The 55,230-nt window shown below is 67.5% G+C and carries 48 protein-coding genes, 1 tRNA gene and 1 pseudogene; 17 read left to right on the top strand and 33 right to left on the bottom strand.

Annotated features, from left to right (window positions below):
• Positions 1 to 63: 63 nt before the first annotated feature.
• From LRM18_RS19170 to LRM18_RS19135, 8 genes are all read right to left on the bottom strand, one after another.
• The gene (locus LRM18_RS19170) at positions 64 to 450 is read right to left on the bottom strand and encodes a hypothetical protein (RefSeq protein ID WP_154331099.1); all 387 of its coding nucleotides are present in this window, start codon (positions 448 to 450) and stop codon (positions 64 to 66) included.
• 531 nt (positions 451 to 981) lie between these two features.
• The gene (locus tag LRM18_RS19165; RefSeq protein ID WP_049466038.1) at positions 982 to 2,352 is read right to left on the bottom strand and encodes a HAMP domain-containing sensor histidine kinase; all 1,371 of its coding nucleotides are present in this window, start codon (positions 2,350 to 2,352) and stop codon (positions 982 to 984) included.
• Positions 2,315 to 2,992 (bottom strand): response regulator transcription factor, encoded by a 678-nt coding sequence (locus LRM18_RS19160; protein WP_005410804.1) that lies wholly within the window; start codon positions 2,990 to 2,992, stop codon positions 2,315 to 2,317. Before LRM18_RS19160 ends, LRM18_RS19165 begins: the two co-directional genes overlap by 38 nt.
• Positions 2,993 to 3,154: 162 nt before the next feature.
• Positions 3,155 to 3,616 (bottom strand): hypothetical protein, encoded by a 462-nt coding sequence (locus LRM18_RS19155; protein WP_049466036.1) that lies wholly within the window; start codon positions 3,614 to 3,616, stop codon positions 3,155 to 3,157.
• 115 nt (positions 3,617 to 3,731) lie between these two features.
• A complete protein-coding gene (locus LRM18_RS19150) occupies positions 3,732 to 4,202 on the bottom strand; it encodes a hypothetical protein (protein ID WP_049466034.1) in 471 nt (156 codons plus the stop codon).
• A 97-nt stretch (positions 4,203 to 4,299) separates the two neighbouring features.
• Positions 4,300 to 4,779: a hypothetical protein gene (locus tag LRM18_RS19145; RefSeq protein ID WP_049466032.1), complete on the bottom strand. Its 480-nt coding sequence runs from the start codon at positions 4,777 to 4,779 to the stop codon at positions 4,300 to 4,302.
• 258 nt (positions 4,780 to 5,037) lie between these two features.
• Complete coding sequence (gene rimK, locus LRM18_RS19140) at positions 5,038 to 5,916, bottom strand: 30S ribosomal protein S6--L-glutamate ligase (protein WP_005418651.1); 879 nt, start codon at positions 5,914 to 5,916, stop codon at positions 5,038 to 5,040.
• 97 nt (positions 5,917 to 6,013) lie between these two features.
• Positions 6,014 to 6,256: a hypothetical protein gene (locus LRM18_RS19135; protein WP_049466030.1), complete on the bottom strand. Its 243-nt coding sequence runs from the start codon at positions 6,254 to 6,256 to the stop codon at positions 6,014 to 6,016.
• Between the two features lie 146 nt (positions 6,257 to 6,402).
• Between LRM18_RS19135 and LRM18_RS19130 the strand changes: the two genes are divergently transcribed.
• Positions 6,403 to 6,906 (top strand): hypothetical protein, encoded by a 504-nt coding sequence (locus LRM18_RS19130; protein WP_270955290.1) that lies wholly within the window; start codon positions 6,403 to 6,405, stop codon positions 6,904 to 6,906.
• Positions 6,907 to 6,955: 49 nt separating this feature from the next.
• Here LRM18_RS19130 and LRM18_RS19125 read toward each other — a convergent pair.
• Positions 6,956 to 7,029: transfer RNA gene (locus tag LRM18_RS19125), tRNA-Gly, on the bottom strand.
• Positions 7,030 to 7,189: 160 nt separating this feature from the next.
• A complete protein-coding gene (locus LRM18_RS19120; RefSeq protein WP_074725060.1) occupies positions 7,190 to 9,025 on the bottom strand; it encodes an autotransporter domain-containing esterase in 1,836 nt (611 codons plus the stop codon).
• A gap of 207 nt (positions 9,026 to 9,232) precedes the next feature.
• On the opposite strand from LRM18_RS19120, the gene thiS reads away from it, so the two are divergent.
• The 4 genes from thiS (at position 9,233) to LRM18_RS19100 (ending at position 12,954) form a co-directional block, all read left to right on the top strand.
• Complete coding sequence (thiS, locus tag LRM18_RS19115; RefSeq protein WP_005418796.1) at positions 9,233 to 9,433, top strand: sulfur carrier protein ThiS; 201 nt, start codon at positions 9,233 to 9,235, stop codon at positions 9,431 to 9,433.
• A 117-nt stretch (positions 9,434 to 9,550) separates the two neighbouring features.
• Complete coding sequence (locus LRM18_RS19110) at positions 9,551 to 10,345, top strand: thiazole synthase (protein WP_049466024.1); 795 nt, start codon at positions 9,551 to 9,553, stop codon at positions 10,343 to 10,345.
• Entirely contained in the window at positions 10,345 to 11,079 is a 735-nt protein-coding gene (gene trmB / locus LRM18_RS19105) for a tRNA (guanosine(46)-N7)-methyltransferase TrmB (RefSeq protein ID WP_005410814.1), read from the top strand. The genes LRM18_RS19110 and trmB overlap by 1 nt, the downstream gene beginning before the upstream one ends.
• Positions 11,080 to 11,106: 27 nt before the next feature.
• A complete protein-coding gene (locus tag LRM18_RS19100) occupies positions 11,107 to 12,954 on the top strand; it encodes an SLC13 family permease (RefSeq protein WP_049466020.1) in 1,848 nt (615 codons plus the stop codon).
• Positions 12,955 to 13,148: 194 nt separating this feature from the next.
• On the opposite strand, the gene LRM18_RS19095 is transcribed toward LRM18_RS19100, so the two are convergent.
• A complete protein-coding gene (locus LRM18_RS19095) occupies positions 13,149 to 13,484 on the bottom strand; it encodes a Rieske (2Fe-2S) protein (RefSeq protein WP_049466019.1) in 336 nt (111 codons plus the stop codon).
• Positions 13,485 to 13,662: 178 nt separating this feature from the next.
• On the opposite strand from LRM18_RS19095, the gene LRM18_RS19090 reads away from it, so the two are divergent.
• The 4 genes from LRM18_RS19090 to LRM18_RS19075 all read left to right on the top strand — a co-directional run bounded on the left by LRM18_RS19090 (position 13,663) and on the right by LRM18_RS19075 (position 16,842).
• A complete protein-coding gene (locus LRM18_RS19090; RefSeq protein WP_049466016.1) occupies positions 13,663 to 13,944 on the top strand; it encodes a hypothetical protein in 282 nt (93 codons plus the stop codon).
• A 75-nt stretch (positions 13,945 to 14,019) separates the two neighbouring features.
• Positions 14,020 to 14,736, top strand: a complete 717-nt coding sequence (locus tag LRM18_RS19085; RefSeq protein WP_053506581.1) for a fumarylacetoacetate hydrolase family protein — start codon at positions 14,020 to 14,022, stop codon at positions 14,734 to 14,736.
• Between the two features lie 54 nt (positions 14,737 to 14,790).
• Positions 14,791 to 15,195: a large-conductance mechanosensitive channel protein MscL gene (gene mscL / locus LRM18_RS19080; protein ID WP_053461247.1), complete on the top strand. Its 405-nt coding sequence runs from the start codon at positions 14,791 to 14,793 to the stop codon at positions 15,193 to 15,195.
• 225 nt (positions 15,196 to 15,420) lie between these two features.
• Entirely contained in the window at positions 15,421 to 16,842 is a 1,422-nt protein-coding gene (locus LRM18_RS19075; protein WP_032957185.1) for a M28 family peptidase, read from the top strand.
• A gap of 126 nt (positions 16,843 to 16,968) precedes the next feature.
• On the opposite strand, the gene LRM18_RS19070 is transcribed toward LRM18_RS19075, so the two are convergent.
• The 10 genes and pseudogenes from LRM18_RS19070 to LRM18_RS19025 form a co-directional block, all read right to left on the bottom strand.
• The gene (locus LRM18_RS19070) at positions 16,969 to 18,420 is read right to left on the bottom strand and encodes an alanine/glycine:cation symporter family protein (protein WP_180867418.1); all 1,452 of its coding nucleotides are present in this window, start codon (positions 18,418 to 18,420) and stop codon (positions 16,969 to 16,971) included.
• A gap of 10 nt (positions 18,421 to 18,430) precedes the next feature.
• Entirely contained in the window at positions 18,431 to 19,417 is a 987-nt protein-coding gene (locus LRM18_RS19065; RefSeq protein WP_270955289.1) for a hypothetical protein, read from the bottom strand.
• 166 nt (positions 19,418 to 19,583) lie between these two features.
• Positions 19,584 to 20,417, bottom strand: coding sequence for a TrmH family RNA methyltransferase (locus tag LRM18_RS19060; protein ID WP_049404371.1), 834 nt, complete (start codon positions 20,415 to 20,417; stop codon positions 19,584 to 19,586).
• A complete protein-coding gene (locus LRM18_RS19055; RefSeq protein WP_057494690.1) occupies positions 20,418 to 21,929 on the bottom strand; it encodes an alanine/glycine:cation symporter family protein in 1,512 nt (503 codons plus the stop codon).
• 211 nt (positions 21,930 to 22,140) lie between these two features.
• A complete protein-coding gene (locus LRM18_RS19050; protein ID WP_164081926.1) occupies positions 22,141 to 22,737 on the bottom strand; it encodes a GNAT family protein in 597 nt (198 codons plus the stop codon).
• On the bottom strand, positions 22,730 to 25,855 hold the full coding sequence (locus tag LRM18_RS19045) for an efflux RND transporter permease subunit (protein ID WP_270955288.1): 3,126 nt from the start codon (positions 25,853 to 25,855) through the stop codon (positions 22,730 to 22,732). Before LRM18_RS19045 ends, LRM18_RS19050 begins: the two co-directional genes overlap by 8 nt.
• A complete protein-coding gene (locus tag LRM18_RS19040) occupies positions 25,852 to 26,958 on the bottom strand; it encodes an efflux RND transporter periplasmic adaptor subunit (RefSeq protein ID WP_064239089.1) in 1,107 nt (368 codons plus the stop codon). The genes LRM18_RS19045 and LRM18_RS19040 overlap by 4 nt, the downstream gene beginning before the upstream one ends.
• A gap of 301 nt (positions 26,959 to 27,259) precedes the next feature.
• Positions 27,260 to 29,323 (bottom strand): TonB-dependent copper receptor, encoded by a 2,064-nt coding sequence (locus tag LRM18_RS19035; protein WP_270955287.1) that lies wholly within the window; start codon positions 29,321 to 29,323, stop codon positions 27,260 to 27,262.
• A 71-nt stretch (positions 29,324 to 29,394) separates the two neighbouring features.
• Positions 29,395 to 29,815 (bottom strand): annotated as a pseudogene (locus LRM18_RS19030) (DUF2946 domain-containing protein).
• 443 nt (positions 29,816 to 30,258) lie between these two features.
• On the bottom strand, positions 30,259 to 31,242 hold the full coding sequence (locus tag LRM18_RS19025; RefSeq protein WP_049465578.1) for a LysR family transcriptional regulator: 984 nt from the start codon (positions 31,240 to 31,242) through the stop codon (positions 30,259 to 30,261).
• A gap of 207 nt (positions 31,243 to 31,449) precedes the next feature.
• Between LRM18_RS19025 and cysK the strand changes: the two genes are divergently transcribed.
• Positions 31,450 to 32,409, top strand: coding sequence for a cysteine synthase A (gene cysK / locus LRM18_RS19020; protein WP_206631952.1), 960 nt, complete (start codon positions 31,450 to 31,452; stop codon positions 32,407 to 32,409).
• Positions 32,410 to 32,675: 266 nt separating this feature from the next.
• Positions 32,676 to 33,275 (top strand): O-acetyl-ADP-ribose deacetylase, encoded by a 600-nt coding sequence (locus LRM18_RS19015; RefSeq protein ID WP_270955286.1) that lies wholly within the window; start codon positions 32,676 to 32,678, stop codon positions 33,273 to 33,275.
• A gap of 93 nt (positions 33,276 to 33,368) precedes the next feature.
• On the opposite strand, the gene LRM18_RS19010 is transcribed toward LRM18_RS19015, so the two are convergent.
• The 8 genes from LRM18_RS19010 to gap form a co-directional block, all read right to left on the bottom strand.
• Positions 33,369 to 34,508 (bottom strand): ABC transporter substrate-binding protein, encoded by a 1,140-nt coding sequence (locus LRM18_RS19010; protein WP_270955285.1) that lies wholly within the window; start codon positions 34,506 to 34,508, stop codon positions 33,369 to 33,371.
• Between the two features lie 129 nt (positions 34,509 to 34,637).
• On the bottom strand, positions 34,638 to 35,642 hold the full coding sequence (locus LRM18_RS19005) for a class I fructose-bisphosphate aldolase (protein ID WP_049465590.1): 1,005 nt from the start codon (positions 35,640 to 35,642) through the stop codon (positions 34,638 to 34,640).
• 223 nt (positions 35,643 to 35,865) lie between these two features.
• Positions 35,866 to 37,332: a pyruvate kinase gene (gene pyk / locus LRM18_RS19000; RefSeq protein ID WP_049465592.1), complete on the bottom strand. Its 1,467-nt coding sequence runs from the start codon at positions 37,330 to 37,332 to the stop codon at positions 35,866 to 35,868.
• A 210-nt stretch (positions 37,333 to 37,542) separates the two neighbouring features.
• A complete protein-coding gene (locus LRM18_RS18995) occupies positions 37,543 to 38,196 on the bottom strand; it encodes an HAD-IA family hydrolase (protein ID WP_049465596.1) in 654 nt (217 codons plus the stop codon).
• Positions 38,193 to 39,368, bottom strand: coding sequence for a phosphoglycerate kinase (locus tag LRM18_RS18990; RefSeq protein ID WP_064239092.1), 1,176 nt, complete (start codon positions 39,366 to 39,368; stop codon positions 38,193 to 38,195). Before LRM18_RS18990 ends, LRM18_RS18995 begins: the two co-directional genes overlap by 4 nt.
• A gap of 262 nt (positions 39,369 to 39,630) precedes the next feature.
• Positions 39,631 to 41,007, bottom strand: coding sequence for a DUF3999 domain-containing protein (locus tag LRM18_RS18985; RefSeq protein WP_270955284.1), 1,377 nt, complete (start codon positions 41,005 to 41,007; stop codon positions 39,631 to 39,633).
• Positions 41,004 to 43,646, bottom strand: a complete 2,643-nt coding sequence (locus tag LRM18_RS18980) for a DUF2339 domain-containing protein (RefSeq protein WP_270955283.1) — start codon at positions 43,644 to 43,646, stop codon at positions 41,004 to 41,006. Before LRM18_RS18980 ends, LRM18_RS18985 begins: the two co-directional genes overlap by 4 nt.
• Before the next feature lie 125 nt (positions 43,647 to 43,771).
• Positions 43,772 to 44,776: a type I glyceraldehyde-3-phosphate dehydrogenase gene (gene gap / locus LRM18_RS18975; protein WP_049465610.1), complete on the bottom strand. Its 1,005-nt coding sequence runs from the start codon at positions 44,774 to 44,776 to the stop codon at positions 43,772 to 43,774.
• Between the two features lie 192 nt (positions 44,777 to 44,968).
• On the opposite strand from gap, the gene LRM18_RS18970 reads away from it, so the two are divergent.
• From LRM18_RS18970 to LRM18_RS18960, 3 genes are all read left to right on the top strand, one after another.
• Positions 44,969 to 45,598 (top strand): OmpW family outer membrane protein, encoded by a 630-nt coding sequence (locus tag LRM18_RS18970; protein ID WP_049465611.1) that lies wholly within the window; start codon positions 44,969 to 44,971, stop codon positions 45,596 to 45,598.
• Between the two features lie 217 nt (positions 45,599 to 45,815).
• Complete coding sequence (locus tag LRM18_RS18965) at positions 45,816 to 46,634, top strand: S1/P1 nuclease (RefSeq protein WP_074726479.1); 819 nt, start codon at positions 45,816 to 45,818, stop codon at positions 46,632 to 46,634.
• 11 nt (positions 46,635 to 46,645) lie between these two features.
• Positions 46,646 to 47,446, top strand: coding sequence for an MBL fold metallo-hydrolase (locus LRM18_RS18960; protein WP_064239096.1), 801 nt, complete (start codon positions 46,646 to 46,648; stop codon positions 47,444 to 47,446).
• A gap of 57 nt (positions 47,447 to 47,503) precedes the next feature.
• Here LRM18_RS18960 and LRM18_RS18955 read toward each other — a convergent pair whose 3' ends face one another.
• The 3 genes from LRM18_RS18955 to LRM18_RS18945 are packed head-to-tail and all read right to left on the bottom strand — an operon-like array spanning position 47,504 to position 49,663.
• Positions 47,504 to 48,067, bottom strand: a complete 564-nt coding sequence (locus LRM18_RS18955; protein WP_270955282.1) for a hypothetical protein — start codon at positions 48,065 to 48,067, stop codon at positions 47,504 to 47,506.
• Complete coding sequence (locus tag LRM18_RS18950; RefSeq protein ID WP_270955281.1) at positions 48,064 to 49,305, bottom strand: TonB family protein; 1,242 nt, start codon at positions 49,303 to 49,305, stop codon at positions 48,064 to 48,066. Before LRM18_RS18950 ends, LRM18_RS18955 begins: the two co-directional genes overlap by 4 nt.
• Positions 49,298 to 49,663 carry a BlaI/MecI/CopY family transcriptional regulator gene (locus tag LRM18_RS18945; protein WP_012481135.1) on the bottom strand — a complete coding sequence of 122 codons (366 nt, stop codon included), beginning with the start codon at positions 49,661 to 49,663 and terminating at the stop codon, positions 49,298 to 49,300. The genes LRM18_RS18950 and LRM18_RS18945 overlap by 8 nt, the downstream gene beginning before the upstream one ends.
• A gap of 118 nt (positions 49,664 to 49,781) precedes the next feature.
• Here LRM18_RS18945 and LRM18_RS18940 point away from each other — a divergent pair, with 118 nt between their 5' ends.
• From LRM18_RS18940 to LRM18_RS18930, 3 genes are all read left to right on the top strand, one after another.
• Positions 49,782 to 50,339, top strand: a complete 558-nt coding sequence (locus tag LRM18_RS18940) for a flavin reductase family protein (protein ID WP_270955280.1) — start codon at positions 49,782 to 49,784, stop codon at positions 50,337 to 50,339.
• Between the two features lie 34 nt (positions 50,340 to 50,373).
• Complete coding sequence (locus LRM18_RS18935) at positions 50,374 to 52,326, top strand: acetyl-CoA hydrolase/transferase C-terminal domain-containing protein (RefSeq protein WP_270955279.1); 1,953 nt, start codon at positions 50,374 to 50,376, stop codon at positions 52,324 to 52,326.
• 98 nt (positions 52,327 to 52,424) lie between these two features.
• Positions 52,425 to 52,973, top strand: coding sequence for an NADAR family protein (locus LRM18_RS18930; protein ID WP_270955278.1), 549 nt, complete (start codon positions 52,425 to 52,427; stop codon positions 52,971 to 52,973).
• Between the two features lie 115 nt (positions 52,974 to 53,088).
• On the opposite strand, the gene tkt is transcribed toward LRM18_RS18930, so the two are convergent.
• Positions 53,089 to 55,086: a transketolase gene (gene tkt / locus LRM18_RS18925; protein WP_057493356.1), complete on the bottom strand. Its 1,998-nt coding sequence runs from the start codon at positions 55,084 to 55,086 to the stop codon at positions 53,089 to 53,091.
• Between the last annotated feature and the right edge of the window lie 144 nt (positions 55,087 to 55,230).

The following is a 55,230-nucleotide window of genomic DNA, read 5'->3' as shown; positions in this document are numbered from 1 at the left end:
TGGACGACTCGGTTGCCGGCCAGCGGCCGGCACTACCGAAGCGCATCCACGCATTGCGTGGACCTACTCCAGCTGCAGGCGGGCATAACGGGCCAGTTCCCGGGCGCCGAGCAGCAATCCATCTACCACATCCGGGCTCAGCTGCTGGTGGGCACCGCCCTGCTCGCGGGCGGCTTCGGCGGCGTGCAGCACCTGCATGAGTGCGTTCAAGCCGGCCAGGGTGCGGCTGAGGCCGGCCATGGTGGCCGCCTGGGCAGAGCTGAGGCCCTGTGCTTCCAATCGCCGCCCGTCGGCTGCGTCGCGGCCATCCATGCGGGCCAGCAGCGCGGGCAGCAGGTCCTTCGGATCGTCGAGCAGGGTTTCGATGCGCTCGGCGACGTCGGCCGGCAGCAGGTCAGCGGCTTCGCCGATCAGGGCATGCAGTTGGGGGAACAAGGGGCGTGCGGACATGGTGAATCTCCTCGCAGACGACGAGCCACCTGCGGATGCGAGGTGGCGGACGGTGCGGGTTGGCGTACCGGAGGTCCGACATTCAGCAAAAAGACTCCAGCGGATTCTGATGAATCCCCACGCACCGCCCGCCGAAGCAAGGCACGCGGTGCATTTTCAACGACTGACCGAGGGGCCGTCGAAGATTGCTGAATGTTGGTTTTTTTCAGGACGCCAATCCCGGCCAGGGCACCTGCCCCGGCCGACCCATCCGGCCATCACGTAGCGCTGTGATCTGTAAGGAAATTCTCAAGCCGCAGTTGGGTGTACGAATGCGTGCATGCGAACACGCACGCTACGTGGCAACGGTCACGGTGATGTCGTATTGGGCTTCTGGCCCATCACGTCTACGAAGTTAATTCGATGGCACAAGCGACACAGGGCGCGACACGAACCCGCTGCAGAGCCGAGCCTATGCTCGGCTCCGGAAAGCCACGGCAGCCGAGCGCAGGCTCGGCTCTACAAGTGGAACACCCACCAAAGCAGGTGGCCTTACAACGGCTTCGGCGAGAACGTCAGCGTGGCGATCACGCCGCGCTCGCCACCGGGGCGCACGCTGACCTGCCAGCCGTACAGATCGCACAGGCGGCTGACGATCGACAGGCCGATGCCACCGCCCTGCGAATGACCGGCGTGCGTACCGCGATAGCCGCGCTGGAACAGCTTGGCGGCGTCCTCTTCGCTCAGGCCCGGGCCGCTGTCGGTCACCGACACCGAATTGCTGCCGACAAAGACGCGCACCTCGCCATCCTGCGAGTATTTCACCGCGTTGCCGATCAGGTTGCCGAGCGCCACCGACAACGCCGCCTCCGGCGCATCGATCACCAGGTTGCGCTCGCCTTCCAGTACCAGCTCCAGCGGCTTGCCGCCCAGCTGTGCGCGGTGCGCATCCAGCAGCTGTTCGGCCACGCGGGCGACGTTGCTGGTGCCCTGCCCGCGTTCGTTGCGCGACAGCAGCAGCAGCGCGCCGATCAGGTCGCTGCACTGCTGTTCGGCACGCTGGATGCGCTGCAGACGCTGCAGCACCTTCTCATCCAGGCCGGGCCGGGTCAGCAGCAGCTCGGTGGCGCCACGGATCACCGCCAGCGGCGTGCGCAGCTCGTGGCTGACGTCGGCGTTGAACTCACGGTCGCGCTGCACCACTTCGGTCAGCCGCGACGAATAGTCATCCAGCGCCTGCGCCAGCTGCCCGACTTCGTCATCGGGGAAACGCGGCGCCAGCGGCTCGGGCTCGCTGGTGCCGCCGCGATAGGCGCGCAACCGCGCGGCCAGGTCCGAGACCGGCTTCATCACCTTCGATGCCGACCACCAGCCCAGCACCAGCGACAGCAGGCTGAACACCAGCACCGACAGCACCAGCGCGCGGTTGAGCTGCTGCCCACCGCGCACGCTGTCGGTCATGTCGTAGGCCAGGAACGCCCAGGCGTCGGGTGTTTTGCGCACGGCCAGCTTGTAGGCATAAGGTTGTCCGCGCTCGTCCACGCCAGAGATGTTGTGATTGCCATCGGGCAGCGCGGCCCAATCCGGCTCTTCTTCCCGCAACGCCTCGAACTTGTCGGGCTTGACCAGGCGCGCACGCATCTGCTGCACGGGCAGGTCGGGGTTGCGGTCGGGGCTCTCGTAGAACCGCCGGACGTACTCGTTGATGTTGCGGTTCATCACGTCTTCGACCAGCTGGTTTTCCACGCGCATGCGGGCCCAGTTGGTGGCGAACGCGAACAGTGTCGTCAGGCAGAAGCCCAACAACACGAACGAGACGATGATGCGGCTGCGCAGGCGCCGCCGATACGGCGAACGCCGGCGCTCCCCCTTGGTTGCCACGGAATCAGGCTTCCGGGGTGGCGATGCGGTATCCGATGCCATGGCGGGTCTGGATCAGCGGCACTTCAAACGGCTTGTCGACCACTGCACGCAGGCCGTGGATGTGGACGCGCAGCGAATCCGAGTCGGGCAGCTCTTCGCCCCAGACGCGGGTCTCCAGCTCCTGGCGGGTGACCACGGCCGGCGCGGCTTCCATCAGGGCCTGCAGGATCTTCAGCGCGGTCGGGTTGAGCTGCAGCAGCTTGCCCTGGCGACGCACCTCCAGCGTGTCCAGGTTGTATTCCAGGTCGCCGGTTTCCAGCACGCGGGTCTGCACGCCCTTGCCGCGGCGCGACAGCGCGTTCAAGCGCACTTCCACTTCCTGCAGCGCGAACGGCTTGATCAGGTAGTCATCGGCACCGGAATCGAAACCGGCCAGCTTGTTGTCCAGCGAGTCGCGGGCGGTCAACATCAGTACCGGGGTCTGCTTGCGCGCTTCGTTGCGCAGCTTGCGGCACACTTCGATGCCATCCATGCCCGGCAGGTTCAGGTCCAGCACGATGGCGTCGAACTCGTGGACCACGGCCAGGTGCAGGCCGGTCACGCCGTCGGCGGCGAAGTCCACGGTATGACCACGATCCTCAAGGTAGTCGCCAAGGTTGGCGGCGATGTCGCTGTTGTCTTCGATTACGAGAATGCGCACTGGGACCTCTGGTTCTTGAAGGGTCGTCGGGGGGCCAGGCCCACCCGCTCAGGATGCCCCTGTGCGGGTGGACGCGACGTCTACCTGCTGAACGATACAGGTTCCATTCTTAACATTTCGTACCGACGGGGCGACACCGGGCAAGGCCCCTGCGGCGGCGGGTCAGCGGCTGATGCGCTGCTGGTCGGTCAACGCCTGGCGGCTGTCTTCCTGGGCCTTGCGACGCTGGGCCACGGTCAGGCAGACACTGGTCGGCATGTTGCTGCCGGTGAGGCGCTCGCGACGGCAGATCATGCGGCTGTCGGCCTGGGCACGGGTCATGATGGTATTGACGATCTCCTGCTCGTTGAACAGGTCGTTGCGCTCCTGCGCCGCCAGCTCATCCACCTTCTCGCGGCCATTCATCTTGATCCGGATCCGGTTCAGCGCCTGCTGCACGCGACTCTTGTCCTCCAACCCGATTTCACTGTAGTCCTCGCTGCCCATGGCCGTTTCGACGCGGCGGATCTGCTCGGACACCGGGGTGAAGGAATCCATCTGCACGGTGTCCTTCTGCGCCTTGGCCTGCACGGTGGCCACCAGGCCGAGCGACAGCATCAGGGCGAGCGTAGTGTTGCGGTACATGACGAGCTCCATGTTCGTCCATGAATAGGGTCTCGACTTTACGGTTCCGCCGATGCGTCCACAAGGGACGCACGGCAGGGTGACCGATGGCCGCGCGCGGCCCGCGCGACAGTGCTCAGGGCTTGTAGTTGTTGAAGCGCTGGCCGTCGTTGAGCGCCTTGCGGCTGTCTTCCTCCGCCTTGCGGCGCTGGGCCACGGTCAGGCAGACGCTCTGCGGCATGTTACTGCCGGTGGTGCGCTCGCGACGGCAGACCATGCGGCTGTCGGCGTGGGCGCGGGTCATGATCGTGTTGATCACTTCCTGGTCGTTGAAGATCTGGGTGCGGTCCTGCGGGCTGACCTGTTCGATGCGTTCGTGGTCGCCCATCTTGATCTTGATGCGGCCCAGCGCCTGCTGCACGCGGCTCTTGTCTTCCAGCCCGATCTCGCTGTAGTCCTCGCTGTTGATGGCCGCTTCAACGCTGCGGATCTGTTCGGCCACCGGTGCATTGGCGTCGAACTTCACCTGTGCCTTCTCGGGCTTGGCGTGGGCGGTGGTGGCCAGTGCCAGGCCCAGCATCAGGGCGACGGGAATCATGCGCTGCATCGTTACCTCCAGGTTCTTCCATGAGTGGAAATCGATCCTGCGCTATCGCCGACGCGCCGTCACGGCACGGTCGGCGAGACCACAGGCCCGTGCGCGCTCAACGCCCGGCGGGCGGTGGGCTGAGCATGTTGTAGCTGCGCTGGTCGTTGATCAGCGCCTTGCCCTTCTCCTCGATCCGGCGCCGTTCGGCCACGGTCAGGCAGCGGCTCCTGGGCATGTTGCTGCCGGTGGTGCGTTCGTACTTGCAGATCTGCCGGCTGTCTTCGTGGCCGCGCGCCAACAGGGTGTTGATGCGTTCCTGCTCGTTGAAGACCTCGGCCTGCAGCTGCGGCGGCAGTTCCTGCACGGTCTGGCGCTCGCCCAGGTGCTGGCGGATGCGCGACAGCGACTGCTGCACCTGGCCGCGATCCTCGGCAGACAGTTCGGCATAGTCGGGGGCAGCCAGGGCGGTTTCCACCTGCCGCATCTGTTCGGCGACCGAGCCCTGCCGGTCCATCTGTACAGCGGCTTTCTCCGGCTTGGCGGCAACAGCGCCAGACAGGCCCAGCAGCAACGCGATCGTCATGATGCGGTACATCGCCAACCTCCCGATCCATCCCGGAACGAAGGGCCAACTCTACGACCGTCACCCGGCCTCCACAAGAGACCTTGGGCACGGGGCCGACCGGCATAAAAAAGGCCCAGGCGGTGCACCCGCCTGGGCCTGAAGTCGTATCCCGATACCGATCCTGCTGAGAGGCAGAGCTGCGGTTCGCTGAAGCCTACGCCGGGGTCGATTAAAGCCTCGTTAAAGCCGCGGATCATTTACCCATGAGATTCACAACCCAATGAATAATCAGGGCTTTTTGATCTTCTCTACGTGCTCGATGATCCGCGTGGCCACGTCGACCCCGCAGGCCGCTTCGATGCCCTCCAGCCCGGGCGTGGAGTTGACCTCCAGCACCAGCGGGCCGCGCGCGGAGCGGATCAGGTCCACGCCGCAGACGGACAGGCCCAGTGCCTTGGCCGAGCGCACCGCCACCTGCTGCTCGGCACGGCTGGCCTTGGCCGCCACGGCGGTGCCGCCGGCGTGCAGATTGGAGCGGAAGTCGCCCTCCGGTGCCTGCCGCTGCATCGACGCCACCACCTGGTCGCCGACCACGAAGCAGCGCAGGTCGGCCCCCTTGGCCTCGCCGATGAATTCCTGCATCAGGAAGTTGGCATACAGACCGCGCAGGGCCTCGACGATGCCGCGCGAGGCACTGGCCTTTTCGGTCAGGATCACGCCGCGCCCCTGGGTGCCTTCATTGAGCTTCACCACATGGGGTGGCGGACCGAGCATGGACAGCAGGTCGACGGTGTCATCAGGGTTGTCGCCGAACACGGTGACCGGCATGTCGATGCCCTTGGCCGCCAGCAGCTGGTGCGCGCGCAGCTTGTCGCGCGAACGCAGGATGGCGTCGGACGGGTTGGGCGTGCGCGCGCCCATCAGTTCGAACTGGCGCAGCACGGCGGTGCCGTAGCGGGTGATGGAGGCACCGATGCGCGGGATGACCATGTCCACGCCGGTCATCGGCCGGCCCTTGTAGTGCATGGAAAAGCCATCGGCGGCGATACGCATGTAGCAGCGCAACGGGTCCAGGATGCGCACGGTGTGGCCACGCGCACGTGCCGCCTCGACCAGCCGACGGGTGGAATACAGAGAGCTGTTGCGGGACAGGATGGCGAGCTTCATCGCAGTGGGATCGGTCGGCAGGCGCGCAGCATAGCGCGGGCGTGTGGCGGGCGGATGATGCCCGTCGCCGACGATCACCAACGTTGTGGATGAAGCGTCAGCTGTCCCGTCCAGCGCTGGCCTGGAAGCCGTGGGCCGCTTCGCCCAATGCCGCCACGCAGGCCATCTGCAGGGCGGAATTACTGAACGCCTGCTGGTAGATCTGCTCGATCAGTTGCGCGGCCTTGGGGCCGCCTGCACGCCCGAGCGCGCGCACCGCCTCAAGCTGCTTGTTCGAGCCGACGCCGGCGGAAAGAAAGATTCTGTGGATGCGCTCGACGACGTCGTCCCGGCAGTTCATGGAAGGCAGCTCCTGATCAATATCCGCGCACGCTAGTCGGTCAGTGCCGGCCTGCCCATGGGAAAAGTTTGAAGCGTTACGCGCCACCGCCGCAGCACTTCTAGGAGTTCTACGAAAATGTCGCTTTCGGCTGGAAGCGAGCAAGCGTGCCGATCACCATGGAAGCCCGCCCCAGAACGGAAATTACGATGTCGAAAATGGAGCAACTAGCACAGAAGCTGCAGCAGTCCGCACACGCGGAACAGGCCCGGGCCATCGCGGTCGAAAAACAGTACCAGGACTGGATCCAGTCGCTGCATGTGCTGTTCGACACCATCGAACTGTGGCTGCAACCGTTGGTGCAGGCACAGGTGGCCGCGCTGCGCCGGGACACGGTCACCATCACCGAGAATCCGTCATCCGGGGAACTGAAAACCTACGCGGCCCCCGCACTGACCCTGAACGTCAACGGCAAGGCCGCCGCGATCAAGCCTCTGGCCCGCTTCTGCTTTGGCTGCCAGGGACGGGTGGATATTCTGGCCCGGGACAACCAGTGGCACCTGACACGGCACTTGGAGCCGGACGACGTCTGGTACCTGCACACGCATGATCGCGCCCAGGGACGCGTGCTGGACGCGGACGCGTTGGCCGCGGTGTTCGCGGCGTACTGAGGCAGTCTGGAGGAACCCGCGCGGCGGAATGCGGCGCGGTCATGAAGGATGGAGCGGGCGATGGGAATCGAACCCACGTCAGTAGCTTGGGAAGCTACAGCTCTACCATTGAGCTACGCCCGCAGTGCGCGGTGAAAGTCTATGCGGTTGGGCCAGTGTTGCGCAATGGCACCATGCCGCAAAGGGGGCAGAGCCGTTTCCTGGCGGAAACGGATCCGCCCCCTGGCGCAACAGGTCAGAGCCCTTTCCCTGCGGAAAGGGCTCCGACCCCGGCGGTTGCTGCTTAGAACGTGCCGCTGAAGTTGGCGAACAGGGTGGCGTCCTGCGCGCGCTTCTGGCCGGTCGACGCGCTCAGGCCGAAGTTGCTCTGCAGGCCGAACAGTTCGGTGCGGGCACCCAGCACGACGGTGGCGTAGTTCTTGTCGAACTTCAGGCCCGGCACGCGGTAGCTGCCCAGTTCCGGCAGGGTCTGCAGCCAGGCGCTGGCCTGCTTGGTGTCCTCGAACTCGTGATCGTAGGTCACCTGGGCGTACGGCTTGAGGGTGCCGCCATCGAAGCGGGCCTGCCAGCCGATGCGACCCACGGTCGAATCGACGTTCTGGCGGTCGTAGCCCAGTGCGGTGGCCAGGGTGCCGGCCGCAGCGCTTTCGGTGTAACCGTCGATCTTCACCTTCTGCCAGATCACCGAGGCGATCGGGCCGTGGCGGAAGCCACCTTCGGTGCCGAACTCGTAACCGGCGTTCAGCGCGGCGGTCAGGTTGCTGCCGTCCGGCGAACCACCATGCTCACGGGTGGCCGGGCCCAGCTGGACCTTGCGGTTCACGTCATAGGACAGCCAGGTGTAGCTGACCTGGCCATTCACCCAGATGCGGTCGCCATACCAGCCTGCGAACAGACCGGCGGTGGTGTCCTTCTGGGTGAAGTCGCCACGGCTGTTGCCGAAGTCGGCGTTGAGGCGACCGAAGCCGGCGAAGCCGCCGAACACCATGCCGTCGCGGGCCCAGTCGATACCGAACAGGCCGGCCGGGGCCAGGCCGTCGTACAGGTCGGCGTGGTCGTAGCGCTGCAGGTCGCCACGCACGCCGCCCCACCAGGACAGGCCGTCGGCCGGACGACCGCCGAGGTGCATGCTGACCTGATCGGCACGCGAACGACCGATGGTCTGCGCCGAGTGGCTCAGCACCTGCTGCAGGCGCGGGGCTTCCAGCACCGACACCGCATACTGGCCCAGCAGCTGGTGGCCGGCGGTGGTCGGGTGCACGCCGTCGGCGAACAGGTAGGTGTTGGCCGCATCCGGACTGACGTAGCTGGTCGGGTTGCAGGTCAGGATGCTCTGCGTCGAGTTGGCCGGGTCGATCCTGCAACCGGTGCTGGTGACGTTGGTGAAGCCGTACATGCCCGGGTTGGCGGCGACTTCGCCCAGCACGGTGAAGGTATCGAGCGGGATGAACGCGATGCCGGCCTGCTTCAGGCCGCCGTACAGCGCCTTGTTGTAGCCGGCCGACAGCGCGGTGGCGGCGGCGGCATTCGGACCGCGGAAGGCCGGGGTCAGGCCGACGTTGGGCAGGTTCGGCACCAGCACGTACTCGGCACCGGCCTGCTTCAGCGCGCCGACCAGGGCGATCTGATCGGTGACGGCGGCGCCGATGATGGCCTGTGCCTGCGCCGGCGCAGCGGCGGCCGCGAACAGGTCATTGGCACCGCCCCACACCGTGTACAGGACATTGGCGTCAGCCTTGCCGCCATTGGCAGCCAGATAACGCGCCGCCTGCGACTTCAGCGACGGAATGGTTCCCATCGGGCTCGCCACGTCCACGCCGACGCGGGCACCGCCGACCGCGTAGTTGTCGCCGCTCTGGCCGTTGCCGTTGGCGGCACCGTTGAGGCCGTAGTAGTTGGCGACCTGCTGCGCCCACACCCAACCGGGGTTGGTGGTGAACTGGCCGGTCACCGGACGCACATCGGCCGGCAGCAGCGGGCGGAAATAGCCGGCATCGGTCAGGCTGTCGCCGAAGAACACGGCCTTGGAATACGGGGATTCGCCTGCCATGGCCGGAAGCGCGGCCAGCGCGATCGCGGCCGCCATCAGGGAGCGGATCGGGCGTTTGCTGAGCAGCATGTAAAAAACTCCTGTGGGGATATCGTTGAGGACCCGGCGGACGTACGCCGGCGCACGGTGAATGGTTTCACTGCGCCGCGTTTTGCTCACGCTGCGCCGCCGCATGGATTGTCGCCCGAGGGCGCTGGACCCCGCTGTGCCGGGGCTGGCGATCAGCGACATTTGCAAGGGTTCCGATCCGCGCAGGCCATCGGCGACAATGCGGTGATGAACATCCAGCTCAACGGCGAACCCCGTACCCTGCCCGCCTCGGCGACCCTCCACGATCTGCTGCAGGCCGAGCAGCTGCTGCAGCGCCGGGTCGCGGTCGAGGTCAACGGCGAGATCGTCAGCCGCAGCCGCCATGGCGAGCACGTCCTGGCCGAAGGCGACGTGGTGGAGATCGTGCACGCGCTGGGTGGGGGCTGAGGCTGCGCGGATGTTCAGGGGTCAGATCCCTTTGCCGGTGGCAAAGGGATCTGACCCCACGCTCGACCCCGCCCTCTACGTGACCCCATCTTCAGGCGGATAAGCGATAATCGCGCCATGAACGTTCATGTCTCCCCCGATTCGCTGGTGATCGCCGGCAAGACCTATGGCTCGCGGCTGCTGACCGGCACCGGCAAGTTCAAGGATCTGGAAGAAACCCGCCTGGCCACCGAGGCTGCCGGCGCCCAGATCGTCACTGTGGCCATCCGCCGCACCAACATCGGGCAGAACCCGGGCGAGCCGAACCTGCTCGACGTGCTGCCGCCGGAGCGTTTCACCATCCTGCCCAACACGGCCGGCTGCTACACCGCCGAGGATGCCGTGCGCACCTGCCGCCTGGCCCGTGAACTGCTGGACGGCCACAACCTGACCAAGCTGGAAGTGCTGGGCGACCAGAAGACCCTGTACCCGGACGTGATGCAGACCCTCAAGGCTGCCGAACAGCTGGTCAAGGACGGCTTCGAGGTGATGGTCTACACCTCCGACGACCCGATCCTGGCCAAGCGCCTGGAAGAGATCGGCTGCGCTGCGGTAATGCCGCTGGCCGCGCCGATCGGTTCGGGCCTGGGCATCCAGAACAAGTACAACCTGCTGCAGATCATTGAAGACGCCAAGGTGCCGATCATCGTTGATGCCGGCGTGGGTACCGCCTCCGATGCCGCGATCGCGATGGAGCTGGGTTGCGACGGCGTGCTGATGAATACCGCCATTGCCGGTGCGCGCAACCCGGTGCTGATGGCCAGTGCGATGCGCAAGGCGGTCGAGGCCGGCCGCGAGGCGTTCCTGGCCGGACGCATCCCGCGCAAGCGCTACGCCAGCGCTTCTTCGCCAGTGGACGGGCTGATCGGCTGATGACCAATCCTTTCGACAGCGCCGGTTCCAAGGCCCCGCCCAAGCCCTTCACCGTGAGCGAAGGCCGCCGCGAGGTGCGCAGCTTCGTGTTGCGCCAGGGTCGTTTCACCCCGGCCCAGCAGCGCGCCTTCGACGAACGCTGGCCGCGCTTCGGCCTCGACTACACCGGCCAGCCGCGTGACCTGGACGCCACCTTCGGCCGCCCGGCGCACAAGGTGCTGGAAATCGGCTTCGGCAACGGCGCCGCGCTGCGCTTCGCTGCGCAGCACGATCCGTCGCGCGACTACATCGGCATCGAAGTGCACGCCCCGGGCGTCGGCCGGCTGCTCAACGCGCTGGCCGACGACAACGCCGACCACGTGCGCCTGTACCACCACGACGCGGTGGAAGTGCTGCAGAACGAGATCGCCGACGGCGCCCTCGATGAAGTGCGCATCTACTTCCCGGACCCGTGGCACAAGAAGCGCCACAACAAGCGCCGCCTGCTGCAGCCGGCGTTCGCCGAACTGCTGGTGCGCAAGCTGCGCCCGGGTGGCCGCCTGCACTGCGCCACCGACTGGGAAGACTACGCCGAGCAGATGTGGGACGTGCTCGATGCCACCGCCGGCTTGGTCAACCGCGCTGGCCCGCGTGGCAGCGTGCCGCGCCCGGACTGGCGCCCGCAGACCCACTTCGAGACCCGCGGCCAGAAACTCGGCCATGGCGTCTGGGACCTGTTGTACGACCGCACCTGACGATCGCCTGAGGACGCCGCGCCCCACATGGATACCGCGCTGACGCTGACCAACGACATGAAGCTCGTGCTCGGGCTGGTCGGCTTCACGATGGCGATGTTCCTGTTCGAGCGCATCCGCGCCGACGTGGTCGCGCTGGTGGTGCTGGTGGTGCTCGGTGTCACCGGGCTGATCGCGCCGGAGGAGATCTTCGGCGGTTTCTCCGGTAACGCGGTGATGAGCATCATCGCCACCACCATCCTCGGTGCGGGCCTGGACCGCACCGGGGCACTGAACCGGCTGGCCGCGTGGCTGCTGCGGCGTGGCCATGGCGTTGAGCAGCGGCTGCTGATGATGACCACGGCCATTGCCGGCCTGAACTCGTCCTTCATGCAGAACCCATCGGTGATGGCGCTGTACCTGCCGGTCGCCTCGCGGCTGGCGGCGCGCACGGGCCTGACGATGCAGCGCCTGCTGCTGCCGATCTCGGCGGCGATCGTGATGGGCGGTGCGCTGACCATGGTCGGCAACTCGCCGCTGATCCTGCTGAACGACCTGCTGGCCTCGGCCAACAACAACCTGCCCTCGGGCCTGGCCACCATCGAGCCACTGCGCATGTTCGCGCCGCTGCCGATCGGCGTGGCGCTGCTGGTCGCCTCGCTGCTGTATTTCCGCTACTACGGCGACCGCAAGCTGATCGAGGAAGAGAACCTGGTCAACGACGGGGTCACCCCGGCGCGCACCGAAAGCTACTTCGCCAAGACCTACGGCATCGAAGGCGACGTGTTCGAGCTGGTGGTGAGCGCGGAAAGCCCGCTGGTGGGCATGACCCTGGGCGAGGCCGAGAACCTGCACGACGCACCGTTGCTGCTGGCGCTGAAGACCGGCAACGACACCCGCCTGGCGCCGCCGGCAGAGATGCGCATCTGGGTCGGCAGCGTGCTCGGTGCGATGGGCCCGCGCCAGCAGATCAGCGACTTCGCGCAGAACCAGTTCCTGCGCATGTCCTCGCGCCTGAAGCACCTGGGCGACCTGTTCAACCCCAGCCGCGCCGGTATTTCCGAGGCGGTGGTGCCGCCGACCTCGAATGTGATCGGCAAGAGCGCGGCCGACCTGCGCCTGCGCAAGGAGCGCGGCATCAGCCTGCTGGCGATCAACCGCGACAAGCAGGTGATCCGCGAGGACGTGCGCGACGTGCAGCTGCGCGCCGGTGACATGCTGGTGTTCCACAGCATCTGGACCGACCTGGCGCAGGCCGCCAAGAGCCGCGACTTCGTGGTGGTCACCGATTACCCCACCGGCGAGCAGCGACCGCACAAGTTCAAGATCGCCATGGCGATCTTCGCGCTGACCATCCTGATCGCGCTGACCAGCAAGCTGCCGGTGGCGCTGACGCTGATGACCGGCGTGGCGGGCATGCTGCTGACCGGCGTGCTGCGCATGGACGAGGCGTATGCCTCGATCAACTGGAAGACGGTATTCATGATGGCCGGGCTGATTCCGCTTGGCTGGGCGATGGATTCCAGTGGTGCGGCGGCGTGGGTGGCCGGCCACACCATCGACAAGCTGCCGACCGGCATTCCGGTGTGGGTACTGGAGGTGGCACTGGCACTGCTGACCACAGCGTTCTCGCTGGTGATCAGCCACGTGGGCGCGACCATCGTGATGGTGCCGATCGCGGTGAACCTGGCGCTGGCGGCAGGCGGCAACCCGACCGCGTTCGCACTGATCGTGGCGCTGTCGGCGTCCAACAACCTGATGACGGCCTCCAACCCGGTGATCTCGATGATCACCGGCCCGGCCAACTACACCCCGCGCGAGATGTGGCGGGTCGGCGGCCCGTTGTCGCTGATCTACACCTGCGTGGTGGTGCTGATGATCAACCTGATGTTCTGAGGGTTGGGGTTTGTTGGCAGGGCTGCGCCCTGTCCCCCGGTAGTGCCGGCCGCTGGCCGGCACGGATCTCGTTCTGGTAGCTGCCGACCTCGGTCGACACGGCTTTTGTAGCGTCGAGCCATGCTCGACTGCTCCTGGCTTGATGGGGTCAGAGCCGTTTTCCTGCGGAAAACGGATCCGACCCCCAGCTGGCTTCAAGCCAGGTAAACCTGCCCGTCGCGCACGTCCACCGGCACTGCGCGCAGGCGGTCGCCCTTGCACGGGCCGGCGATGCAGTCGCCACTGTCCAGCGCGAACGAGGCGCCGTGCGCGGCGCAGACCAGATGGCCCTCGCGGCTCTTCAGGAACTGGCCCGGTGCCCAGTCCAAACGGCGGCCGGCATGCGGGCAGATGTTCAGGAACGCGCGCACCTGCGCACCGTCGCGGTACAGCACCAGCGATTCGGCATCGCCATCGACCAGCGCTTCGACCTCGGCAAACGCGCCATCGGCGAGGGCATCCAGGGCGATCAGGGCGGCAGCGGCAGTCATGGCGAAGGCTCGTACGGTAAACCCGCATTGTCGCATGCCCACTCAGGTGACTGGCTGCGACATGAACACAAGTCATTGATCTGTAATAAGCACAGGCTATATTTAACGAGTTTTTCACTCAATGACAGTGGCGCGTCCCGATACTCTGCTTTCGCTGATCCCAGCCTATCGAGCCGCCATGTTCAATCGCGCATCCGCCTTCAACCAGTTCCGCACCCTGTTCGCGCCGCGCAAGCCGCGTCACCCGCTGGTGCGCGTTGCCGTGGGCCTGCTTGGCCTGGCGATCCTGGCCGCGATGGTGTTCATCGGCGTGTTCGTCGGTGCCGCGATGATCCTGGTGGGCCTGGCATGGAAGCTGCTGGCCTCGCGCAAGCCGGGGACTGCACGCCCGGTCGACCCGACCGTGGTCGAGGGCGAGTACCGCGTGGTACGCAAGCCGGTGTTGCCGGCCTCGCGCTGATCCACCTCCTGCGCGCCCGCTGACGGCGGGCGCCATGCGTTCTAGACTGCGGGCACGCCCTTCCTGGATGCCCGCATGTCCGATGTCTCCGATGTGATCCCTGCCGTAGCCCTGCCGCGTGTGCCGGTAGCCGGTGGTGGCAGTTTCCCCGTGCACCGCATCTACTGCGTCGGCCGCAATTTCGCCGACCACGCCCGCGAAATGGGTGCCGCGGTGCCGGCGGCCGATGACCGTGGCCGCCCGATGTTCTTCAGCAAGCCGGCCGACGCGATCGTGGTCGGCCACGACGATGCCATTCCCTACCCGCCGTCGACCGCCAACCTGCACCACGAAGTGGAGCTGGTGGTGGCGATCGGCCGCGATGCGCCCGCCGGCGAGCTGGCCGTGGCCGACGCCGACGCACTGGTCTACGGCTATGCCGTCGGCCTGGACCTGACCCGCCGCGACCTGCAGGCCGCGGCCAAGGACAAGGGCCACCCGTGGGATGCGGCCAAAGGCTTCGATGCCTCCGCGCCGATCAGCGAGATCGTCCACGCCGAAGAAGTGGGCGACCTGGCTGCGCTGAACCTGTCGCTGGAGGTCAACGGCGAGGTGCGCCAGCAGGCGCTGCTCGACCAGATGATCTGGAACGTGCCGGAAATCCTGCACGAGCTGTCCAAGCTGTGGCAGCTGCGTGCCGGCGACCTGGTGTTCATGGGTACCCCGTCCGGGGTGGCTGCGCTGAAGCCCGGCGACCGTTTCAGTGCCCGCCTGGAAAACGTGGCCGAGCGCCACGGCGTGATCGCCGGCTGACATCACCTGCGCTACCCTGCGCGCTGTCCACTTCCCCACCGGAGAAAAACAACAATGGGAATGCTCACCGAGTTCAAGGAATTCGCGATGCGCGGCAACGTCATCGACCTCGCCGTCGGCGTGGTGATCGGCGCGGCCTTCGGCAAGATCGTGACGGCGCTGGTCGAGAAGATCATCATGCCGCCGCTGGGCCTGCTGATCGGCAAGGTGGACTTCTCGCAACTGGCCTGGACGTTGTCACCGGCCCGGCTCGGCCCCGATGGCAAGGAAATTCCGGCGGTAGTGATCGGCTACGGTGACTTCATCAACACGCTGATCCAGTTCGTGATCGTGGCTTTCGCGATCTTCATCGTGGTCAAGGCGATCAACCGCCTGTCGCGCAAGAAGGAAGCGGCACCGGCCGCACCGGCCGAAGAAGTGGTGCTGCTGCGCGAGATCCGCGACAGCCTGAAGAAATAAGGCCGCAGAACGGTAGTGCCGGCCGCTGACCGGCAACATCGGGACATGCGGCAGCCGGCCAGCGGCCGGCACGACCGCGACTGCACGAAAGCCCCGCTCCGGCGGGGCTTTCGCTTTGCTGCATCTGGCGGAAAACAGCATCCGCGCCAGCCATGACCTCCCGCCCATGCGCCGGGCTGAACGACTGTTAAGCTCCAAGGCTTAGGTCCCTTCCCGGAGTTGTCCATGCGTCGCCGCGTCCTTGCCATCGCATCCTCCCTCGCCCTGCTGGCCGCCCCGGCCTTCGCGGCGCCGCGCACCACCACCCTGCCCCCGGCGTCGCTGGCCACCGCCGCACAACTGCGCGACCAGGCGCTGGCCGATGACACCGGCTGGAAGGTGGTCGAATCGCTCACCACCGAGATCGGTCCGCGCATCGCCGGCAGCGAAGCCGATGCCCGCGCCGTGGCCTGGGCCGAAGCCAAGTTCAAGGCCCTGGGCTTCGACAAGGTCTGGAAGGAGCCGGTGACGTTCCCGAAGTGGGAACGCCGCAGTGAACACGCCGCCGTGACCGGCAGGAACCCGCAGCCGCTGCAGATCACCGCACTGGGCGGCAGCCCGGGTGGCACCGTGGAAGCCGAAGTGGTGCGCTTCGCCGACCTGGCCGCGCTGCAGGCCGCGCCGGCGGGTTCGCTGAAGGGCAAGATCGCCTTCGTCGATTACCAGATGCTGCCGTTCCGCGATGGCCGCGACTACGGCCGCGGCGGCGCGATCCGCAGCAAGGGCCCGTCCGAGGCGATCCGCAAGGGCGCGGTCGGTTTCCTGATGCGCTCGGCCGGTACCGACTCGCACCGCGTGCCGCACACCGGCATCACCCGTTTCGATGACGGCCTGACCCCGGTGCCGTCGGCCGCGCTGTCGGTGCCCGATGCCGACCAGCTGGCGCGCCTGCTGGCGCGTGGCAGCACCACGGTGAAGGTGGCGCTGGACTGCGGTTGGGATGGCACGGCCACTTCGTACAACGTGATCGGCGAGATCACCGGCCGCAGCCTGCCGAAGGAAGTGGTGGTGATCGGCGGTCACCTGGATTCGTGGGACCTGGGCACCGGCGCTGTCGATGACGGCGCAGGCGTGGGCATCACCATGGCTGCAGGCCACCTGATCGGCCAGCTCAAGCAGGCACCGAAGCGCACCATCCGCGTGATCGCCTTCGCCAACGAGGAACAGGGCCTGTACGGCGGCAAGGCCTATGCCGAGGCACACGCCAAGGACGTGGCCCTGCACCAGCTGGCCGCCGAGAGCGACTTCGGCGCAGGCCGCATCTACGCCTTCAATACCGGTTCGCCGAACCCGGAAGGCTCGCGCGAAGCGACGAAGCAGATTGCCGAAGTGATGAAGCCGCTGGGCATCGAGTACCAGGCCGACAAGGGGGGCCCGGGCCCGGACGTCGGCCCGCTGGCCGCCAAGGGCGGTGCGTGGGCGTGGCTGGCGCAGGACGGCTCGGACTACTTCCACCTGCACCACACCGCCGACGACACGCTGGACAAGATCGACCCGAAGGCACTGGCACAGAACGTGGCCGCCTACACCGTGTTTGCCTACCTGGCGGCAGAAGCCGATGGCAGCTTCGGCAGCGAGGCCAAGGCGACCACGCCGCCGAACGAGTGATGCGCTGGCGCCGGGCCATGCCCGGCGAGTGCAGCGGGAAGAGCGGTGCGAACCGAGGTTCGCACCCATCGGGCAATGGCGTGGGTCAGAGCCCTCGCCCTGGCGAGGGATCTGACCCCGATCCTGTCAGCCTTCCCACACGCTGGTGTTGCGCACGCCCAGCAGTTTCGGGTTGAACAGCGGATCCTTGCCGGCCTGGCGATGCTGCTCGTAGTCGCGCAGTGCGGCCAGGGCAGGCCTTTGCAGCAGCAGGATGGCGATGATGTTCAGCCAGCTCATCAGGCCGACGCCGATGTCGCCCAGCGACCAGGCCACTGTGGCACTGTTCACCGCCGAGTAGCCGGTCGCTGCCAGGAACAGCAACTGGAAGACGCCCATCAGCCACGCCGTCGGCCGATCGCGGCACAGATAGCTGACGTTGGTCTCGGCCATGTAGTACAGCGCGAGGATGGTGGTGAACGCGAACGGCAGGATCGCCAGCGCCACGAACGAACGGCCGAAGCCCGGCAGCGCGGACTCCACCGCATGCTGCACGAAGCGTGGCCCGGCCTCGACGCCGGGCAGATTGCCCAGCAGCAGGCGCGCGTCATCGGGAATGCCGTTCACCGCCGGGTCGTAGACGTTGTAGAGGCCGGTGGACAGGATCAGGAAGGCGGTCGCACTGCACACCACCATCGTGTCGATGTAGACCGAGAACGACTGCACCAGGCCCTGCTTGACCGGATGCGAGACTTCCGCGGCGGCGGCCGGGTGCGCCCCACTGCCCATGCCGGCCTCGTTGGACAGCACGCCGCGACGCACGCCCCACTGGATGGCAGTACCGATCATCGCGCCGAACGCTGCATCCACGCCGAATGCACTGCGCAGCACCAGCATGATCACCTCCGGCAGCTTCTCCGCGTTGAGCACCATCACCAGCGCCGTGACCAGCAGGTAGGCCACGGCCATCAGCGGCACCACCCATTCGGCCACGCGCGCAATGCGCCGCACACCGCCGATGAGGATGGCGCCCAGCACCACCAGCAGAACCGCGGTGGTGGTCATCACCGGTACGTCCCAGGCTTCGTTCACCGCACTGGTGATCGCATTGGACTGGGTGCCGGCCAGCATCGCGCCCGCCAGCACCGTCACCAGTGCGAACAGCACGGCATACCAGCGTTGGCCGAGACCTTTCTCGATGTAGTACGCCGGGCCGCCCCGGTACTGCCCCTTGCCGTCGCGATCCTTGTAGATCTGCGCGAGCGTGGATTCGATGAAAGCACTGGACGCGCCGAGGAAGGCGACGATCCACATCCAGAAGATCGCGCCGGGGCCGCCGAAGGCGATGGCCATGGCGACGCCGGCGATGTTGCCGACGCCCACCCGGCTGGACAGCGAAAGGGACAACGCCTGGAACGGCGACACCCCGGCATCGGAGCGCTCATGGCGGAACATCAGGCGCAGCATGTCCGGCAATGCACGCAGCTGGATGAAGCGCGTGCGCACACTGAAGTACAGGCCGGTGAGCAGGCACAGCACCACCAGGTAGGGGCTCCAGACGACGCCGAGGATCGTGTTGACGATGGATTCGATGTTCATCGGCGACCTCCTAGAAGAACATGCCCAAGGCAATCTGGGGGCTGACGATATGGCGGGTGTTGCGACCCGCCACACTGAATTCCACGCCGGCGATCAGGCCCAGCGTCGGGCTGAAGTGGTACTCCACGGCCGGCGCCAGGGTGACGCTGCGGCTGGCCGGGCGATGTTCCTCGATGCGCTCGACGTGGCCGCTGGCGTTGCGCGCGAAACCACTCAGGCGCTGGCCGGTCTCGCGGCTGGCGGCCACTTCCATCACGCCGACCCAGCGCGGATTGAAGCTGTACTCGGCCCCCACCGACAGGCCCAGCACCGAACCGCGGGAGATGTGTCCCTGGAAGCTGTCATCGGTGCCGTAGACGCTGGCCCCGGAGATCGCCGTGCGCGACGGTGCCGGCCCCGCGCTGAGCTGGGCGCGCCAGCGCAGCGGGCGGTCGTTGCCCAGCCAGACCACCTGCTGCACGCCCACTGCGGCAGTGGTGCGCTGCACGCCGTCGCCCTGCGCATCAAGCGGATTGCCGGTGACGCGGTCGTGGCTGCCGGTACTGAAGCGCTGCACCAGCGCGACCGAGATGGCCGGACGCGTGCCATCGGCATTGGGCGCCTGCAGCAGGTACTGCAGGCGCGCGGTGGTATCTCCGGCGCGGAAACCACTGCTGCGCGCGCTGCCCTGTTCGGCACGCGATGCACTGAGATTGACCTGGCCCATCACCCGGTCGCTGAAGCCGTAGATGATCGGCACCACCGTGGCCCACGCACCGCTGTGCTGCGCGCTGCCGCGGCGATGGCCGCCATCGTCATACTGATCGCGGCTGTCGACCCGCACCAGGTAGGGTTCGATGTACCAGTTGCCCTGCGGCAGGCCGGCCGGATTGGGGGTGATCAGCGGACCGGTGAAGTTGACCCCGTCCAGGCTGCGTTCGCCGGCTGCGGCACGGCCGTTGGCAAGGACGCTGGTCAGGACCAGCAATGCGATGAGGATACAGCGTGGGTGATGCATGGCAGCCTCTTCTGGACACCGTGGGATGGAGTTCCACCCTGCGTTGCCGGAAGCGGCTGACCAATAAGGAAACTTTCAAAACGTCATGCGCGCTTGACGCAATGACGAACCCTGGAAGGGGTCGGAGCCCTCGCCCGCGGCGAGGGATCCGATCCGGGATACCAGATCAGCTGCGGCGGCTGGCCCACTGCGCCAGCAGCACCGCCGTGGCCGAGGCCACGTTCAGGCTCTCCACCGCGCCGCTGCCGGGAATCGAGACCTGCAGGTCGCACGCCCCCGCCAGGCCACGGTCCATGCCCTCGCCTTCGGCGCCCATCACATACACCAGGCGTTGCGGCAGCGCGGTGCGGAACACGTCGTCACCGCCCTCCACCAGGGTCGCGGCCAGGCCGAAACCGGCGGCACGCAGCTGTGCCATCGCCTGGGCGGTCTCCGGCAGCTGCACCAGCGGCACCGCCTCGGCACCGCCCTCGGCCACGCGCGCGGCGGCACCGGACAGCGCCAGCGTGCTGCCGGCCGGCAGCAGCAGCGCCTTGGCACCGAAGTGCGCGGCCGAGCGCAGGATCGCGCCGAGGTTGTGCGGGTTGCCCACGCCATCCAGCCACAATGCCAGCGCCGGACCGTCACCGACCTGCTCCAGCCACTGCGACAGCGGCAGCGCCGGTGCGCGCAGCACATCGGCCACCACGCCTTCGTGGTGGGTGGTGCCGGCAAGCTTGTTCAGATCGCCGTCTTCAACCACGCGATACCCCACGCGGTTGGCCACGCACCACTTCAGCAGCGGCTGCAGGCGCGGAATGCGCGCCTCCAGCAGGTACAGCTTGCGCAGCGCCTGCGGCCGCGCTTCGAACGCGGCCAGCACGGCATTGAGGCCGTACAGGCGCAGCTCGTCGCTGCCACCGCGCCCACCACCGCCCGTGGCCGGCACCTCCGGACGCGGCAACGGCGTTGCGCGCGGCGGACGGGCGGACGGGCGGCGGTTGTTCCAAGGGTTGTTCACTTACACACTCTCCTGCTTGCGCTGGCGCCAGAAATCGGCGTTCTTGATGCCCAGGGCATCAGGGTCGAACACCGGATCCAGGCCGAGCTTCTTCTGTCGTTCGTAGTCACGCAGGGCCAGCATCGCCGGCTTCTGGATGATGAGGATGGCAATGATGTTCAGCCAGGCCATCAGGCCGACGCCGATGTCACCCAGCGCCCAGGCCAGGGTTGCGTTGTGGAATGCTCCGAACACCACCATGCCGATGATGCCCAGGCGCAGCACCAGCACCGTCAGCGGGCGCTTCTTGTTGTGGTTCACATAGCTGAGGTTGGTCTCGGCCATGTAGTAGTACGCCATGATGGTGGTGAAGGCGAAGAAGAAGATGGCGATGGACACGAACGCCGAACCCCAGCCCGGCAGCACGGCTTCCACGCCGGCCTGGGCGTAACCGGCGCCTTCGGGAATGCCGGCCAGGCCCTGGAAGATCGGCGGGGCGCTGGCGCCTGCAGGCGAGTAGACGTTGTAGGTGCCGCTGGCCAGGATCAGGAACGCGGTGGCGGTGCACACCATCATGGTGTCGAAGTAGATGGCGAAGGCCTGCACGTAACCCTGCTTGGCCGGGTGCGAGACTTCCGAGGCAGCCGCTGCATGCGGGCCCGAACCCTGGCCGGCTTCGTTGGCGTAGATGCCGCGCTTGATGCCCCACTCTACCGCCAGGCCCATCATCGCGCCGAACGCGGCGTGGGTGCCGAAGGCGCTGCTGAAGATGATGTTGAACATCTCCGGCACGCGGTCGTAGTTGATGATCATGATGACGATGGCCATCAGGATGAAGCCGGCGGCCATGAACGGCACCACCACTTCGGCGAAGTTGGCGATGCGCTTGACGCCGCCGAAGATCACCACGCCCAGCAGCAGCGCCACCACGATGCCGATGCCCAGCTTCAGCGCCTGCACCGACTCCATGCCGAAGGCCTGGCCATCGAGCGGGCCGCACAGGGCAGTACCGCGGCAGGCGTTGATGATGCTGTCGGCGATGGCGTTGGCCTGCACGCCCGGCATCAGGAAGCCGGCGGCGATGATCGTGGCGATGGCGAAGGCCAGCGCGTACCATTTCAGGCCCATGGCCTTTTCGATGTAGTACGCCGGGCCACCGCGGTAGCGGCCTTCGGCGTCCTTGGTCTTGTAGATCTGCGCCAGGGTGCATTCCACATACGACGTGGACGCGCCGAGGAAGCCCATCACCCACATCCAGAAGATCGCACCGGGGCCGCCGAAGGCGATGGCGGTGGCCACGCCGGCGATGTTGCCGATGCCCATGCGGCCGGCCATCGACATGGCCAGGGCCTGGAACGAGGACACACCGGCGTCGGATTTCTCACCCTTGACGGTGAGGCGGCACATCTCGAAGAAGCCGCGGATCTGCATGAAGCGCGTGCGCAGGCTGAAGAACAGGCCGGCGCCCAAGCACACGAAGATCAGTGCCTTGCTCCAGATGATGCTGTTGATGAAGTGTACGGTTGCTTCCACGCGCGCTCTCTCCAGTCGGCGGGTTGTAAGGACGTCCCGTCGGCTGGAGGGGACCGGTCGATTCTCCCTGATCGCAGGCCGCTGCGGTAGCGCCAGAAGACAAGGGGTCGGATCCCTTGCGCAGCGCGCGAGGGCTCCGACCCCGGTTCGCCCGTTTGAGGGGTTGGGGTCAGCGCCCTTTTCTGGCGAAAAGGGATCTGACCCCAGGGGTTCACGGCAGCTGCGTGCGTACCCGGGCGAAGCGGCGCAGGTCGTGCAGCACGCCACGCTTGTAGACGGCGCAGCGCTCCACGCCCTCCTCCTGGAAGCCGTTCTTTTCCAGCACCCGCGCCGAGCCGAGGTTGAAGTCCACCACCGTGGCCTGCAGCCTGAACAGGCGCAGCTGGTCCATCACCCACGGTGCGAACAGGCCGACCACACGGGTCATCACGCCCTTGCCCCAATGCGCCTGGCCCAGCCAGTAGCCCAGTTCGGCGGTATGCCCTCGCTCGGCCACGCCCTGCTGGGCGCTGACGCTGCCGCAGGCCTGGCCGTCGATCTCGATGGCCAGGTTCAGGGTGCCGGGGGCCAGTACGCGGCCCGCGAGGAAGGCCTCGCCATCGGCGCGCGTGTACGGGTACGGGAAGCGGTCGCGCAGGCCGCGAGACACCTCGGCGTCGTTGGCGTGGCGCAGCAGGGATTCCAGGTCTTCATTGCGCCAGGGACGCAGTCGGAAACCTTCACCCTGGAGTGGCGGGGTCAGAGCCCTTTCCGTTCCGGAAAGGGATCCGACCCCTGGCCCGACCCCGCCGGCGTGCCGGTCAGGCATGGCCGCCCACCGACGGCGACGCTGCTTCCTGCGTCTCCAGCTCGCGCTTCACCGCTTCCGGCGAACGGGTGTACGGGGCCAGCCGCGCGTAGAACGCCGGCACCACGAACAGCGAAAGGAACGTCGAGAGGGTCACGCCGAAGATGATCACGATGCCGATCGTGCCACGGCTGGCCGAACCGGGGCCACCGGCCACCACCAGCGGGATGGCGCCGACCACGGTGGCGATCGAGGTCATCAGGATCGGGCGCAGGCGCACCATCGCCGATTCAATGATCGCCTCGCGTACGCTGCGGCCATCGTCGCGCAGCTGGTTGGCGAATTCGACGATGAGGATGCCGTTCTTCGCAGCCAGGCCGACCAGCATGACGATGCCGATCTGGCTGAACAGGTTCACCGTGCCGCCACTCACCCACAACCCGACCAGCGCGCCGAGCACGCCCAGCGGCACCGTCAGCATGATGGTCAGCGGATGGATGAAGCTCTCGAACTGCGCGGCCAGCACCAGGTAGACCACCAGCAGGGCCATGGCGAAGGTGAGCAGCACAGCGCCGCCGGCGCTCTGGTACTCACGCGACTCGCCCTTCCAGTTCACCTGCGCGTACTGCGGCAGTTCTTCCTGGGCCACGTTCTGTGCCCAGGCAATGGCCTCGCCCAGCGGATAGCCCGGCGCCAGGCCGGCACTGATGGTGATCGAGCGCAGGCGGTTGAAGCGGTTCAGCGTGCCGGCCTCGGCCACTTCACTCAGCGTGACCAGGTTGGACAGCGGCACCAGCTCACCGGAGTTGGCGCGCACGCGGATCGCGGCCAGGTCGGCCGGGCTGGCACGGCCATCGCGGCCGGCCTGCACCAGCACGTCGTACTCCTCGCCGTTGTCGACGAAGGTGGTGACGCGACGCGAGCCCATCATGGTTTCCAGCGCCGAACCGATCGCGGTCACCGGTACCCCGAGGTCGGCCGCACGCTGGCGATCGATGTTCACCCGCATCTGCGGCCGGGTTTCCTTGTAGTCCGAGTCCGCGCCGACCAGCCCGGGATTGTCGGCCATGCGCAGCAGGATGCGATCGCGCCACTGCGCGATCTCGGCATATTCCGGACCGCCCAGCACGATCTGGAACGGCTGCCCGCCGCTGCGCACCAGGCCGCCGCCGACCTGCGTACGCACGCGCACGCCGCGGATGGTGTCCAGTTCCTTCTGCAGTTCGTTGGCCACGTCCGGCGTGGCCTCGCTGCGCTGGCGCCACGGCTGCAGGAAGATGCTGACGCGGCCGGTGTGCATCTCTTCGCTGGCCCCGAAGCCGCCGGGCACGCGCGGGTTGGCGCGCACGATCGGCTTGTCCGGGCCCACATGCGGCGCCAGCAGCGCTTCCACCTGCTGCACCTGCTGCACGGTGTAGTCGTAGCCGGCGCCTTCCGGGCCGTCGATCATGATCTGGAACGAGCCGCGGTCTTCGGCCGGCGCCAGTTCCGACGGCAGCAGCTTCAGCAGGCCCCAGCTGGCGGCCAGCGCGGCGACCATCACCAGCAGGTAGATCCAGGTGTGGTCGACGTGGTGATCGAGCACCCGCCCATAGGCACCGGCAAGGCGTTCCAGGTTGCGGTTGATGAAGCCGTGCAGCCCGCGTGGTGCCTGCCCGGTGTGCGGCTTGAGCAGCTTGGAGGCCATCATCGGCGTCAGCGTCAGTGCCACGAACGCGGACAACGCGACCGCCGCCGCCAGTGCCACCGCCAGCTCGCGGAACAGGCGCCCGGTGTTGCCTTCCAGGAAGCCGACCGGCAGGAACACCGCCACCAGCACGGCGGTGGTGGCGATCACCGCGAAGGCGACCTGCGCGGTGCCGCGCTTGGAGGCCACCAGCGGTGGTTCGCCCAGGTCGATGCGGCGCTGCACGTTCTCCACCACTACGATCGCATCGTCCACCACCAGGCCGATGCACAGCACCAGTGCCAGCAGGGTCAGCAGATTGATCGAGAAGTCGAACGCGTACAGCGCGATGAACGCCGCGACCAGGCACACCGGCACCGTCACCGCCGGGATCAACGCGGCGCGGAAACTGCCGAGGAACAGCCAGATCACCGCCAGCACCAGGATCATCGCTTCCACCAGCGTGGCGTAGACGCGGTCCACGGCCGCTTCGATGAAGGTGGTGTTGTCGAAGGCGACGAAGATCTGCGTGCCCTTGGGCAGGGTCAGCGCCACCCGCTCGGCTTCAGCGCGCGCGGTGCGCGCCACGTCCAGCGCGTTGGCGGTGGAGGTCTTGACGATGCCCAGGCCGATGCCCGGCTCGCCGTTGCTGCGGTAGTACGCGCGGCGCTCGGCCGAGGCCAGCTCGATCTTCGCCACGTCACCCATGCGCACCACGTAGCCGTCGCGGCCCTTGCCCAGCGGGATGGTCGCGAAGTCCTCGGGCTTGATGTAGTTGCGCTCCACGCGCAGGGTGAAATCGCGGTCGGTCGACTCGATGCGGCCGGCCGGCAGCTCCACGTTCTCGTTGCGCAGCGCGGTTTCCACGTCACCGGTGGTCAGGCCGCGTGCGGCCAGCTGGTCGCGGTCCAGCCAGATGCGCATCGCATAGCGCTGGCGGCCGCCGATGCGGACCTGGGCCACGCCATCCAGGCTGGAGAAGCGATCGACCACGTAGCGGTCGGCGTAATCGCTCAGTTCCAGCGTGTCCATGGTCGAAGAGACCATGTTGAACCAGATGATCGGGTCGGCATCGCTCTCGACCTTGGCGATTTCCGGCGGCCGCGCTTCTTCCGGCATGCGGTCGGCCACGCGGCTGACCGCGTCGCGCACGTCGTTGGCCGCCGCTTCGATATCGCGGTTGGAGGTGAACTCGATGCTGACCTGCGAGCGGCCGTTGGTGCTGCGTGCGTTGATCGTATCGATGCCCTCGATGCCAGCCAGCGCATCTTCCAGCACCTGGGTGATGCGGCTCTCGATGACGGCCGCCGAGGCGCCGGTGTAGTCCACCGAGACCGAGACGATCGGCGGGTCGATGGCCGGCAGTTCGCGCAGGGTAAGCCGGGTGAAGGACATCACGCCCAGCACCAGCAGCAGCAGGCTCATCACCACGGCGAACACCGGGCGCTGGATGGAAATGTCGGACAGCTTCATCCGCCGTGGCCCTCGGCCGCGACCGGCGCCGGCGCATCAGCCGGCTCGCCGCCATGGGCTGGCGCGACGTCCTTGGCCGCGACCTTCAGACCCGGGCGCAGCTTGCCGGTGCCGTCGACCACGATGCGCTGGCCGGCCTCCAGGCCCTGCTTGATCTCGACGACGCCCGCACGGCGCGCGCCAGTGACCACATCCACGCGCTCGACGCTGTTGTCGCTCCTGATGCGGTACACGAAGGTATCGCGGCCGACCTGCACCACCGCAATTTCCGGAACCACCAATGCCGGGCGCTCGGGGCGGAACAGGCGCACGTCCAGCAGCATGCCCGGGCGCAGCGCATGGTCGCCGTTGGCGAAATCGGCACGCACGGTCACCGCGCGGGTGGCCGGATCAATGCGCGCATCAATGGTGCTGACCTCGCCCTCGAAGGTGCGACCCGGCCATGCCACGCTGGTGGCGCTGACCTTGTCACCGACGCCGAGCGCGGCCAGTTCCACTTCCGGCACCTGGAAATCAACGTGCATGTGCTCGATGTCATCGAGCGTGGCGATCACCGTGGTCGGCGTCAGCAGCGTGCCCGGGCTGACCTGGCGGATGCCGAGCACGCCGGCGAACGGCGCACGCACGCGACGGTCGGCGATGTCCGACTGCATCTGCGCCACGCGCGCTTCGGCGGCATCGCGGATCGACTTCTGGGTATCCAGCGTAGCGCTGGACACCAGCCGCTGGGTGGCCAGCTCGCGCTGGCGCCTGTACAGCTGGTCGGCCTCGTGGAAGGTGGCCTGCGCCTGCACCAGTGCGGCCTCCTGGGCCTGGCCGCGCAGGGTGACGATCGGCGCACCGGCCGCCACGTGCTGGCCGCTTTCAAAATGCACCTTCTCGACGATTTCGCTGACCTTGGCGGTGACGCTGATCGATTCACGCGCCCTGGCCGTGCCCAGTGCCTGCAGGGTGTCGTTCCACTGCCGGGACTGCACGACCTGTGCCGTGACCGGCACCGCTTCGCCCTGCCGACGTGCGGCGGCCTCCTGTTTGCCTGCGCACCCGGCCACCAGGGCCAGGCTGAGGCCAAGGGCCAGGGTCGAAGCGATACGAGCCAACATGAACGGTCCAGATTGATCCACGGCCGCCGAGTGTAGGCAAGGGCCTGCGAAAGCGGTATGTGCCAAGCGTTTACCGGCGTGGAACCGCAGCTGCGATAGCGCCTTGAACCCGTTCCATGCAAGGCTGCCCGCTGCGATGTCGGCGTGTGTCGAGGTGTATCCCGCGCCCCATCGAGGCGGCGGCCGTCGTAGAGTCGAACCAGCCCGACGGAGGGCGTCGGGTGGGGACGGATCCTGGCGGGGATCCGGCCCCTTTTTTTTGCCGCTTACGCACCGCTGGCGGCGGGCCATGCCCGGAGCATCAGTACCGGTAGTTCAGCTTCATCCACAGGCTGCGCCCCGGCTCATTGATGCGTACCGGGTCGGCGGGGAAGCCGAAGTCGGCACTGCCGGCCAGGTTCAGGTGTTCGCTGTAGGCGCGGTCGAACAGGTTGTCGATGCCTGCACTGAGCTGCAGCTGCGAGCTGAAACGATAGGTTGCATTGAGCGCGAAGGTGGCGAAACCCGCGCTCGGTCCAAGGTCCTGCGCGACGACGTTGCCTTGGCCAACTGCGACACGATGCTGGTGGGTCACCGCACGCAGCAGCGCACCGGCGCTCCAGCGCTGGCCCTCCCAGTTCGCACTCAGGCGCGCTTCCAGCGGCGGCATCTGCGGCAGCGGACGCTGCTGATCGCGGTTCTCGCCCCACGCATAGGCCAGCGTACCGCCCAGTGTCCACTGCTGGGCCAGGCTCACTTCCAGGCCAGCCTCGGCACCGGCGATACGCGCGTCGACATTGCTGGCCTGGCTCATGCCCATCATGCCGCTGCCGTGGTAGGTGACCAGGATGTAGTCCTGGATCTGCCCGGCGTAGGCCGAGACCCAGGCCTGCACGCGCGGTCCCTTGTACTGCAGGCCGACGTCGAGCTGGGTGGTCCGCTCGGGCTGGATGCCGGCAAACGCGTTCACCGCACCGGCCGGGCCGTGGTCGGGCGAGAACAGCTCCCAGTAGTCGGGCATGCGTTCACTGTGGCCGAGCCCGGCATACGCGGTCAGGCCATCGGCCAGGTCCTGCTCGTAGCGCAGGAAGCCGCTGCCAAGCCATGCCTTGCGATGCTCGCCCGCAGTCGGATTGGGCATGTTCCCCATCATCCCGCGGGTCGATTGCCGCGCGTCGCGCACGCTGGCACGGTCGACGCGCAGGCCGCCGATCCAGCGCTGGCCGGTACCGGCGCCGAGCGTCAACTCGGTGAATGCGCCATAGCGGCTAAAATTGGCATCGGTCTCCCACGCGGCCTGGCGGTAGGTGCCGCGGCCCATGCCCATGCGACCACGGTGCCGGCTGTCTTCGCCATCCACGCCGGCGACCAGCTGCACGTCCTGCCAGCGCCACTCGGAGCTGACCCGGCCGCCCTGGGTGCGTCGATCCACGTTCGACGCCATCGGCATCGGCATCATGCTGTGCGGATTCGGGGTGCGCAGCGTGTAGTTGTCCATCACGTGGTCGGCCTCGTTGTAGTACACGTTGGCCTGCACCGTGTCCCACGCCCCCGGCAGGTTGCGCTTCTCGAAGCGCGCGGCGTAGCTGGTGCGTTCGAATGAGGCACCGTCCATGCCGCGCCCGGCGTACCGCGCGATGGCGTCGCCGGCACCGGCGGAGACTTCCAGCAGCGTGTCGGCATCCGGCGTCCAGCCGATGGCCACGTCACCATTCCACTTGCGCCACTTCGACGGCACCACCTCACCGTGGCCGTCCGTGTAGTCATCGGCTTCAGATCGGTTGCCGCTGGCGCGCACATAGCCGGTCGGGTTGCCCAGGGTCAGGTCCAGCACCTGGTCGTTGCGGTTGCGCGAACCGACCAGCGCACTGGCATCGGCGCGCAGGCCGGGCTCCTCGAAGCGCGGCGTATCGCGCTCGAAACGCACGGTGCCCGCCGACGCACCCGCGCCCCAGCGCACGCTCTGCGGGCCCTTGATGACGGTGAGCCGGTCGAAGCTCTCCGGCGCGATGTAGGACAGCGGATTGTCCATCCGCGATGGGCAGGCACCGATCAGGTTGCCATCATTGCTGAGGATGTTCAGGCGCGAACCGAACATGCCGCGCAGCACCGGGTCACCGTTGGTGCCACCGTTGCGGATGGCGGAGAAGCCCGGAACGGTCTTCAGGTAATCGGCGCCGTCGCTGGCGGGCACCGGTTGCCGTGGCAGGCGCGGGTCGGTCACCCAGTGCAACGGCGAGGACGGTGCGGCGGCGGTGACCACCAGCGTGTCGAGGGTGCGCGCCTCTTCGGCGGGCGCAGCATGAGCCAGCGTTGCAGCCACGGCCAGGCCAAGGGCAACCGGCAGGCGCGCGCAGGCGAACGCAGGGCGGGAAGTCATTTTCATCGGAACAGCTCCAAGGTACGCACGCGCGCACGGCGCCCGGTCAGGCGTCGTGCGGCAGATTCATGGGGACATCAGCGGACGATGGAGCGGCGCGGTGGCCCACGCGCGGCGTGTGCCGGCCAGCGCAGCGCCGGCAGCACCAGTTGCGTCCACGCGAACGTCAGCCGTGGCCGCCACAGCAGCGGCAAGAGCAGCACCAGCACCGCCAGCCAGGGCAGCAGGCGCATGGCCAGCACGCAGTATTCGCAAGCGTCGCCGTGCATGGCGTGGGGATCGGCCGGTTGGGGTCGGATCCTTCTGCCCATGCAGAGGGCTCTGACCCATTCCGGCGCCATCGTGATGCATGTGCGCGTGGTCCATGCCCGCCATCGCTGCGTGGCCCACCGATGGCGCCTGCAGCGCGCGGCTGACCAGCGGCGCAAGCACCATCAGCAGCGTCGCCAGGACGGCGAGCTGGAGCAGGAGACGCTGCGGGCGGGACAGGCGGGTCACCGCGCTAGTGTAGAGGCGGGTCCAGGGTTGCCCGTGCGACGAACCGTCGCAGGACGGGGTTTATCGGCAGGGCTGCGCCCTGCACCCGCTGCGAGCTGGAGCTGGAGCAACAGCAACAGCAACAGCAACAGTCGAAGCAAAAGCGGGCTTCCTGTGGGAAGGCGGTGTGGGCAGGCAGGACCGTTGGCGCCATGGATGGCGCCATCGAGCCCCCATGGGTGAGGGCGCTTTGCTTGCGAAGCACTGCTTCGCAAGCGCCCGAACGCGCAGCCGCCGGCGGCTGGGCCGGACCGCGGAGCGGGGTTTACGGCGTGTCCTGCCTGCCCACACCGCCCCGCCATCCCACAGGAAACCCGCATTTGATGTTGATGTTGCTTCTGAGGTTGCCGGCCAGCGGCCGGCACTACCGCGGGTGCAGGGCTGCAAGCCCTGCTCGACCCACCTCACACCGTGATGGTCTGGGTCAGCGACTCCCAGGTTGGTGGCAGCGGCCACGCGGCCGCCTGGTTGCCGTCCAGCACCCTGCGCAGGTCGCGCGGATCGATCTGCGGGGCCAGCACGTGCACCAGCTCCAACGCGTAATCACGCAGCACGCGGTCGCGTGGCAGCACTGCCCAGGCGATGCACTCGGCAATCGGCGCCGGCGCCGGCCAGGCCTTCAGGTCTTCATCGTTGGAACTGACCGCCATCTCGGCCAGCAGGCCCACGCCCAGGCCCGTACGCACGTAGGTCTTGATCAGGTCGGCATCGAGCGCGGTCAGTGCCAGGTCGGGCACCAGCCCATGGGCGGCGAAGGCGCGTTGCAGCGACGAATTCGGGCGGGTCGAGGATTCGTAGCTGATCAACGGCTGCCGCGCCAGCGCGGCCAGGTCCGGTGCGCGACCGGCGCGGTCCAGCGGGTGGCCCTTGGGCACCACCACCAGCCGCCGCCAGCGGAACAGGGGAACCGCGATGCCATCGGTCGGTTCGCCGCCAGCGGTGCTGATGATCGCGATATCGGCATCCCCCTGGTTCAAGCGGTCCAGCGCGTCGGCTTCACCGGCCTGCTGCAGGTGCACGCTGACCTGCGGGTAGGCCTGCTTGATCGCCGCCACCGCCGGTGGCAGCACGAACCGCGCCTGGGTGTGGGTGGTGGTCAGGATCAGCTGGCCCTGGCTCTCGCGGCGCTGGTTGGCGGCGTAGGTGCGGATGTTGTTGGCCTCGGCCAGCACCGCGCGGGCACGGGCGATCACCTCGGTGCCGGCCGGGGTGACCGACTCCAGGCTGCGGCCCTTGCGCACGAACAACAGGAACCCGAGCTCATCCTCCAGCTGCTTGAGCTGCTTGGACAGGCCAGGCTGGGTGGCGTGCACGCGCGAAGCGGCCAGCGTGATGTTCAGCTCGGCGTCGGCGATGGCAACCAGGTAGCGCAGCTGGGTCAGCGTCATGGGAGGCAGGCGGCGTGGGGCGGAGGTCCACTCTAGGGTCAATTGCCGTCACCAGCTTATAACCAAAGGTTGTTTAAGAAAGGTATCTGGTCATTTCCGGGCGTCATATGCCGGCGCTACGGTCAGCCGGCAGCCGCTGGCCTTAACAGCCAGCCCTCCCCTTCGCCCGCCGAAGCCCGGCGTGGCCCCCGTTTCCGGAGCGCTTCCATGGCCCTGTACGACTCCATCCTCGATACCGTCGGCAACACCCCCATCGTCAAGCTGCAGCGCCTGGCACCGCCGCAGGTCAGCGTCTACGTCAAGGTTGAATCGTTCAATCCGGGCGGCTCGGTCAAGGACCGCCTGGCGCTGGCGATCATCCTCGACGCCGAAGCACGTGGCCTGCTCAAGCCGGGCGACACGATCGTGGAGGCCACCTCGGGCAACACCGGCGTGGCGCTGGCGATGGCCGCCGCCGCGCGCGGCTATAAGTTCGTGGCCACCATGGTCGAGACGTTCTCGGTGGAGCGCCGCAAGCTGATGCGCGCGTACGGTGCCAAGGTCATCCTGACCCCGGCCGCCGAACGCGGCAGCGGCATGGTGCGCAAGGCGCGCGAGCTTGCCGAGCAGCACGGCTGGTTCCTGGCCAGCCAGTTCGCCAACCCGGCCAACCCGGCCTATCACCGCAACACCACCGCTGCGGAAATCCTGCGCGACTTCGCCGGCAAGCGGCTGGACTACTTCGTCAGCGGCTGGGGCACCGGCGGTACGCTCACCGGCGTGGGCGAGGTCCTGAAGGTGGCGCGCCCGCAGACCCGCATCATCGCCACCGAGCCGGCCGGCGCTGCCCTGCTCAAGGGCGATGACTGGAAACCGCACAAGATCCAGGGCTGGACCCCGGACTTCGTGCCGGACGTGCTCAATCGCGATGTGGTGGATGAACTGCTGTCGGTCGAAGATGACCGCGCGATCGCCACCGCGCGCCGCCTGGCTGCCGAGGAAGGCATCTTCGTCGGCATCTCTGCCGGTGCCACTGTGGCCAGCGCGCTGGACGTGGCGGCCCGCGCAGAACCGGGCGCGGTGATCCTGGCGATGCTGCCGGATACCGGTGAACGCTACTTCTCCACGCCGCTGTTCGCCGATGTCAACGAAGGCTCCGACGACGACTGGCTGGCCGGCCTGCCGTGACATCCGGGTCAGAGCCTTTTCCATCCGGAAAAGGATCTGACCCCATCCTGTTACGGGCCCGGGGTCGGATCCCTTTTCCGAAGGGAAAGGGCTCCGACCCCGTTCTGCTTCAGCCTGCGTGAAGGCGTCGCCCGCCATCGTGCGTGAAGGCCGTCGGATCGCAGCGCGTGAGACGGTCATGACGCAGCATCGATGCCCTGTCCCCTACCGTGGGAACAGCCGGCGCAGCTGCTGCGCGGATCACCTCACAGGCAGGAGACGGACGCATGAAGATCGAGGTTTGGCAGGGTGACATCACGACCCTGGCGGTGGATGCGATCGTCAACGCGGCCAACGAAACACTGCTCGGTGGCGGCGGTGTCGACGGCGCGATCCATCGCGCGGCCGGCCCGGCATTGCTGGCCGAGTGCGCGCAGTTGCCGGAGTTGCGCCCGGGCGTGCGTTGCCCGACGGGCGAAGTGCGCGCCACCAGTGCCCATGCGCTGCCGGCGCGCCATGTACTGCACACGGTCGGCCCGGTCTGGCATGACGGCCAGCGCGACGAACCGGCGTTGCTTGCCAACTGCTACTGGAAGTCGCTGCAGCTGGCCGAGTCGCTGGGCGTGCAGTCGATCGCGTTCCCGGCGATCAGCTGCGGTGTCTATGGCTATCCGCTGTACCAGGCGGCGCAGATCGCAGTGACCGAAACACTGGCCTGGCAGCGCAGCCACGCGCAACCGATGCGGATCGTGCTGGTGGCGTTCAACACCGCCACCGCCAAGGCCTACCAGCAGGCGCTGAACGCCGCCGGGCAAGGCGCGGACAGCGAACTGCGCGGGTCGATGCTGCCGCCCTTGGGCGATGCGGGCTTTGCCGCCGCGCACTGACCGCCGGTACGCGACGCATGAAGAAAAGGCCGGGCAATGCCCGGCCTTTTCCTTGGCAGCGTTGCGCTGATCCACGCGTAGCGCGGATCACCGTCAACGGCTGGCGGCTTCCACGGCTGCAGCATCATCGGCGCTGGCCGCAGCATCGGCCGCTGCACGCGCCGCCGAAGCCGCAGCTCCATCCGCGCTGGCACCCTCCACCTGCACGCGCACTTCCACCAGGCCCGCGCCATTGCTCAGGCTGGACACATCCACGGTGTAGTGACCGGCCGGCAGGGTTTCTTCCAGGCGCGCATTGGTATCGTTGCCGCCGTCATCGTCGGTCAGCTCGACGTCGCCGCCAACGACGCGCAGCACGGTATCGACCTGGCTGGAGATCGCATCCAGGCGGACATCGGCCGGACGGTCCAGGGACAGCAGGAAGCGGCGGCGGCCATCGTTGTCGAGCATCGTGTACACGCTGCCCGACTTCGGCAGCGCCGTGCCATCACGTTCAACCAGGTTGCCCGGCAGCTCGATGCGCTTGGCAGACAGCTTGAACATGCCGCTGACGCCGCTGCCAAGGCCACGTGCCGTCAGGGTGTACTTGCCCGGCTTCAACGACAGGCTCAGGCGCGAGTTGACGCCGTCACCATCATCGTTCTCGGCATCCACGTCCGGCCCTTCCAGCTTCAGCACCGGATCGAATGCATCCGACTCCAGGCGGATGTCGTACAGGCCGGCCTTGTCGACCTGCAGGGTGTATTCCTGGGCTTCGCCGGCCAGCATGTCGACGATTTCGCCAGCGCCGGGGATCGGCTTGCCGTCGTACGGCACCAGCTTCTCGGCACGCAGACGGTACGGACCGTAATCGGTCGAGCCGTTGGCGTTGACCGCCACCTGGTAGGTGCCGGCACCGTTGGCACGGAACGCCAGCGAGACGTCGTCCGCGCGCTCGTAACCGGTGGCACTGCTGGCCACCAGGCTGCCGTTGCTGAATACCGCGATCGAGCCACTCAGCGAACCGGTCAGCTTCAGTCCAACCAGCTGCCGGTCTTCCAGCTTGATCTGGTAAAGCTGGTGGTGGCTGCCATCGTTGTAGTTGATGCCGCTGCGCGAGGTGATCTCGCCGGACACCGGTTTGTCGAAATCGAGGGACGCGGCCTTGCCCGCATCCGCGCCGCCGCCGATGCGGTTGCAACCGCCGGCGACGAGGGCCGTGGCAACGGCCAGAGTCATTGCTGCCAGACGCATGTTGTTTCTCCTTGGCCTTCCATGTGGTTCCCGCGTACCGGCCGGGCACACGGGGGCGGAAAAGATACCCGCAAAAGCAAACGCCGGCGCGATGCCGGCGTTGCCCTGTTCATCCAGCGATCGGGCGGATCAACCGTTCCACTTGCCCAGCGCGGCCAGGCCATTATCCTTGGCGCGCTCGTACACGGTCTTCTGGGCGGCGGCGTAGTTGCCCTTCATGTCCTTGGCCCACAGCTTCAGCGCGGCCTGCTGCATGGCGCGGCCGTAGGAGAAGCTCAGCGGCCACGGCAGGTTGCCCAGCTGGTTCATCGCGTTCAGGTGTTCGGTGGACTGCTCGTCGGTCTGGCCGCCGGACAGGAACACCACGCCCGGCAGGATCGCCGGCACGGTGCTCTTCAGGCACATCACGGTCGACTCGGCCACTTCCTCGACATCGGCCTGCTCTTCGCAGTCCTTGCCCGAGATGACCATCGATGCCTTCAGGATGGTGCCTTCCAGCAGCACGTTCTGCTGGTACAGGGCGTCGAACAGCGAACGCAGGGTGGCTTCGGTCACTTCGTAGCAGGTTTCGATGTCATGGTCGCCATCCATGATCACTTCCGGCTCGACCATCGGCACCAGGCCGCATTCCTGGCACAGGGCCGCATAACGGGCCAGCGCATGGGCGTTGGACTCGATGCAGGTACCCGACGGGATGCTCTCGCCGATGTTGATCACCGCACGCCACTTGGCAAAGCGCGCGCCCAGCTTGTAGTACTCCTGCAGGCGCTCGCGCAGGCCGTCCAGGCCTTCGGTCACCAGCTCGCCCGGGCAGCCGGCCAGCGGGTGCGCACCCTTGTCCACCTTGATGCCCGGAATCATGCCGTGGTCGGCCATGTACTTGGCGAACGGCACGCCGTCCTTGGTCGACTGGCGGATGGTTTCGTCGTACAGGATGGCGCCGGAAATGTGCTCGTTGAGCTTCGGCGTGGTCAGCAGCAGCTCGCGGTAGGCGCGACGGTTCTCCTCGGTGTTCTCGATACCGACGCCGGCGAAACGCTTGGCGATGGTAGCGGTGGATTCGTCGATCGCGATGATGCCCTTGCCCGGGGCGACCATGGCCTGGGCGGTTTCAGCCAGCTGTTCGATGCTCATGTATTTCCTGTGGCGGGTGCGGGAAAAACGTAAGTATAGCCCTGCTGCCCGTTGCCTCGCCGTGGAGGACAGGATGGAAACGCTTCCACGTCTGCGCAGGACAATGGATGTCCTGCGGCATGGGGTCAGAGCCCCTTCGGGATCTGACCCCTGGCCAGTGCGGGGTCGGATCCCCGCAGGGGCTCTGACCCCGGATCGGCAGCGCCGACCCGACCGTCAGGGCTTACAGGTCGCCCAGGCCGATGGCGCGGCCGTCCTCGCCCACTTCCAGCAGGCGCAGGGTATTGGTGGCACCGTGGGTTTCCATGTGCTCGCCGCTGGTGAACACGACGCGGTCACCGGCCTGCAGCAGTTCCGATTCGACCAGCAGGCGGATGCTGCCGCGCGCCGCTTCGCGCGGGGTCAGGCCGCGGCTGTCGAAGTTGATCGGGAACACATCGCGCATCAGCGCCATCTGGCGACGCGCACCATCGTGGCGGGTCACCGCGAACACCGGCGCCTTGGCGCGGAAACGCGACAGGTAACGCGCGGTGCCGCCGGATTCGGTCATCGCCACGATCGCGCGCACGCCCACGTGCTGCGACAGGAACATGGTGGCCATGGCGATGGCCTGGTCGGCACGTTCCAGGTTGCGCGGCGAGGCGTTGAAGTCAGTCTCGGTCTGGAACTGGCGCTCGGCCCCCAGGCAGATGCGCGCCATCGCTTCCACGGCCTTCACCGGATAGGCACCCGCGGCGGTTTCGGCCGACAGCATCACCGCGTCGGTACCGTCGATGACCGAGTTGGCCACGTCCAGCACTTCGGCGCGGGTCGGGATCGGGCTTTCCACCATCGACTGCAGCATCTGTGTGGCGGTGATCACCACCTTGTTCTGCGCCAGCGAGGCCTTGATGATCTTCTTCTGCAGGCCCGGCAGCTCGGCATCGCCGATTTCCACACCGAGGTCGCCACGCGCGACCATCACCACATCGCTGGCCTCGACGATTTCTTCCAGGTTCTCGATCGCCTCGGTGCGCTCGATCTTCGACACCAGCGCCGCGTCACAGCCGTGCGAGCGCGCGATGTCGCGTGCGTCGTTCATGTCCTGCGCGTTGCGGCAGAACGACACGGCGATGAAGTCGACGCCGATCTTGGCGACGATGCCGATCAGTTCCTTGTCACGCTCGGTCAGCGCACCCAGCGAGAGGCCGCCGCCCTGCTTGTTCAGGCCCTTGCGGTCGGACAGCACGCCGTCGTTGAGCACGGTGTTGACGATGCGGTCGCCCTGCACTTCCACCACCTGCAGCTGCATCAGGCCGTCGTCGAGCAGCAGCACGTCACCCGGGCCCACGTCCTGCGGCAGGCCGAGGTAGCTGACGCCCACCTGGCTGGCGTTGCCGGGCCCGGCGTTCTCGCTGGCGATCAGGTCGAAGCGGTCACCCGCCTTCAGCTGCACCTTGCCTTCGGCGAAGCGCTCGATGCGGATCTTCGGGCCCGGCAGGTCGGCCAGGATGCCCACTTCAACGCCCACCCGGGCCGACGCGGCGCGCACTTCGGCGGCGCGCTTGGCCTGGCCGGACGGATCGCCATGGCTGAAATTGAGGCGCACCACGTTGACGCCGGCGCGGAACAGATCCTCCAGCACGCCCGGCGGGTCAGTGGCCGGACCGAGGGTGGCAAGGATCTTGGTGCGACGCTGACGCTCGAACATGGTGGATGGGCCTCTCCCGTTAAAGAACGGAAATTAGCACATCCTTCACGCCGCATGTATACGGTTACAGCCTTGTGCCGCCTGACTCCGCGGGTCATCGAACGGACATCATGCGGACATACGGTGGCGCAGGGCGTGCTGTGGCGCCGAGCCCATGCCCGGCCGGGCATGCGCCGGAGCAGCCGGGCCTCGGCCCGGCGCTACAGGAAGCTAGGCCAGCAGCGTTTCCAGCTGCGCCGGTTCGCGTGCCAGCTGGCCAGCGCCGGCCGCAGTGAGTTCCGCCTCACCGCCAAAGCCCCACAGCACACCCACGCTGCGCAGGCCATGGTGACGCGCGCCTTCGATGTCCATGCGGCGGTCGCCGATCATCCAGCACTGTGCGGGCTGCACCTGCAACCGGCGCAGAGCTTCCCCGACCAGCTCCGGCTTGTGGCTGCGCGAGCCATCCAGGGTCGAACCGATGATCTCCTCGAACAGCCCGCCAAACGGCAGGTGCTCAAGGATGCGGCGCGCATGCGGCTCGTTCTTGGCGGTGACCACCGCCAGGCGGTGGCCACGGCCATGCAGCGTGCGCAGCGTGTCTTCCACCTGCGGGTACACCGTGTGTTCGCGCCAGCCTTCGACGTCGAACCGCTCGCGGTAATAGCCCACCGCCTGTTCCACCCGCGCCGGTTCGATGAACAGCGGCGTGAAGGTGGTGCGCAGCGACGGACCGATCCAGCCCAGCAGGGTTTCCTGCGGCGGCACCGGATGGTCCATCTTCTGCAGCGCATAGGCGATGCACGCGGTGATGCCGACCTGCGAATCGATCAGCGTGCCGTCGAGGTCGAAGAACAGCACATCCCTGTTGCGGTCGGCACTCATGCGCCGCGCGCGTCGAGGGCGGCGACCGCCGGCAGGGTCTTGCCTTCCAGGAATTCCAGGAATGCGCCACCGCCGGTGGAGATGTAGCTGACCTGCCCGGCGATATCGAACTTGTCGACTGCGGCCAGGGTGTCGCCGCCGCCGGCGATCGAGAACGCCTTCGAGCCGGCGATGGCGCGGGCCAGCGCTTCGGTGCCCTTGCTGAAGGCGTCGAATTCGAACACACCGACCGGACCGTTCCAGACCACGGTGCCGGCCTTGTCGATCAGCTGCGCGTACTGCGCGGCAGTCTGCGGGCCGATGTCGAGGATCAGGTCGTCTTCGGCGACGGCGTCGACCGCCTTCACTTCGGCAACGGCATCCGGCATGAACTGCTTGGCGGTGACCACGTCGACCGGCAGCGGGATGTCGGCGCCACGCGCCTTGGCGTCGGCCACGATCTTCTTCGCGGTGTCCAGCAGGTCCGGCTCGTACAGCGACTTGCCGACGTTGTAGCCCGCCGCAGCAATGAAGGTGTTGGCAATGCCACCACCGACGATCAGCTGGTCGACCTTGCCGACCAGGTTGGCCAGCAGCTCCAGCTTGGTGCTGACCTTGCTGCCGGCGACGATGGCCAGCAGCGGCTTGGCCGGTGCGTCCAGCGCCTGCGCCAGCGCGTCCAGCTCGGCCATCAGCAGTGGGCCGCCGGCAGCGACCGGGGCGAAGCGGATGACGCCGTGAGTAGATGCCTGTGCGCGGTGCGCGGTGCCGAAGGCATCCATCACGAACACATCGCACAGGGCGGCATACTTCTTCGAAAGGGCTTCATCGTCCTTGCCCTCGCCGACGTTCATGCGGCAGTTTTCCAGCAGCACCAGCTGGCCCGGCTGCACGTCGACACCGTCGATCCAGTCACGCACCAGCGGAACCTCCCGGCCAAGCAGCGCGGACAGCCGCTGCGCGACCGGCGCCAGCGAGTCGGCCTCGCTCCACACGCCTTCCTTCGGGCGCCCCAGGTGCGAGGTGACCATCACCGCCGCGCCCTGCTCCAGCGCGCGCTTGAGCGTCGGCAGCGAAGCGGTGATGCGCTGTTCGGAGGTGATGCGGCCATTCTCGATCGGCACGTTCAGATCCTGGCGGATCAGCACGCGCTTGCCGGAGAGGTCGAGGTCGGTCATGCGGACGATGGACATGGGCAACTCTTTGGCTCGGGGACGGGATGCCGGAGTACGGCAGACGACCATTGTATCGGCTGCGGGTGGTGGCAGGGCCGATGCCTGCGGCAGGCAGAAGCGCAGAGCGACAGCGACAGCACAGCGCTGGCGCTTCGTGTTGCCGTGGATGGGCCGGGTGGTGTGGGCTGGCAGGGGACGCCGTAAACCCACCCCGCCCGGCCAAGCGCGGCTGTTGCTTTACACGCCCCCCACCCACGAGGGGCTGCGCCGTCGCCGGACCCTACGCCGAAGACGTCGGCTTCTGCCGAAGCAGGCTGAGCGCCAGGCCACCCACCACCAGCACGCCCAGACCCAGCAACGACCACAGCAACCACGACTTCCAGTCGCGTTGCGGCTTCAGCGCCGCATCACCCGCCAGCGGTTCCGGGCTGCCTTCCAGTCGCGCCAGGGTCGGCTGCCACGATGGATCGTTGCGCTGCCGCAGTTCCTCGATCAGCACGCCGATCGGTGCGTCGGTGCGGCGCGCCGTCGCGCTGCCCACCGCCAGCGCGTAGGGCGCCGCGCCCTGGCTCAGGAACACCAGCACTTCCGGCTGGTAGCCCAGCCGCAGTGTCGGGGCGGTGGCGGTTTCCGCCGGATTCGCCACGAGCTTCCAGTAGCGGTCGCGGTGCACCCCGCCCAGCGGCTGTGCCGCCGACTGCTGGCGCTGGCCCTGCGTGCCCTGCTGCACCTGGTAGGCAATCCACGGCGCGCTGCGGCGCTGCCACTCGGCACCCTCGTCATCGCGACTGAACAGCGTCCACTGCACCAGGCTGTTATCGGTGCTGGCCACATCGGCACGTGCCACCGGGAACCGGCCATCCATCTCGAAGGTGTACTCGCCCTTGCCGTTCGTGGTCGGCTCCAGCGACAGCCATTCCCACGGCAGTGTCGCCGGCGCTGGCGGCAGCTCCGCCAGCACGCCGCGCAGGGTCGGCAGCTGCGAATCGCCCTGCGCCAGAACACGCAGGTAGCGCGCGGCTCCATCCACCTGCAGGCGGCGCTGCAGCAGACGCTTGCCGGCGCGCTGCAGGTCCACCAGCGGCACGTCGCGGCCGATCGGGCGCCAGTGCTGCAGATCGTCGCTGGCATCCACCTGCACCTGCGCCTGCAACGGCTGGCCGCTGTCGGCCCAGTCCAGCACCAGCGCCGCCAGCGGCTGCTGGTCGAGCATGCTGGCGTCAATCAGCCAGCCGCCCTGCCCCTTCGCTGCCGCCGCGCCCCCCACCCGCGCTTCGACCCGGCGCACGCGGCCATCGGTATCGCGTTCGGTCAGCAGCTGCAGGTCATTGCGCTGGGCATCGGCCAGCGGCGGCAACGCGAACCACGGCAGCTCGCGCTGCACCGGCGGCTGCGCCAGCGGCTGGTCCGGCGCCAGCAGTGCCGACGGCAGCAACTGGCTGGCCGCGTTGAACACCTGCAGGTCGCTGAGGTCGGCGCTCACGGCGCGGCGGTAGATCGCCGGCTCCAGCACGATGCGGTAAGCACCGGACTGCGCGCTGGACAGCGTCAACGGCCACTGCTCGGCATACTGGGTCCGGTAGTCGGCCGCCTGCACCACGACGGCGGCCAGCATGCCGAACATCGCCGGCAGCAGCGCCCTGCTCCACTTCCTCATTGTTTTTCCTCCACGGACGGCGCGGCACTGGGCGGCGCCGGTGCCAGATAACCCACGACCGTGCACAGCAGGCCGTAGGCAATGAACGATGCAATACCCAGCAGGTTGCCCAGGTGCTGGCGATCGACAAGGACCAGCTTGGCCAGTACCACGCCCATCAGCACCGCACCGACCATCCACAACACGCGCTGGCCACGCCGCGAGCCCCACACCCACGCGATCACGCCGAGCACGCTCCACAGCACGGTCAGGCTGGTCTGGGCCAGGCTGAAGCGCATCATCGACGCGCTCCACGCCAGGCCACCCCACTGGTGCACGCCATGCAGCACCAGGCTGGTCAGCGCGACGAAGGCCGCCAGTGCCAGCAGCGGCAGGCGCATCTTCAGCAGCCCCTGCGGTGCCTGGTCGCCGTACAGCCAGCGCGCCAGCAGCAACAGGCTCAGCCACTGGCCGATCTCGGCCGGATTCAGCACCGGCAGCCACAGCAGCGGTGCGGCGTCGCCCGGCAGCAGCTGGCCGAACAACCACCCGACCGACAGCAGGCCGAACAGCACGCATTGCAGGGACACACGCACGCGGTCGAATGCCTCGCCCAACGGCCAGCGCAGCGCGTTCCAGCGCCACAGCGACAGCGCCGCCATCAGCAGCCACGGCACGGTCACCAGCAGGGTCGTCCAGCCCTGTGCCAGATCGGCTTCGCCGCCGCCCCACAGGGCCAGCAGCGAAAGCAGCGACGGCCACAGCAGCCACCACAGGAACTGCGCGATGCGGGCCACGGCATCGCCGCCCTGGCGCAGGCACAGCAGGGTGCGCACGCCCAGCACCGCGAACACCGCCCAGGCCAGCGCGCCATAGCCGGCGAACGGCTGGTGGTGTGCATCGCTCTGCATCAGGGCCAGCGGGAAGCCCAGCGCGAGCATGGCCAGCGCCGTCACGCCCAGCGCACGCGCCGGTTGTCGACGCTGCATTTCGGCCGCCAGCCAGGCAGTGACCGCGGCCAGCACAAGCAACGCGTCCACTTCAGTGCGGTACGGGAAGAAGCGGGTGATCTCATGGGCCAGGCCGCCCAGCCACCACAGCAGGCCCCACAGGTAGTACACCAGTGCGACCTCATGACGCGGCCGGCGCTGGTAGCTCCACGCCGACGCAAAGCCGGCCAGGGCCAGCAACAGCGCGCCGATGGCGGTCGGATTGATCAGGAAGCGCAGGTCCTCATGCCAATGGTCGGCGCCGGCAACGAAAGCGAACGCGGCGCCGATCTGCAACAGGGCGCCCGACACCTGCGGCAGCCAGCGCTTCTGGCGCAGCCCCAACCAGGCCAGGCCTGCACCTTCCAGCGCGAACACCGCGCCGGTGGCGCGCGCCGACAAGGCCAGCGGTACCGCCAGCGTGGCGAAACCCACCGCAAGCACGGCATGCGACTGCGCCAGCACGGTATAGGAGGCGCGCGCGATCAGCGCCCGGGCCAATACCGCGTAGATCGCGGCCAGGCCCAGCGCGCACAGGGCCAGCGTCATCGGTTGCGCGTGCAGCATGCCCGCCTGCAGCGAGAACGCGACCAGCGGCGTGCCGAACACCAGGCTGCCATCGACCAGGTCACGCCGGCCGGCTGGCTGGCGGCGCGCGTACAGCAGCGGAATCAGCAGGTAGAACACGAAGAACAACAGCAGGAAGGGTTCGGTGCTGCTGAACTTGTCCGGTACGTACTGCAGCACGCCCCAGAAGGTGCCGATGCCGAAGGTGAAGGCGAAGCCCAGCAGGTTCAGTGCGCGCCATGGGCGGAACCACGCAATGGCGAAGATGCCCGCGTTGAGCACGGCGTAGTAGCTGAACAGCCCCACGTGGTTGCCACTGCCGGTGGACAGCCACAGCGGTGCCATAAAGCCGGCCAGGATGCCCAGTACGGCCAGCGTGCGCGAGTTCTGCACCACCGCCAGCACGCACAGCCCGGCGACCAGTGCGATCGAACTGGCAAAGGCAAAGGCCGGCGGAATCAGGTCGAAGCGCTTGAAGGCCGCAAAGATGGTCAGCAGCAGCACGCCGATGGCACCGCCCTGCAGCGCCAGCGCAAACAGGCGCCGGCGTTCGCGCTGGTGCCAGCCGAATGCCAGCAGGCCCAGCGCAGCCACGGTGATGCCGGCCAGGCGCAGTTCGATCGGCAGCACCAGCCAGCCCTGGTCGCTGACGTACTTCAGCAGCGCCGCGACACCGGCCAGCAGCACCAGCATGCCGATCTTGACCGGCACGTTGCCTTCGGTGAACCAGCGCTTGACCGCACCGATGCCGCGCTCGATGACGTTGGGCAGGGCCGGTTCGGAAGGCAATGGCGGCACCGGCGGTGGTGCAGCCGGGCGTGGCGCAGGTGCGTCGGCGGGTGCTGCTTCGCGCAGCGGGGGCCGAGGGAGTTGCGACGCCGCAGCGGCGACCGGCCGCAGGAACGGGGGGGCGGCACTGGCGGTGGGCGTGGCCACAGGCCGTTCAGGCGCGGCGGCGGGCGTGGCGGTGGCAGGCCCCGCGGCCAGCGCGCCTTCCAGGGCGGCAACGCGGCGGCGCAGGCCGGCAATCATCACCAGTGCCACCACCAGCAGCAGCGGGATGGCCAGAAGAACCAGTACGACCAGGGCTATCAGTGCTTCCATTGCGTGCTTCCAATGCGATCCCGCGCCCCAGCGGCGGCGGTCGACGGCTCCATGCTACGACAGGGCGGCCCCCCTGAACGACGAACCCCGGCCAGGCCGGGGTCCGTCTGCGATCTGCGCCAGCCTTACTTGGCGGCGATGACCTTGGCCATCTCCAGGCACTTGTTGGAGTAGCCCCACTCGTTGTCGTACCAGGTCACCAGCTTGACGAAGGTGCCGTCCAGGGCGATGCCGGCATCGGCGTCGAACACCGAGGTGCAGGTTTCACCGCGGAAATCGGTAGCCACGACCTTGTCTTCGGTGTAGCCCAGGATGCCCTTCAGCGGACCTTCGCTCTGTGCCTTCACTTCGGCGCAGATCTCGGCGTAGGTGGCTTCCTTTTCCAGCTCGACGGTCAGGTCGACCACCGACACGTCCGAGGTCGGCACGCGGAAGCTCATGCCGGTCAGCTTCTTGTTCAGTTCCGGGATGACCACGCCGACGGCCTTGGCCGCACCGGTGGACGAGGGAATGATGTTCTCCAGGATGCCACGGCCGCCGCGCCAGTCCTTGTTGGACGGGCCGTCAACGGTCTTCTGGGTGGCAGTGGCCGCATGCACGGTGGTCATCAGGCCGCGCTTGATGCCCCACTTGTCGTTGATCACCTTGGCCAGCGGGGCCAGGCAGTTGGTGGTGCACGACGCGTTGGAGATGATCGCCTGGCCGGCGTAGGTCTTGTCGTTCACGCCGAACACGAACATCGGCGTGTCGTCCTTCGACGGGGCGGACATGATGACCTTCTTGGCGCCGGCATCGATGTGCTTCTGCGCGGTTTCCTTGGTCAGGAACAGGCCGGTGGCTTCCAGCACCACGTCGGCGCCGACTTCATCCCACTTCAGGTTGGCCGGGTCGCGTTCCTGGGTCAGGCGGATCTTCTTGCCGTTGACCAGCAGGTCGTTGCCCTGCACCGCCACGTCGGCCTTGAAGCGGCCGTGCACGGAGTCGTACTTGAGCATGTACGCCAGGTAGTCCGGCTCCAGCAGATCGTTGATGGCCACGATTTCGATGTCGTCGCCGAAGTTCAGCACCGCCGAGCGCAGGACGTTACGCCCGATGCGACCGAAACCGTTGATACCAACCTTGATTGCCATTTCTCAAGCTCCTGCGGCCGCGACAGGTGCGGCGGGATGGATAGGGCCCACAAGTCTAGCAAACCGCCGCTGGCCACCGTGGGCCAGCCGGGACCGCCGGCCGGCCCACGGACAGGATTTGATCCGGATCAAAGCGTTAGCGCGGCGTGAGGCCGAGACTGTCGCCATCCACCCAGCAACGAGAACACCCCCATGCGCAAGACCTCCCCCCTGATCGTGGCCAGCCTGGCCGCCGCCCTGTCCCTCGCCGCCGCCCCGGCCATGGCCCAGTCCAAGGGCGACTGGACCGTTTCGGCCGGCGTGCACCAGGTGGCACCGAAGTCGAACAACGGCTGGCTGGCCGGCGGCACCCTGAAGGTCGACGTCGACAACGACGTCAAGCCGACCATCACCGGCGAGTACTTCATCGCTGACAACCTGGGCATCGAAGTGCTGGCCGCACTGCCGTTCAAGCACGACATCAACATCAACGGCCTGGGCCGCGTCGGCAGCACCAAGCAGCTGCCGCCGGTGGTGACCCTGCAGTACCACTTCAACAGCAAGGGCAAGGTGTCGCCGTTCATCGGTGCGGGCGTGAACTACACCACCTTCTTCAGCGAAGACACCACTGGCGCGCTGGCCGGCAGCAAGCTGAAGCTGCAGGATTCGTGGGGTCTGGCGGCACACGCCGGCGTGGACTTCGCGATCGGCGAGAAGGGTGCCCTGCGCGTGGACATGCGCTGGATCGACATCGACAGCAAGGTGAAGTTGAACGGCGAGAAGATCGGCACGGTCAACATCGATCCGCTGGTCTACGGCGCGTCGTACGTCTTCAAGTTCTAAGCGGAGTGTTGAACGCGGGGGCTTCGCCCCCGCTCCCCCGCTACACGCAAAACCCTCGCAGCATGTTGCCCCGGTGATTGCCGGGGCTTTTTTTTCCTGGGACGGAAGCATTTCCGGTGCTGGGGCGAGGCGGGGAGCGCCGCCCCTTCCGCTGCGCTCCCACTTCGGAACAGGAACGCGCCGCTCTTCAATCCACCTACCCCGCTAGAATGGGCGCATGAAAGCCCTGCACTCCCTGTTCCTCGCCGCCGCCCTGGCGCCGGCCCTGCTGTCCGTCGCCGCCCCTGCCCACGCCTGGGGCGCGCAAGGCCACCGCCTGGTTGCCGAAGTCGCCGACGCCCGCCTCAACCCCGCCGCCCGCGCCGAAGTGGACCGCCTGCTGGCCACCGAACCGGACGCCACCCTGGCCAGCATCGCGCCCTGGGCCGACCAGCTGCGCGCCAAGGACCCGGGCCTGGGCCGTCGCTCGGCGGGCTGGCACTACGTCAACATCGCCGAAGACGACTGCCACTACGAAGCACCGAAACACTGCAAGAACGGCAACTGCATCGTCGAAGCCCTCAAGGCGCAGAGCGCCATCCTCGGCGACCGCAGCCTGACCGACGGCGAGCGCCTGCAGGCACTGAAGTTCGTCGTGCACCTGGTCGGCGACATCCACCAGCCGATGCACGCCGGTTATGCCCACGACAAGGGCGGCAACGACTTCCAGCTGCAGTTCGGCAACCGCGGTACCAACCTGCACTCGCTGTGGGACAGCGGCATGCTCAACACCCGCAAGCTGGACGATGCCGGCTACCTGCCGCTGCTGCAGAGCCAGCGCGCGCCGAAGCTGGCGCGGCAGTCCAACCCGCAGCGCGACCCGCAGACGTGGGCCGAGGCCAGCTGCCGCATCTCCATGCAAGCTGGCGTTTATCCGGCCACGCGTAAAATCGGTGACGAATACACCGAGCGCTACCGGCCGCTGGCCGAAGCGCAGCTGCGACTGGCCGGTGAGAACCTGGCGCAGTTGCTGAACCGCGTGCTCGGCACGCGCTGAGGAGCACTCCGATGTCGGTCCAGGTGCAGTCGTTCTTCCACCGTGACAGCAACACCTTCAGCTATCTGGTCAGCGACCCGGCCAGCGGCGAGGCAGCGCTGATCGACCCGGTGCTGGACTACGACCCGGATACCGACGCCAGCAGTGAAGCGCCGCTGCATGCCGCGTTGCAGGCCATCGAACAGCACGGCCTGCAGCTTCGCTGGCTGCTGGAGACCCATGCCCATGCCGACCATGTGTCAGCCGGGCGCCGCCTGAAGCAACGTTTCCCGCAGGCCACGCTGGCCATCGGCGAAGGCATCCGCGCGGTGCAGGCCACCTTTGCGCCGCGCTACGGCCTGCAGCTTCCTGCGGCAGATGAAATCTTCGATCACCTGTTCAGCGATGGCGAAATCTTCGCTCTGGGCGAACAGCGCTGCCAGGTGATCGCCGTACCCGGCCATACCAGCGACAGCATCGCCTACCTGATCGGCGATGCGCTGTTCACCGGCGACTCGCTGTTCATGCCCGATGGCGGCACCGCCCGCTGCGATTTCCCCGGCGGCGACGCCGCGCAGCTGTACCGCTCGATCCAGCGCCTGCTCGCACTGCCCGACGCCACCCGCGTGTTCGTCTGCCACGACTACGGTCCGGGTGGCCGCGGGTTCGCCAATGAAACCACCATCGGCGAACAGCGCGCGCACAACATCCACGTGCACGAAGGCGTGGCCGAGGCGGAGTTCGTCAGCGTGCGCCAGGCCCGCGATGCCACGCTGGACGAGCCAGCACTGATGCAGCCCGCAGTAAAGGCCAACATCCAGGGCGGGGCCTGATCGCCATCGCTGTGCCCGCCGGGCATGGTCCGGCGCTCCCCCGGTCATCGCGAGCGGTCACTTCCCCTGCGTGCGCACTACGTGGCGGCCCTTCACGATCTCGAAGGTGAAGGCGTACTGCAGGGTGACCGCCACCGGTTCGACGCGCTCGGCGCTGCGGCAGTCACCGCGATCGGCAGGCACCCTGCCCGCCGCGAAGTGGCAGACCGCAGCGGGCGAGTACTTCCACATCGCCACAGCCTCCTGCGCGGCCTGCAGCAAGGGGGCATTGTCTGGTGCCTCGCCCGCACTGCATTCGCTGCGGTCGGTCAGCGGGATGCTGCGCTCAACGCTGCCCTCCGCATCCACCACCACCTGCAGGCAGACGGTGGTCGGCGCCAGTTCCGCGCGCGGGTCACGATCGCCGACCTCCGGGTCCGGTGCCGCGTACAGCTGCGGCATCCGGTAGCCTTCGGTCGCACCCAGCGCATACACCTGCAGCTGCCCACTGCCGCCGCCCGCCTGCGGCTGCAGGCGTTGGTGGCCGACATTCTCACTGCGCGTATCGACGGTGGTCAGGCGGTCCTGGCTCGCACACCCCACCAGCAACGCTGCCGCCATGATCAGCGGCGCGGACTTCACTGGGTTTCCTCGGTATCGTCCATGGCATAGGTGATCGGAATGCGTACGGCAGCGGCTACCGGCTTGCCATTCTTCATCGCCGGCCGATAGGTCCAGCTGCGTGCCGCTGCGATCGACACCGCATCGAACACGCCCGGATTGGTGGCACTGAGCACGCGGATATCGCTTGGACGCCCCTGCGCATCCACCTCCACGCGCAGGTTCACCACGCCGACCTGGCGCTGCTCGAACGCGGATTTCGGATAGGACGGCGGTGGCATCCTGTCGATCTGGATCGGACGGTCCAGCCCCGCCTTGGCCGCATCCGCTTCCGCGTGCTCGAACGGCTCGATACCGATCCTTGGGCTTCCTACCGCACTGCCCTGGCTGGCCCACGCCACCGCTCCCATTCCCACGCACAACCCGGCCACCAGCACCTGACCGGACACCCACGGCAACGCCTTCCGCTTGGACTGCTTCAACATGGCGATACGCTCCTTCAACACGGGTTGGCTGCGCCAATGGCAGACCGCCGGCGCAACCGGGTGAACCAGCTGCGCCTTCAGCAGCGTGCTGGCGTAGAGGCCGCGCAGCGCAGGCTGCGGGGCGATGGTGCGGGCATCACAGGCCAGCTCCTGGTCGCGCAGGAAGCGGCGTGCGGCCCATGGCAGCAGCGGGTGAAACCAGAACACCGCTCGCGCCAGCAGCAACGCGCCGTTGGCCCAGTGATCACCATTGCGACGATGGCTACGCTCGTGCTGCAGGATCAGTCCCTGCTCCTGTGCGCTGAACTGCTGATCGAAGTCCGGGCCCACCACGATGCGCGGCCGCCACAGACCAACCAGCGCTGGCAGGCCTGGGTCACCACTGGCCTGCCAGCTGCCGTCGGTGCGCGACGTCAGTGGGCCCATCCGCCGTTGGAAACGACGCTGCGCGCGCAGGTCGCGCAGCAGGCAGAGGCCCATGCCCATTGCCCACAGCGCGAACAACAGCCCGGCCCATGGCAACGACGACGCGTTCAGGGCATCGATGGCACCGGGCATCACTTTCAGCGGCAGCGTGGGTACCTGCTGCAACAACGCAGCCCGCGGCAACGGCAGCAGCAGGGCCACCAGCAGCAGCGGCAGCAGCCACCAGCTGCGGTAGGCCAGCCCAGCGCCGCCCAATCGCACCAGCAGTGGCCGCATCAGCGTCAGCACGGCTACGCCCACTGCCAGCCACAGGCTGGCCTGCCACAGTCCGTCGAGCAGCTCAGTCATGGTCCAGCTCCTGGATCAGCTTCTTCAGTTCGGCGATGTCCTGTGCGCTCAGCTGGCCGCGCTCGCTGAAGTGCGCCACCAGCGGCGCCACGCGCCCTTCGAAGACACGGCCGATGAAGTCCTGGCTCTGCGCCTCCACCCACGCCTGGCGCTGCAGCAGCGGCCGGTACAGGTAGCGCCGGCCATCGCGCTCGGCGGCGATCGCGCCCTTGGTCAGCAGGCGGTTGAGCAGGGTCTTGATGGTCGGCTCGGCCCAATCGCGGTGGGCCAGCGCGGCGACCACTTCGTCGGCACTACGCGGTGCCTGCTGCCACAGCACCTCCATCACAACGGCTTCGGCTTCGCTGATCGGGGTCATGGTTTACATCCGTAATCGATGATCCGATTACGCTCGTAATCGAACCACATGTCAAGCCCCTCGACTCCAGGTTCATCCCGGCTGCGCCAGCATCGATCCCTCCCGCCCAGGGCCCCGGATGAAAGCGCTGCCCAAGAAGGATTTCCCGGTCGAGCAGGCCCGCCGCTTCCTCGAACCCGGCCCGATCGTGCTGGTCAGTACCGCTTGGCGCGGCCAGCGCAACCTGATGACGATGGGCTGGCACATGGTGATGGGCTTCTCGCCTTCGCTGGTCGCCACCTACCTGTGGGACGCCAACCACAGCCATGCGCTGGCGCGTGGCAGCGGCGAGTGCGTGATCAACGTGCCCGGGGTGGAACTGCTCGATACCGTGGTGGATATCGGCAACTGCAGCGGCCGCGAGGTCGACAAGTTCGCCCATTTCGAGCTCGATGCGCTGCCCGCGCGCGAGGTCGGCGCGCCGCTGGTTGGCCAATGCCATTCGTGCTTCGAATGCCGGTTGTACGACGACAGCCAGGTGGCGTCGAGCAACCTGTTTGTCTGGGAAATCGTGCGCGCCCATGTTGCGCCCCGGCCGAAACTGCCGCGCACGGTGCATTACCGTGGCGATGGGCAGTTCATGGTGTCCGGCGCGGAAGTCTCGCGTCGACGGCGGTTCAAGCCCGACATGCTGTAATGCCCGCACTCCCCCACACGCAGGACCGCCGCGCATGACCGAACACCTCACCGACCTGGACGCCGCCGTCGATTGGTTGTTTGCGCGCGTGGACGGGCCGCTGCGGATCGGGGCACCGCTGGCACTGGGCAAGCCGCATCGGCTGCTCAATGCCCTCTACGCACGCGTCGAACATGATCCTTCGCGGCCGCTGCAGCTGTATACCGCGCTGTCGCTGAACCCGCCGAAGGCGCGGGGCAACGGCCTGGAGGCGCGCTTCCTGGCGCCGTTCGCGCAGCGCCATTTCGGCGATGATTTCCCGCGCCTGGCCTACGCCGATGCGATCGCGCGCGACGCATTGCCGGCACATGTGCAGGTGGAAGAGTTCTACATGCAATCCGGCGCCCTGCTCGGGTCGCGGCAGGCACAATCCAGCTATACCAGCCTGAACTACACCCATGCCGCCGACGCGGTCGCGCAGCGCGCACCGCAGGTGATCGTGCAGAAGGTGGCGATGCGCCCGAACGACCGCCGGCTTTCGCTGTCGTGCAACAACGACATCACCCAGGACACGCTGGATGCAATGACCGCCCGTGGCCTGCCGCGTCCGCTGCTGATCGCCGAGATCGATCCCCAGCTGCCCTACCTGGGCGGCTCGGCCACGGTCGATGTCTCGTTCTTCGATCTGGTGATCACTCCGCCGCCGCCGTATCCGGCGCTGTTCGGGCTGCCGCGGCAGCCGGTCGGCGATGCCGACTACGCCATCGGCCTGTACGCCAGCACGCTGGTGCGCGATGGCGGCACCCTGCAGATCGGCATCGGCACGCTGGCCGATGCACTCAGCCATGCACTGGTGCTGCGCCACACCGACAACGCGCGCTACCGCCGCGTGCTGCATGCGCTGGATCCGCAGCTGGCCAGCCACCCGCTGGTGCAGGAAATCGGCGGGCTGGATCCGTTCGAGGTGGGCCTGTACGGCTGCAGCGAGATGCTCAACGAGGGCTTCCGGCGGCTGGTGCAGACCGGGGTGATCAAGCGCAAGGTGCACGACGACCTGGCGCTGATGCAGCGCATCGAGAACGGCAGCACGTTGTCGATCGACCACGCCACCCTGGCCGCCGAGGGTGAGTACCTGCACGGCGCGTTCTACCTGGGCTCGCCGGAATTCTACGAGTGGCTGCGCACGCTGCCGGAAGACGAATGCCGCGCGATCGGCATGCGCCGCATCAGCGAGATCAACCAGTTGTACGGTGGCAACGAGACGCTGGAACGCCTGCAGCGCCGGCACGCGCGCTTCTTCAACTCCTGCATGATGGCCACCGCGCTGGGCGCGGCGGTGTCGGACGCGCTGGACGATGGACGCGTGGTATCCGGTGTGGGCGGCCAGTACAACTTCGTGGCGATGGCACATGCGCTGCCGGAAGCGCGCAGCGTGCTGATGTTCCGCGCCGCGCGCGATGACAAGGGCCAGCGCGCATCCAACGTGCGCTGGAACTACGGGCACACCACCATCCCGCGCCACCTGCGCGACATCTACCTCAACGAATACGGCATCGCCGACCTGCGCGGGCTGACCGACGAGGACTGCGTGCACGCAATGACCGCGATCACCGAGGCGCCGTTCCAGGATGAGCTGCTGCAGCAGGCGCAGGCCTCGCGCAAGCTGCTGGCGGCCGCGCAACCGGACCCGGCGCGCCAGCAGCGCAACACGCCGCAGGCGCTGGCAGCGGCGTTGGCCCCGTTCCGCGCCGATGGCAGCCTGCCCGACTATCCGCTGGGCAGCGATTTCAACGAGATCGAGCAGGTGCTGGTGAAGGCGCTGGCCTGGCTGAAGGCCAATACGCAGACCCGCGCCGGCAAGCTGCGTACCGTCTGGGCAGCGCTGCGCCAACCGGCAGGCGACGGCGATGCGGTGTACCTGCAGCGCATGGGCCTGCAGTCGCCGAAGGATTTCGCAGAGCGTCTGGACGCGCGACTGCTGCGCCTGGCACTGGCGCGCACTGCGTAAGCACTGGTGGCGCCGGGCCATGCCCGGCGAATGGGGATCGCTGCCAACCCAGCTTGGCAGCTCCCGGAGCGCCGTCGCTGACGCGGTATCCTGTAGCGATGAAAGACGACTCCCGTTTCCTGCGTGACCTGCAGCAGCGCCAGGCTGCAGGCGAAGACCTGCGTTACCTCTGCTTCTGGGGCCACCAGCCGCCGCGCATCGGTGTGTCCGCCTCGTGCTTCAGCCAGTGGTATGACGCAGGCTTCGACATCGATGGCATGCACTACCGCACCGCCGAGCACTACATGATGGCCGGCAAGGCGCGCCTGTTCGGTGCCACCGGCCTGCTCGACGCGATCATCGCCAGCGCCACGCCGGACAAGGCCAAGGCGCTCGGCCGCAAGATCGAAGGCTTCGACGAGGCGCTCTGGACGCAGGCACGCTACGACCTGGTCGTGGAGGGCAACAAGGCCAAGTTCGCGCAGAACCCGGAACTGGGCGCGTTCCTGCGCTCTACCGAAGGCTGGGTGCTGGTCGAAGCCAGCCCGGTGGACGTCATCTGGGGCATCGGCTTGGCAAAGGACCACGCCGACGCGCACAACCCGGCACAGTGGCGCGGATTGAACCTGCTGGGGTTCGCGTTGATGGACGTGCGCGAGGCGATGTAGCGTTTATCCACGCACGGCGTGGATCTACTGGCAAGACGACCGATTCGTTTCGCCCCATAGAAAAAGGGAAAGGCCGGCGTGCGCCGGCCTTTCCTTCATTGCACCGCGAAGCGGCTTACAGCGACTTGGCCGCTTCCACCACGTGGGCGGTGGTGATGCCAAAGTGCTTGTACAGCTGGTCTGCCGGAGCCGAGGCACCGAAGGTGTCGATACCGATCACTGCACCGTCCAGGCCGACGAACTGGCGCCAGAAACCGGTGACGCCGGCTTCCACCGCCACGCGCTTGCGCACTGCATTCGGCAGCACCGCTTCACGGTAGGCCGCATCCTGGCGCAGGAACACATCGGTAGACGGCATCGAGACCACGCGGGTCTTGATACCGGCCGCATCCAGCTGGGCCTTGGCTTCGGTGGCCAGCGAGACTTCCGAACCGGTGGCGATCAGGATCACGTCCGGGGTACCGGCGGCATCAGCCAGCACGTAGCCGCCGCGCTCGATCTGCTTGATCTGCTCGGCGCTGCGCGGCTGGTGCGGCAAGTTCTGGCGGCTGAACACCAGGCAGCTCGGGCCATCCTGGCGGGTGATCGCGGCCTTCCAGCTCACCGCCGACTCGACCGCATCGCACGGACGCCACACGTCGTTGTTCGGGATGTAGCGCAGCGAGGCCAGGTGCTCCACCGGCTGGTGGGTCGGGCCGTCTTCGCCCAGGCCGATCGAGTCGTGGGTGTAGACGTGGATGGCGTGGGCCGGGATCAGCGCGCTCATGCGCACGCCGTTGCGGGCGTAGTCGCTGAACACCAGGAAGGTGGCGTCGAACGGAATGAAGCCACCGTGCAGGGCCAGACCGTTGGCGATGGCGGTCATGCCGAACTCGCGCACGCCGTAATACACGTAGTTGGCGTTGGCGTCGTCGCTGGCAACCGATTTGCTGCCCTTCCACAGGGTCAGGTTGGAGTGCGCCAGGTCGGCCGAGCCGCCGACGATTTCCGGCAGCAGCGGGGCGAAGGCTTCGATGGCCAGCTGCGAGGCCTTGCGCGAAGCGATCGTCGGGCCTTCAGCGGCCACCTGGGCGATGTAGGCATCGGCCTTGGCAACGAAGTCGGCCGGCAGTTCGCCGTGCGAGCGACGGGTCAGCTCGGCCGCTTCCGCCGGATACTGGCTGGCGTACTTGTCGAACAGCTGCTCCCACTCGGCCTGGCGCAGGGTGCCGGCGCCGTTGGCACGCCAACCGTCGTAGATCGCCTGCGGGATTTCGAACGGGCCGTATTCCCAGCCCAGCTGCTTGCGGGTGGCTTCCAGCTCGTCCTTGCCCAGCGGTGCACCGTGACTGGATTCCTTGCCCGCCTTGTTCGGCGAACCAAACCCGATGGTGGTGCGGCAGCAGATCAGGGTCGGCTTGTCGCTCTGCGACAGCGCGGCCTCGATGCCGGCCTTGATGCTCTCCGGGTCGTGGCCATCGACGTCGCGGACCACGTTCCAGCCATAGGCCTCGAAACGCTCCGGGGTATTGTCGGTGAACCAGCCCTCGACGTTGCCGTCGATGGAGATGTGGTTGTTGTCCCAGAAGCAGACCAGCTTGTGCAGGCCCCAGGTACCGGCCAGCGACGCGGCTTCGTGCGACACGCCTTCCATCAGGCAGCCATCGCCCATGAACACCCAGGTGCGGTGGTCGACCACTTCCAGCTCCGGGCGGTTGAAGCGCTGAGCCAGCAGCTTCTCGGCCAGGGCGAAGCCCACGGCATTGGCGAAACCCTGGCCCAGCGGACCGGTGGTGGTTTCCACGCCCGGGGTCTCATGACGCTCCGGGTGGCCGGCGGTGTGGCTGCCCAGCTGGCGGAACAGTTTCAGCTGCTCGATCGGCAGGTCATAACCGCTCAGGTGCAGCAGCGCGTACTGCAGCATCGAACCGTGGCCGTTGGACAGCACGAAACGGTCGCGGTTGAACCAGTGCGGATTGCTCGGGTTATGGCGGAGGTAGTCGTTCCAGAGGACTTCGGCGATGTCGGCCATGCCCATGGGCATGCCGGGGTGGCCGGACTTTGCGGTTTCAACCGCATCGGCGGCAAGGAAGCGGATGGCGTTGGCCAACTGGCGACGGGTAGGCTGCGTCATGGTTCTGTCGGAATCGGGAGGCGGCCGCGGACGTGCGGGCGGCCTATTGTCCCATAGTCACCGGGCGGGGGTCAGTTCACCTTGCCCGGTCGTGCCGGCCGCTGGCCGGCAGTTGCGCAGAATTCGATGAAGATCATGTAGTTG

The sequence above is a fragment of the Stenotrophomonas sp. PI_27 genome (assembly GCF_027854495.1).
Taxonomy (GTDB): Bacteria; Pseudomonadota; Gammaproteobacteria; order Xanthomonadales; family Xanthomonadaceae; genus Stenotrophomonas; species Stenotrophomonas pavanii.
Note: the sequence above shows the minus strand (reverse complement) of the source record. Positions and strands in the feature narration are given on the sequence as shown.

Excerpts from the sequence above, each read along its gene's own strand:
- LRM18_RS19170 (WP_154331099.1), bottom strand. The coding sequence starts at position 450 with ATGTCCGCACGCCCCTTGTTCCCCCAACTGCATGCCCTGATCGGCGAA.
- LRM18_RS19165 (WP_049466038.1), bottom strand. The coding sequence starts at position 2,352 with ATGGCATCGGATACCGCATCGCCACCCCGGAAGCCTGATTCCGTGGCA.
- LRM18_RS19155 (WP_049466036.1), bottom strand. The coding sequence starts at position 3,616 with ATGTACCGCAACACTACGCTCGCCCTGATGCTGTCGCTCGGCCTGGTG.
- LRM18_RS19150 (WP_049466034.1), bottom strand. The coding sequence starts at position 4,202 with ATGCAGCGCATGATTCCCGTCGCCCTGATGCTGGGCCTGGCACTGGCC.
- LRM18_RS19145 (WP_049466032.1), bottom strand. The coding sequence starts at position 4,779 with ATGTACCGCATCATGACGATCGCGTTGCTGCTGGGCCTGTCTGGCGCT.
- rimK (WP_005418651.1), bottom strand. The coding sequence starts at position 5,916 with ATGAAGCTCGCCATCCTGTCCCGCAACAGCTCTCTGTATTCCACCCGT.
- LRM18_RS19135 (WP_049466030.1), bottom strand. The coding sequence starts at position 6,256 with ATGAACTGCCGGGACGACGTCGTCGAGCGCATCCACAGAATCTTTCTT.
- LRM18_RS19120 (WP_074725060.1), bottom strand. The coding sequence starts at position 9,025 with ATGCTGCTCAGCAAACGCCCGATCCGCTCCCTGATGGCGGCCGCGATC.
- thiS (WP_005418796.1), top strand. The coding sequence starts at position 9,233 with ATGAACATCCAGCTCAACGGCGAACCCCGTACCCTGCCCGCCTCGGCG.
- LRM18_RS19110 (WP_049466024.1), top strand. The coding sequence starts at position 9,551 with ATGAACGTTCATGTCTCCCCCGATTCGCTGGTGATCGCCGGCAAGACC.
- trmB (WP_005410814.1), top strand. The coding sequence starts at position 10,345 with ATGACCAATCCTTTCGACAGCGCCGGTTCCAAGGCCCCGCCCAAGCCC.
- LRM18_RS19100 (WP_049466020.1), top strand. The coding sequence starts at position 11,107 with ATGGATACCGCGCTGACGCTGACCAACGACATGAAGCTCGTGCTCGGG.
- LRM18_RS19095 (WP_049466019.1), bottom strand. The coding sequence starts at position 13,484 with ATGACTGCCGCTGCCGCCCTGATCGCCCTGGATGCCCTCGCCGATGGC.
- LRM18_RS19090 (WP_049466016.1), top strand. The coding sequence starts at position 13,663 with ATGTTCAATCGCGCATCCGCCTTCAACCAGTTCCGCACCCTGTTCGCG.
- LRM18_RS19085 (WP_053506581.1), top strand. The coding sequence starts at position 14,020 with ATGTCCGATGTCTCCGATGTGATCCCTGCCGTAGCCCTGCCGCGTGTG.
- mscL (WP_053461247.1), top strand. The coding sequence starts at position 14,791 with ATGGGAATGCTCACCGAGTTCAAGGAATTCGCGATGCGCGGCAACGTC.
- LRM18_RS19075 (WP_032957185.1), top strand. The coding sequence starts at position 15,421 with ATGCGTCGCCGCGTCCTTGCCATCGCATCCTCCCTCGCCCTGCTGGCC.
- LRM18_RS19070 (WP_180867418.1), bottom strand. The coding sequence starts at position 18,420 with ATGAACATCGAATCCATCGTCAACACGATCCTCGGCGTCGTCTGGAGC.
- LRM18_RS19065 (WP_270955289.1), bottom strand. The coding sequence starts at position 19,417 with ATGCATCACCCACGCTGTATCCTCATCGCATTGCTGGTCCTGACCAGC.
- LRM18_RS19050 (WP_164081926.1), bottom strand. The coding sequence starts at position 22,737 with ATGCCTGACCGGCACGCCGGCGGGGTCGGGCCAGGGGTCGGATCCCTT.
- LRM18_RS19045 (WP_270955288.1), bottom strand. The coding sequence starts at position 25,855 with ATGAAGCTGTCCGACATTTCCATCCAGCGCCCGGTGTTCGCCGTGGTG.
- LRM18_RS19040 (WP_064239089.1), bottom strand. The coding sequence starts at position 26,958 with ATGTTGGCTCGTATCGCTTCGACCCTGGCCCTTGGCCTCAGCCTGGCC.
- LRM18_RS19035 (WP_270955287.1), bottom strand. The coding sequence starts at position 29,323 with ATGAAAATGACTTCCCGCCCTGCGTTCGCCTGCGCGCGCCTGCCGGTT.
- LRM18_RS19025 (WP_049465578.1), bottom strand. The coding sequence starts at position 31,242 with ATGACGCTGACCCAGCTGCGCTACCTGGTTGCCATCGCCGACGCCGAG.
- cysK (WP_206631952.1), top strand. The coding sequence starts at position 31,450 with ATGGCCCTGTACGACTCCATCCTCGATACCGTCGGCAACACCCCCATC.
- LRM18_RS19015 (WP_270955286.1), top strand. The coding sequence starts at position 32,676 with ATGAAGATCGAGGTTTGGCAGGGTGACATCACGACCCTGGCGGTGGAT.
- LRM18_RS19010 (WP_270955285.1), bottom strand. The coding sequence starts at position 34,508 with ATGCGTCTGGCAGCAATGACTCTGGCCGTTGCCACGGCCCTCGTCGCC.
- LRM18_RS19005 (WP_049465590.1), bottom strand. The coding sequence starts at position 35,642 with ATGAGCATCGAACAGCTGGCTGAAACCGCCCAGGCCATGGTCGCCCCG.
- pyk (WP_049465592.1), bottom strand. The coding sequence starts at position 37,332 with ATGTTCGAGCGTCAGCGTCGCACCAAGATCCTTGCCACCCTCGGTCCG.
- LRM18_RS18995 (WP_049465596.1), bottom strand. The coding sequence starts at position 38,196 with ATGAGTGCCGACCGCAACAGGGATGTGCTGTTCTTCGACCTCGACGGC.
- LRM18_RS18990 (WP_064239092.1), bottom strand. The coding sequence starts at position 39,368 with ATGTCCATCGTCCGCATGACCGACCTCGACCTCTCCGGCAAGCGCGTG.
- LRM18_RS18985 (WP_270955284.1), bottom strand. The coding sequence starts at position 41,007 with ATGAGGAAGTGGAGCAGGGCGCTGCTGCCGGCGATGTTCGGCATGCTG.
- LRM18_RS18980 (WP_270955283.1), bottom strand. The coding sequence starts at position 43,646 with ATGGAAGCACTGATAGCCCTGGTCGTACTGGTTCTTCTGGCCATCCCG.
- gap (WP_049465610.1), bottom strand. The coding sequence starts at position 44,776 with ATGGCAATCAAGGTTGGTATCAACGGTTTCGGTCGCATCGGGCGTAAC.
- LRM18_RS18970 (WP_049465611.1), top strand. The coding sequence starts at position 44,969 with ATGCGCAAGACCTCCCCCCTGATCGTGGCCAGCCTGGCCGCCGCCCTG.
- LRM18_RS18965 (WP_074726479.1), top strand. The coding sequence starts at position 45,816 with ATGAAAGCCCTGCACTCCCTGTTCCTCGCCGCCGCCCTGGCGCCGGCC.
- LRM18_RS18960 (WP_064239096.1), top strand. The coding sequence starts at position 46,646 with ATGTCGGTCCAGGTGCAGTCGTTCTTCCACCGTGACAGCAACACCTTC.
- LRM18_RS18950 (WP_270955281.1), bottom strand. The coding sequence starts at position 49,305 with ATGACTGAGCTGCTCGACGGACTGTGGCAGGCCAGCCTGTGGCTGGCA.
- LRM18_RS18945 (WP_012481135.1), bottom strand. The coding sequence starts at position 49,663 with ATGACCCCGATCAGCGAAGCCGAAGCCGTTGTGATGGAGGTGCTGTGG.
- LRM18_RS18940 (WP_270955280.1), top strand. The coding sequence starts at position 49,782 with ATGAAAGCGCTGCCCAAGAAGGATTTCCCGGTCGAGCAGGCCCGCCGC.
- LRM18_RS18935 (WP_270955279.1), top strand. The coding sequence starts at position 50,374 with ATGACCGAACACCTCACCGACCTGGACGCCGCCGTCGATTGGTTGTTT.
- LRM18_RS18930 (WP_270955278.1), top strand. The coding sequence starts at position 52,425 with ATGAAAGACGACTCCCGTTTCCTGCGTGACCTGCAGCAGCGCCAGGCT.
- tkt (WP_057493356.1), bottom strand. The coding sequence starts at position 55,086 with ATGACGCAGCCTACCCGTCGCCAGTTGGCCAACGCCATCCGCTTCCTT.